63 protein-coding genes and 1 tRNA gene (1 of these 64 running past the window's edge) are annotated in these 57,671 nt (G+C 35.8%); 18 read left to right on the top strand and 46 right to left on the bottom strand.

What is annotated here, in order from left to right; all coding sequences use genetic code 11:
* The 7 genes in view from BM227_RS05025 to BM227_RS04990 are tightly spaced (at most 16 nt apart) and all read right to left on the bottom strand, a layout consistent with a single transcriptional unit that may run on beyond the window.
* Positions 1–1,168, bottom strand: partial view of a glutamate synthase subunit beta gene (locus BM227_RS05025; protein WP_092911794.1) — the 5' portion only. 257 nt of this gene lie to the left of the window's left edge; only the first 1,168 of its 1,425 coding nucleotides appear in the window; the start codon lies at positions 1,166–1,168; its stop codon lies beyond the left edge, outside the window.
* Entirely contained in the window at positions 1,165–1,506 is a 342-nt protein-coding gene (locus BM227_RS05020; RefSeq protein ID WP_092911792.1) for a hydrogenase maturation nickel metallochaperone HypA/HybF, read from the bottom strand. Before BM227_RS05020 ends, BM227_RS05025 begins: the two co-directional genes overlap by 4 nt.
* Positions 1,499–2,023, bottom strand: coding sequence for a 4Fe-4S dicluster domain-containing protein (locus tag BM227_RS05015; RefSeq protein WP_092911791.1), 525 nt, complete (start codon positions 2,021–2,023; stop codon positions 1,499–1,501). The genes BM227_RS05020 and BM227_RS05015 overlap by 8 nt, the downstream gene beginning before the upstream one ends.
* Before the next feature lie 16 nt (positions 2,024–2,039).
* Entirely contained in the window at positions 2,040–3,122 is a 1,083-nt protein-coding gene (locus BM227_RS05010) for a hydrogenase large subunit (RefSeq protein ID WP_092911789.1), read from the bottom strand.
* The gene (locus BM227_RS05005; RefSeq protein WP_092911788.1) at positions 3,119–3,619 is read right to left on the bottom strand and encodes an NADH-quinone oxidoreductase subunit C; all 501 of its coding nucleotides are present in this window, start codon (positions 3,617–3,619) and stop codon (positions 3,119–3,121) included. The genes BM227_RS05010 and BM227_RS05005 overlap by 4 nt, the downstream gene beginning before the upstream one ends.
* The gene (locus tag BM227_RS12905; protein WP_218147912.1) at positions 3,616–4,497 is read right to left on the bottom strand and encodes an NADH-quinone oxidoreductase subunit B family protein; all 882 of its coding nucleotides are present in this window, start codon (positions 4,495–4,497) and stop codon (positions 3,616–3,618) included. Before BM227_RS12905 ends, BM227_RS05005 begins: the two co-directional genes overlap by 4 nt.
* Before the next feature lie 11 nt (positions 4,498–4,508).
* A complete protein-coding gene (locus BM227_RS04990; RefSeq protein WP_092911786.1) occupies positions 4,509–4,808 on the bottom strand; it encodes a hypothetical protein in 300 nt (99 codons plus the stop codon).
* A gap of 212 nt (positions 4,809–5,020) precedes the next feature.
* On the opposite strand from BM227_RS04990, the gene BM227_RS04985 reads away from it, so the two are divergent.
* On the top strand, positions 5,021–5,602 hold the full coding sequence (locus tag BM227_RS04985) for a TetR/AcrR family transcriptional regulator (RefSeq protein ID WP_177201995.1): 582 nt from the start codon (positions 5,021–5,023) through the stop codon (positions 5,600–5,602).
* 76 nt (positions 5,603–5,678) lie between these two features.
* Positions 5,679–5,990, top strand: coding sequence for a hypothetical protein (locus BM227_RS04980; RefSeq protein WP_143089691.1), 312 nt, complete (start codon positions 5,679–5,681; stop codon positions 5,988–5,990).
* 39 nt (positions 5,991–6,029) lie between these two features.
* On the opposite strand, the gene BM227_RS04975 is transcribed toward BM227_RS04980, so the two are convergent.
* The 8 genes from BM227_RS04975 to tpx form a co-directional block, all read right to left on the bottom strand.
* Positions 6,030–6,779, bottom strand: a complete 750-nt coding sequence (locus BM227_RS04975; RefSeq protein ID WP_092911809.1) for a carbonic anhydrase — start codon at positions 6,777–6,779, stop codon at positions 6,030–6,032.
* A 68-nt stretch (positions 6,780–6,847) separates the two neighbouring features.
* A complete protein-coding gene (nrfD, locus tag BM227_RS04970) occupies positions 6,848–8,077 on the bottom strand; it encodes an NrfD/PsrC family molybdoenzyme membrane anchor subunit (protein WP_092911780.1) in 1,230 nt (409 codons plus the stop codon).
* Between the two features lie 9 nt (positions 8,078–8,086).
* Entirely contained in the window at positions 8,087–8,650 is a 564-nt protein-coding gene (locus BM227_RS04965; RefSeq protein WP_092911778.1) for a 4Fe-4S dicluster domain-containing protein, read from the bottom strand.
* 3 nt (positions 8,651–8,653) lie between these two features.
* The gene (locus tag BM227_RS04960; protein WP_092911776.1) at positions 8,654–11,065 is read right to left on the bottom strand and encodes a molybdopterin-containing oxidoreductase family protein; all 2,412 of its coding nucleotides are present in this window, start codon (positions 11,063–11,065) and stop codon (positions 8,654–8,656) included.
* Positions 11,066–11,278: 213 nt separating this feature from the next.
* Entirely contained in the window at positions 11,279–12,547 is a 1,269-nt protein-coding gene (gene nrfD, locus BM227_RS04955; protein WP_092911774.1) for an NrfD/PsrC family molybdoenzyme membrane anchor subunit, read from the bottom strand.
* Positions 12,532–13,206, bottom strand: a complete 675-nt coding sequence (locus BM227_RS04950; RefSeq protein WP_177201994.1) for a 4Fe-4S dicluster domain-containing protein — start codon at positions 13,204–13,206, stop codon at positions 12,532–12,534. Before BM227_RS04950 ends, nrfD (BM227_RS04955) begins: the two co-directional genes overlap by 16 nt.
* 2 nt (positions 13,207–13,208) lie before the next feature.
* Positions 13,209–15,647, bottom strand: a complete 2,439-nt coding sequence (locus BM227_RS04945) for a molybdopterin-containing oxidoreductase family protein (RefSeq protein ID WP_092911772.1) — start codon at positions 15,645–15,647, stop codon at positions 13,209–13,211.
* 315 nt (positions 15,648–15,962) lie between these two features.
* Entirely contained in the window at positions 15,963–16,481 is a 519-nt protein-coding gene (gene tpx, locus BM227_RS04940) for a thiol peroxidase (RefSeq protein WP_092911770.1), read from the bottom strand.
* A 235-nt stretch (positions 16,482–16,716) separates the two neighbouring features.
* Between tpx and BM227_RS04935 the strand changes: the two genes are divergently transcribed.
* Both BM227_RS04935 and BM227_RS04930 read left to right on the top strand, forming a co-directional pair.
* Positions 16,717–17,631, top strand: coding sequence for a M23 family metallopeptidase (locus BM227_RS04935; protein ID WP_092911768.1), 915 nt, complete (start codon positions 16,717–16,719; stop codon positions 17,629–17,631).
* Positions 17,553–17,969, top strand: coding sequence for a bactofilin family protein (locus tag BM227_RS04930; protein WP_092911766.1), 417 nt, complete (start codon positions 17,553–17,555; stop codon positions 17,967–17,969). Before BM227_RS04935 ends, BM227_RS04930 begins: the two co-directional genes overlap by 79 nt.
* Here BM227_RS04930 and tsaD read toward each other — a convergent pair.
* The 6 genes from tsaD to BM227_RS04900 are packed head-to-tail and all read right to left on the bottom strand — an operon-like array spanning position 17,962 to position 23,072.
* Positions 17,962–18,951: a tRNA (adenosine(37)-N6)-threonylcarbamoyltransferase complex transferase subunit TsaD gene (gene tsaD / locus BM227_RS04925; RefSeq protein ID WP_092911763.1), complete on the bottom strand. Its 990-nt coding sequence runs from the start codon at positions 18,949–18,951 to the stop codon at positions 17,962–17,964. The genes BM227_RS04930 and tsaD overlap by 8 nt on opposite strands.
* Positions 18,948–19,517 carry an RBBP9/YdeN family alpha/beta hydrolase gene (locus BM227_RS04920; protein WP_092911761.1) on the bottom strand — a complete coding sequence of 190 codons (570 nt, stop codon included), beginning with the start codon at positions 19,515–19,517 and terminating at the stop codon, positions 18,948–18,950. The genes tsaD and BM227_RS04920 overlap by 4 nt, the downstream gene beginning before the upstream one ends.
* On the bottom strand, positions 19,514–20,590 hold the full coding sequence (gene dxr / locus BM227_RS04915) for a 1-deoxy-D-xylulose-5-phosphate reductoisomerase (RefSeq protein WP_092911759.1): 1,077 nt from the start codon (positions 20,588–20,590) through the stop codon (positions 19,514–19,516). The genes BM227_RS04920 and dxr overlap by 4 nt, the downstream gene beginning before the upstream one ends.
* Positions 20,591–21,355 (bottom strand): phosphatidate cytidylyltransferase, encoded by a 765-nt coding sequence (locus tag BM227_RS04910; protein WP_092911757.1) that lies wholly within the window; start codon positions 21,353–21,355, stop codon positions 20,591–20,593.
* Between the two features lie 46 nt (positions 21,356–21,401).
* Positions 21,402–21,743, bottom strand: a complete 342-nt coding sequence (locus tag BM227_RS04905; protein WP_092911755.1) for a hypothetical protein — start codon at positions 21,741–21,743, stop codon at positions 21,402–21,404.
* A 3-nt stretch (positions 21,744–21,746) separates the two neighbouring features.
* Positions 21,747–23,072, bottom strand: coding sequence for an NFACT RNA binding domain-containing protein (locus BM227_RS04900; protein WP_092911753.1), 1,326 nt, complete (start codon positions 23,070–23,072; stop codon positions 21,747–21,749).
* Between the two features lie 205 nt (positions 23,073–23,277).
* Between BM227_RS04900 and BM227_RS04895 the strand changes: the two genes are divergently transcribed.
* From BM227_RS04895 to mobA, 4 genes are all read left to right on the top strand, one after another.
* The gene (locus BM227_RS04895; RefSeq protein WP_092911751.1) at positions 23,278–23,544 is read left to right on the top strand and encodes a DUF4160 domain-containing protein; all 267 of its coding nucleotides are present in this window, start codon (positions 23,278–23,280) and stop codon (positions 23,542–23,544) included.
* Positions 23,545–23,554: 10 nt separating this feature from the next.
* Entirely contained in the window at positions 23,555–23,809 is a 255-nt protein-coding gene (locus BM227_RS04890; protein WP_092911749.1) for a DUF2442 domain-containing protein, read from the top strand.
* Positions 23,810–23,877: 68 nt separating this feature from the next.
* A complete protein-coding gene (gene leuC, locus BM227_RS04885) occupies positions 23,878–25,143 on the top strand; it encodes a 3-isopropylmalate dehydratase large subunit (RefSeq protein WP_092911748.1) in 1,266 nt (421 codons plus the stop codon).
* On the top strand, positions 25,144–25,722 hold the full coding sequence (mobA, locus tag BM227_RS04880) for a molybdenum cofactor guanylyltransferase MobA (RefSeq protein ID WP_092911746.1): 579 nt from the start codon (positions 25,144–25,146) through the stop codon (positions 25,720–25,722).
* Between the two features lie 10 nt (positions 25,723–25,732).
* Here mobA and BM227_RS04875 read toward each other — a convergent pair whose 3' ends face one another.
* Positions 25,733–26,635, bottom strand: coding sequence for a LysR substrate-binding domain-containing protein (locus tag BM227_RS04875; protein ID WP_092911744.1), 903 nt, complete (start codon positions 26,633–26,635; stop codon positions 25,733–25,735).
* 112 nt (positions 26,636–26,747) lie between these two features.
* Between BM227_RS04875 and BM227_RS04870 the strand changes: the two genes are divergently transcribed.
* Positions 26,748–27,785 carry a YeiH family protein gene (locus BM227_RS04870; RefSeq protein WP_092911742.1) on the top strand — a complete coding sequence of 346 codons (1,038 nt, stop codon included), beginning with the start codon at positions 26,748–26,750 and terminating at the stop codon, positions 27,783–27,785.
* 26 nt (positions 27,786–27,811) lie between these two features.
* Here BM227_RS04870 and BM227_RS04865 read toward each other — a convergent pair whose 3' ends face one another.
* Genes BM227_RS04865 through tig form a run of 5 tightly spaced genes read right to left on the bottom strand, consistent with a single transcriptional unit; the run spans position 27,812 to position 32,808 of the window.
* Positions 27,812–29,320 carry a YifB family Mg chelatase-like AAA ATPase gene (locus BM227_RS04865; RefSeq protein WP_092911740.1) on the bottom strand — a complete coding sequence of 503 codons (1,509 nt, stop codon included), beginning with the start codon at positions 29,318–29,320 and terminating at the stop codon, positions 27,812–27,814.
* A gap of 21 nt (positions 29,321–29,341) precedes the next feature.
* A complete protein-coding gene (gene def, locus BM227_RS04860) occupies positions 29,342–29,869 on the bottom strand; it encodes a peptide deformylase (protein WP_092911738.1) in 528 nt (175 codons plus the stop codon).
* Positions 29,869–30,879 (bottom strand): GGDEF domain-containing protein, encoded by a 1,011-nt coding sequence (locus tag BM227_RS04855; RefSeq protein ID WP_092911737.1) that lies wholly within the window; start codon positions 30,877–30,879, stop codon positions 29,869–29,871. The genes def and BM227_RS04855 overlap by 1 nt, the downstream gene beginning before the upstream one ends.
* A 10-nt stretch (positions 30,880–30,889) precedes the next feature.
* Positions 30,890–31,477, bottom strand: a complete 588-nt coding sequence (clpP, locus tag BM227_RS04850; protein WP_092911735.1) for an ATP-dependent Clp endopeptidase proteolytic subunit ClpP — start codon at positions 31,475–31,477, stop codon at positions 30,890–30,892.
* Complete coding sequence (tig, locus tag BM227_RS04845) at positions 31,474–32,808, bottom strand: trigger factor (RefSeq protein ID WP_092911733.1); 1,335 nt, start codon at positions 32,806–32,808, stop codon at positions 31,474–31,476. Before tig ends, clpP begins: the two co-directional genes overlap by 4 nt.
* A 141-nt stretch (positions 32,809–32,949) precedes the next feature.
* Here tig and folE point away from each other — a divergent pair, with 141 nt between their 5' ends.
* Together folE and fliI are read left to right on the top strand one after the other, a co-directional pair.
* On the top strand, positions 32,950–33,534 hold the full coding sequence (gene folE / locus BM227_RS04840; RefSeq protein WP_092911732.1) for a GTP cyclohydrolase I FolE: 585 nt from the start codon (positions 32,950–32,952) through the stop codon (positions 33,532–33,534).
* Complete coding sequence (fliI, locus tag BM227_RS04835; protein ID WP_092911730.1) at positions 33,534–34,832, top strand: flagellar protein export ATPase FliI; 1,299 nt, start codon at positions 33,534–33,536, stop codon at positions 34,830–34,832. Before folE ends, fliI begins: the two co-directional genes overlap by 1 nt.
* Before the next feature lie 12 nt (positions 34,833–34,844).
* On the opposite strand, the gene BM227_RS04830 is transcribed toward fliI, so the two are convergent.
* The 3 genes from BM227_RS04830 to BM227_RS04820 are packed head-to-tail and all read right to left on the bottom strand — an operon-like array spanning position 34,845 to position 35,710.
* A complete protein-coding gene (locus BM227_RS04830; protein WP_092911728.1) occupies positions 34,845–35,051 on the bottom strand; it encodes a hypothetical protein in 207 nt (68 codons plus the stop codon).
* 4 nt (positions 35,052–35,055) lie between these two features.
* Positions 35,056–35,328 carry a flagellar basal body rod C-terminal domain-containing protein gene (locus tag BM227_RS04825; RefSeq protein ID WP_092911726.1) on the bottom strand — a complete coding sequence of 91 codons (273 nt, stop codon included), beginning with the start codon at positions 35,326–35,328 and terminating at the stop codon, positions 35,056–35,058.
* Between the two features lie 7 nt (positions 35,329–35,335).
* Positions 35,336–35,710 (bottom strand): HIT family protein, encoded by a 375-nt coding sequence (locus tag BM227_RS04820; RefSeq protein WP_092911724.1) that lies wholly within the window; start codon positions 35,708–35,710, stop codon positions 35,336–35,338.
* Between the two features lie 37 nt (positions 35,711–35,747).
* Here BM227_RS04820 and BM227_RS04815 point away from each other — a divergent pair, with 37 nt between their 5' ends.
* Positions 35,748–36,971 (top strand): PAS domain-containing sensor histidine kinase, encoded by a 1,224-nt coding sequence (locus BM227_RS04815; protein ID WP_092911722.1) that lies wholly within the window; start codon positions 35,748–35,750, stop codon positions 36,969–36,971.
* Positions 36,971–37,660, top strand: a complete 690-nt coding sequence (locus BM227_RS04810; protein WP_177201993.1) for a response regulator transcription factor — start codon at positions 36,971–36,973, stop codon at positions 37,658–37,660. Before BM227_RS04815 ends, BM227_RS04810 begins: the two co-directional genes overlap by 1 nt.
* Before the next feature lie 10 nt (positions 37,661–37,670).
* Here BM227_RS04810 and BM227_RS04805 read toward each other — a convergent pair whose 3' ends face one another.
* The 5 genes from BM227_RS04805 to BM227_RS04790 all read right to left on the bottom strand — a co-directional run bounded on the left by BM227_RS04805 (position 37,671) and on the right by BM227_RS04790 (position 41,761).
* Complete coding sequence (locus BM227_RS04805) at positions 37,671–38,345, bottom strand: anaerobic ribonucleoside-triphosphate reductase activating protein (protein ID WP_092911721.1); 675 nt, start codon at positions 38,343–38,345, stop codon at positions 37,671–37,673.
* Positions 38,335–38,490 carry an anaerobic ribonucleoside-triphosphate reductase gene (gene nrdD / locus BM227_RS13155; protein WP_143089690.1) on the bottom strand — a complete coding sequence of 52 codons (156 nt, stop codon included), beginning with the start codon at positions 38,488–38,490 and terminating at the stop codon, positions 38,335–38,337. Before nrdD ends, BM227_RS04805 begins: the two co-directional genes overlap by 11 nt.
* Complete coding sequence (locus BM227_RS04800) at positions 38,480–40,594, bottom strand: ribonucleoside triphosphate reductase (RefSeq protein ID WP_092911804.1); 2,115 nt, start codon at positions 40,592–40,594, stop codon at positions 38,480–38,482. Before BM227_RS04800 ends, nrdD begins: the two co-directional genes overlap by 11 nt.
* A 256-nt stretch (positions 40,595–40,850) precedes the next feature.
* The gene (locus tag BM227_RS04795) at positions 40,851–41,300 is read right to left on the bottom strand and encodes a hypothetical protein (protein WP_092911719.1); all 450 of its coding nucleotides are present in this window, start codon (positions 41,298–41,300) and stop codon (positions 40,851–40,853) included.
* On the bottom strand, positions 41,297–41,761 hold the full coding sequence (locus BM227_RS04790) for a heme-binding domain-containing protein (protein WP_092911717.1): 465 nt from the start codon (positions 41,759–41,761) through the stop codon (positions 41,297–41,299). The genes BM227_RS04795 and BM227_RS04790 overlap by 4 nt, the downstream gene beginning before the upstream one ends.
* A 63-nt stretch (positions 41,762–41,824) precedes the next feature.
* On the opposite strand from BM227_RS04790, the gene BM227_RS04785 reads away from it, so the two are divergent.
* Positions 41,825–43,027, top strand: coding sequence for a cation:proton antiporter (locus BM227_RS04785; RefSeq protein WP_092911715.1), 1,203 nt, complete (start codon positions 41,825–41,827; stop codon positions 43,025–43,027).
* A 45-nt stretch (positions 43,028–43,072) separates the two neighbouring features.
* Here the strand turns inward: BM227_RS04785 and BM227_RS04780 are convergent, their stop codons facing one another.
* Together BM227_RS04780 and BM227_RS04775 are read right to left on the bottom strand one after the other, a co-directional pair.
* Positions 43,073–44,575, bottom strand: coding sequence for a SulP family inorganic anion transporter (locus BM227_RS04780; protein WP_092911713.1), 1,503 nt, complete (start codon positions 44,573–44,575; stop codon positions 43,073–43,075).
* A 227-nt stretch (positions 44,576–44,802) separates the two neighbouring features.
* A complete protein-coding gene (locus BM227_RS04775) occupies positions 44,803–47,433 on the bottom strand; it encodes an MJ1477/TM1410 family putative glycoside hydrolase (RefSeq protein WP_092911712.1) in 2,631 nt (876 codons plus the stop codon).
* A gap of 351 nt (positions 47,434–47,784) precedes the next feature.
* Between BM227_RS04775 and BM227_RS04770 the strand changes: the two genes are divergently transcribed.
* The 3 genes from BM227_RS04770 to BM227_RS04760 all read left to right on the top strand — a co-directional run bounded on the left by BM227_RS04770 (position 47,785) and on the right by BM227_RS04760 (position 50,325).
* Entirely contained in the window at positions 47,785–48,975 is a 1,191-nt protein-coding gene (locus BM227_RS04770) for a NifS family cysteine desulfurase (protein ID WP_092911710.1), read from the top strand.
* A 56-nt stretch (positions 48,976–49,031) separates the two neighbouring features.
* Positions 49,032–50,015, top strand: coding sequence for an iron-sulfur cluster assembly scaffold protein (locus BM227_RS04765; protein ID WP_092911708.1), 984 nt, complete (start codon positions 49,032–49,034; stop codon positions 50,013–50,015).
* Between the two features lie 106 nt (positions 50,016–50,121).
* Complete coding sequence (locus BM227_RS04760) at positions 50,122–50,325, top strand: hypothetical protein (protein WP_092911706.1); 204 nt, start codon at positions 50,122–50,124, stop codon at positions 50,323–50,325.
* A gap of 10 nt (positions 50,326–50,335) precedes the next feature.
* Here the strand turns inward: BM227_RS04760 and hemJ are convergent, their stop codons facing one another.
* From hemJ to BM227_RS04715, 9 genes are all read right to left on the bottom strand, one after another.
* A complete protein-coding gene (gene hemJ / locus BM227_RS04755; RefSeq protein ID WP_092911704.1) occupies positions 50,336–50,770 on the bottom strand; it encodes a protoporphyrinogen oxidase HemJ in 435 nt (144 codons plus the stop codon).
* Between the two features lie 3 nt (positions 50,771–50,773).
* A complete protein-coding gene (gene hypA / locus BM227_RS04750) occupies positions 50,774–51,115 on the bottom strand; it encodes a hydrogenase/urease nickel incorporation protein HypA (protein ID WP_092911703.1) in 342 nt (113 codons plus the stop codon).
* Positions 51,115–52,116 (bottom strand): hydrogenase expression/formation protein HypE, encoded by a 1,002-nt coding sequence (hypE, locus tag BM227_RS04745; protein ID WP_218147914.1) that lies wholly within the window; start codon positions 52,114–52,116, stop codon positions 51,115–51,117. The genes hypA and hypE overlap by 1 nt, the downstream gene beginning before the upstream one ends.
* A 15-nt stretch (positions 52,117–52,131) precedes the next feature.
* On the bottom strand, positions 52,132–53,256 hold the full coding sequence (hypD, locus tag BM227_RS04740; RefSeq protein ID WP_425431712.1) for a hydrogenase formation protein HypD: 1,125 nt from the start codon (positions 53,254–53,256) through the stop codon (positions 52,132–52,134).
* Positions 53,253–53,543 (bottom strand): HypC/HybG/HupF family hydrogenase formation chaperone, encoded by a 291-nt coding sequence (locus BM227_RS04735; protein ID WP_092911696.1) that lies wholly within the window; start codon positions 53,541–53,543, stop codon positions 53,253–53,255. Before BM227_RS04735 ends, hypD begins: the two co-directional genes overlap by 4 nt.
* The gene (gene hypB, locus BM227_RS04730) at positions 53,543–54,310 is read right to left on the bottom strand and encodes a hydrogenase nickel incorporation protein HypB (protein ID WP_092911694.1); all 768 of its coding nucleotides are present in this window, start codon (positions 54,308–54,310) and stop codon (positions 53,543–53,545) included. The genes BM227_RS04735 and hypB overlap by 1 nt, the downstream gene beginning before the upstream one ends.
* 325 nt (positions 54,311–54,635) lie before the next feature.
* Positions 54,636–55,169 carry a translation initiation factor IF-3 gene (gene infC / locus BM227_RS04725; RefSeq protein WP_092911692.1) on the bottom strand — a complete coding sequence of 178 codons (534 nt, stop codon included), beginning with the start codon at positions 55,167–55,169 and terminating at the stop codon, positions 54,636–54,638.
* The gene (gene thrS / locus BM227_RS04720; RefSeq protein ID WP_092911690.1) at positions 55,166–56,989 is read right to left on the bottom strand and encodes a threonine--tRNA ligase; all 1,824 of its coding nucleotides are present in this window, start codon (positions 56,987–56,989) and stop codon (positions 55,166–55,168) included. Before thrS ends, infC begins: the two co-directional genes overlap by 4 nt.
* A gap of 131 nt (positions 56,990–57,120) precedes the next feature.
* Positions 57,121–57,196: transfer RNA gene (locus tag BM227_RS04715), tRNA-Val, on the bottom strand.
* A 226-nt stretch (positions 57,197–57,422) separates the two neighbouring features.
* On the opposite strand from BM227_RS04715, the gene BM227_RS04710 reads away from it, so the two are divergent.
* On the top strand, positions 57,423–57,671 hold a 249-nt coding region (locus BM227_RS04710; protein ID WP_143089689.1), incomplete at its 3' end, for a transposase family protein.

Here is a 57,671-nt window from a genome sequence, read left to right as displayed (position 1 = left end):
TTCCTTCGACAACATTAAGTCTACGTCTACCACTTTCATCAGGTTCACCAAGCTCTGTTCTTTGGCAGATTATGCCCTTAACGTGGTGTCCTTCATCAACTACAACCTCTTTTGGAGCAGTATAGAACTCAAACTGAACACCCTCTTCTTTAGCGTTAATAACCTCTTTTTTACTTCCAGGCATATTCGCTTCATCACGTCGATAGAGACATTTTACAGATTTTGCTTTTGTACGTATGGCAGTTCGTACAGCATCCATTGCTGAGTCACCACCTCCAATAACAACAACATCTTTACCTTCAAGAATAAACTCATAGAAATCTTCAAATACTCTTTTTTGAGCATGCTTAAGAATATCCATAACGTGATATACACCATGTGCATCCTCATTCTTCATACGAGCACTTCGTCCGCTTGGTGCACCAAGAGCAACGAAAATAGCATCATACTCATTGAGCATCTCTTTCATCTGAGCAGAGCTTTTAATCTCTGTGTTTAGATATAGATTTAGTCCAGCTTCCTGCATCCACTCGAATCGACGTAAAATTACATCTTTACAAATTTTAAAGTTAGGAATACCATATGTTAAAAGTCCACCAGGACGGTCAGACTTTTCAAACATATCTACCTCAACACCGCCTCTTAAAAGAAATGTAGCACAGCTAAATCCGGCAGGACCACTACCTATAACAGCAACTTTATGTCCAGTTTTTGGTTTATCTTCACCATAGTATGGTCTAAGACCTCTTTTAAATGCCTCTTCATTCAAATAGACTTCAATAGCACCAATTGTCACACTTCCATGTTCTGTTCTGGAAATTGTACAGCCACCTTGGCAAAGAATATCATGAGGGCAGACAAGTCCCAAGATTTCAGGAAATGGAGAGACTTCATTACTTGCTTTAAATGCCCCTTCAATATCACCCTCTTTTACTTTTTCAACCCAAATAGGAATTTTATTTTCAAGAGGACATCCTGTACGACAAAAACTAAACTCACTCTTTAAATCACGTAATATATCTATTGGGCATTTGATACAGCGTGCAGACTGTAAACTTGCTTCTGATTCACTGAACATCTCATATGTAGGGTGAAAGTCTACAATTCTCTCGTTAGGATCTCTCTTTTTCGGAGTCTCTCTTTTTACCTTCAGATAATGCTTCTTCATCCATCTTCCTTTAACACGATATAGTCTATATGCATCTCCTGTCCGGTGAGTACCTTTGTATCACCGCTTTCACATAGGGGACAGTAAAAGTTGAAATTGTCAACTTTTGAAACCTCTTTGCACTTTTGACATTCAATCGTAATATCGATAAGCTCCATCTCCATAACAGCATCATGACAGACGGTATCTTCTTTAAACACTTCAAAACTCTCTTTTAAAAAGTGTGGTTCGATACCGCTCATTTTGCCTATTTTGACGGCAACTTTTTCAACTGCTTTTCCCTTTGAGTGTTTCTCACACAGATCGAGCATCGACTGAACGATTGAATACTCATGCATTTGCGTGCCGCCCCTCCAACTCTCTTCCATACTCAATAGCTTTGTAAAGATCGTAATCGATCAGTGAAATTGCATCTGTAGGACATACATTGACACAAGCTTGCTTGCCATCTTCTCCGCCACATAAATCACATGTCAATGCAACCATTTTGCTTACAGGAGCATCATCTTTCTCATTTGGTGCCATTACAACTGCTCCATACGGGCAAACCATTTCACAACTTTGGCATCCTATGCAGTCATCTTCATAATACTTCACATAGTTGTCTTCATACTTGATAATGTCAATTGGGCAGGCATTTACACAAGGTGCATCCATACACTGCATACACTGCATTGGAGCAGTCAATTCTCCACTTTTTATTACTCTGTTGCGTGAAATAAGCTTTACACCACTCTGTCCTAACTCATACGCTTTTTCAAGTGTAATACCCATATGGCTTGCTGCACAAGCCAATTCACAGTTAAGACAGCCGATGCATTTTTGTGCGTCTGCATATATAAATTTATGACTCATCGTTTAAACTCCTAACTTACCGCTCTGTACATGAGATACAAGGATCTATACTATTTAAAATCAGTGTTACATCGCTTACTTTATCACCAAGAATCATAACTTTAAGCGCTTCCCAGTTTGTATAGGTAGGCACTTTCCATCGCATTCTTACAGGTTTTTGTGTTCCATCTGTTTTTAGGTAGTAGATAAGCTCACCACGAGGTGCTTCTACTCTTACTGTTGCTTCACCTGCTGGAATATGAGGTCGTTTTTCAAGAACTACTGGTCCTTCAGGAAGATCATTTACTACATCTTTAATCAGGCGTACTGCTTCGGCAATATCACCCAAACGACACATTGCTCTTGCATGTACATCACCAGCATCTCTAAGTGTAACTTTTGGTTTCAACTCTCCATATAGTGCATATGGTGCTTTGACACGTACATCGTTATTAATGCCACTACCTCTTGCTACCGGACCTGTTACACCCAACCTTTGTGCATCTACCTTTGGAAGAACACCGATTCCTACAGTTCTATTGACAACTGTTTCATCATTTTCATACTGCTCTGTCAGTGACTCAAGTTTAGGCTCAAATGTTTCAAGTGTTTTAAGAATCAGATCAATCTTCTCATCATCTAAATCATACTTTACACCGGTAAGAGTATTTGCACTCATATCCATTCGGTTACCCCAAATGATCTCTTTAAGATCTTGCATCAATTCACGAGCTTCCATTGTCTCTTTCATTAAATCATGGTGATGAACCAGATGAGACATCATTGCAAGGTTAAAAAGATTTGATGCAGATCTTTTCACCTCATCAGCTACTACTCTCAATGCTTCTGCTCGTTGTGGAACTTTTACCCCTGCAATCTTCTCTACTGCCAACGCATAAGCGAAAGGGTGGTTGTTAGAACAAAGAGAACAGACCCTCTCTGTTAAAATAAGATTTTGCATAAAGTTTTTCTGTGTAACCAATGCCTCCATTCCTCGATGAATGAAACCATTGACCAAATCAATACTTGTTACAACTTTATTGTCGTTAGCTTGAAGCTTAAAATAAACCGACTCTTCCAACTCAGGATGGAATGGACCAATTGTTACCTTTTCGCTCATGCTTTATTCTCCTTCTCAACTCTCTCCCATAAAATATCGCTCTCACTTACACCGAGCATCATCTTTGAAAGAGGAATATATCGATTTAACACACCCTTCATAATGCTTTCATCAAGAAATAGTCTCTCATTATGTGGATGACCAATTGGTTCAATGCCATACATTTCACGAAACTCACGCTCAGCCCAGTCAGCACTTGGAAGCAAAGGAGTAATAGAGTCTATAATGCTATCAGTTGTATGTGCTTCCATATTTATAATAATTCCATCAACATCTAAATGATAGATAATAACGTGACCATCATCAGTTTTGTATGCTGTGGCTGTAACACAACGACCACCTAAATTAGCAACTACCCGAGCAACATTTATGACATCTCTTTTATCATCAAGTTTAAGCCATAATAGTTTGTTTCCATAACTGTCACTATCTTCTTTAAGCTCATATGCATATTGCAAACTTGCCTGAAGTGGTTGTATAATCTCTTCTATTTTCATTTATAAAACCTTTCAAACGCTGTTTTCTTTCTACATTCCGGACAACTTGTTGCCAAGATTTCTGGTATCTCTTTATCTGGATATGATTTAGCTATTAATGCATTAGTTGCTGGTATAAAGTTTTTACCGCAATCTTCACACTCATGAAATGGTATAAGTGCTATATTTGTGTCAGTATATTTCTCTTCTTGTAGTTGAACGGTATGAAAATCATTGGTTGGGAAAATAGCTCCGGTAGGACAGAAGTATGAACAGTTACCACAAAAACAGCAGGTATTGTGCCAAATTGTGTGTCTGTACCCTTCCAATGTTTTGGTAATTTTAATAGCCCCTGAAGGACATACAGTTTCACAGGTACGGCAAGCTGTACACTTCTGCTCATCTAATGCCATTCGTCCTCTATAACTTTTAGGTGCTTCAAAATCATTAAAAATTGTCTCTAGTTTGGTAGGAGTTTTTTCTCCTCTTACTTTAGCCTGCAATATCTCAACACCTTGAGCAAGTGCTTCTGCAATAGCTTGTGGACGAGGAGGACAACCAGCCACATTAACATCAACATCTATATATTTGTCTAATGGTCCATAAATAGCATATGAGTCTCTAAAAATACCTGTAGTTACCGAACAAGTACCAACACCTACTACGACATACGGAGATTTCACTTTAGAGACTGCCTCTTCAAAGTAAGCTTTACTGCGAGCAGTCATTGGTCCAGTTACAAGTAAAACATTTGCATCTTCTATACTCTCTACCAACTCTATGCCAAGCTCTTCAACATGAAACTTTGGTACAAATGCAGTTGCTACAAACTCAACATCACATCCGTTACAGCTTCCTGTATTTATTCTAAATAGTTTGGGTTTGATTGCCTGATCCATCCCTGTATCCTTTATTCATCACAATATTGAATATTAAGTTCTGCCATCAATTCATTGAAAAATAGTAACCCATAACGATGCATATCGTCATGATAAAATTCAACACAAATCAATCCACACTCTTCACTATGTTCTTCGGTATATAGTTCTACCTCTTCTGGCGGATAGTTATGTGCTTTCATAAGTTTTTCTACAACATCAAATATTTTCTCTTTCATACTCTTGCAGCAATACTCTATCTCCATTACATTGTTGCCGCAATCCATATTACAGTAGGCTCTAATGCATGTTCTTTTCTCCTGTACTACCATAATTTCGCCTTTAACTTAAGTTTATGAAGCAGCTAAGCTTTTAAAGAAAAAATTATAACGGTGATATCTGGACGATGTCTTTAAAAAAAATGAGGGAGCATTCATAAAACTGATAATGAATATTCATTCGGTAAATAAAAGAAAAATCAACCTTTAAACTGATACAATCTTATTGACGAATAAAAAATATCTATTTTCATCTGGAGACATATTTGAATAAAAGGCAAAAACGCGCAAAAATCATTGCTTCATCTCTGCAGCTTTTCTCAAAACATGGTTTTTATAAAACAACAATGCGTGATATAGCCAGCAATCTAGGTATTAGTGAAGGCTCTCTCTATACTCACTTTCCATCTAAAATGAGTCTTGCAACAGCTGCCATATCACATGTTACTGGAAAATTGGCTATTGATCTAAGATATATCAATAGTAAACCTATATCTGCGACAAAAAAGATATATGAATTTGTAAAAAGTTATTTCTCATTTATTCAAAAAAATCCTGAAATGGTTGAATACTTTTTTCAAGTATACCTATCTAATAGAGAGATCTTCTGCAATGAAGAAGATTGCGGTTTTTCGCTTGCAAAAGAGTTTATTGAAGAGTTAGAGATATTAATAGATGATGGTGTAAAAAATAATGAATTCACACAAGAAAATTTTTTTATTGCATTCTCTTCTATTATGGGAATTCTTGGAAGTATAACTTTCCTTCACAGTGAACATGTATTGGAAAAAGAGTTAGAAAGTTACTGTGAAGAGATTGCAAAAGCTATCTGCCGTACTTTAAACTGAAAAAACTTCTTCTGCAATGGAACAAAATTTGCTTTAAGCTGTTATGGTTTTAAACATAATTGCAGGAGTAAAAGCTATGCAAGTAAATTCATATGCAACAATGTATCAATACCAGACAAAAAATATGAATAGTTCTGAAGCAGATACAAGAAAACAGGGTGGACTGAGTGATATTATGCAAAACTTATCTCAAGAACAGCGTATTGGGCTCAGAGAACAGATGAATCTTCTTGATCAGAGTGACAAAAAAAACGTAATAGAAGAGATGAGTCAAATAGATAGTACTACTATGAGCCAAGATGAATACTATAAAATGCTCATTGATATAGTTAACAGACAAGTCCCACCAACTGCTACTATACAATCACTCTTTTATATGTATGCTTAATGCACTCCGTTTAAAAAAACTGGAGTGCTTTTTACAGAACTATTTCAAAATAACTCTGGCATTTATCGGTTGAACAGGACGATTGTTGCTGTAAGGAACTAACTCTTTAAATCGTTTGATCTGTTTTTTAGAAACAGTCAAAGGTTTTTTCATAACAATCCATCGTACACCTTCTGTACAAGGTGGAGTAGTTAAAGAACCATTATATCTATAATATTCTTTATTTGCAGGATACAATTTCATAATCTCTTTAGGCTTAAATACTAAAGAGCTATCTAAATTTTCAACAGCTGGTGCTTTGCTAAAAATTTTCTCTAATAATGGATTGCTTTTCCCATACTCAAAAAACACTGCAATTACAGCAATCTGACCATCATCTGAAACATGTACAAAATGAGCTTCTAAAGGAAATGATCGACCATTCACCATAGTTTCACTTGGTGAATGAAAGTGAAACTGCTTTAATTTGAATTTATTACCGTCAACAACAATGAAGTTTCCTGGATCAACTGCTACTTTTATGCCATGAGCTTTTGAAACATGAGTCGTTTTGGCATAATAACTAAAAATCAACTGCTCAAGATCAACATCATATGCATCTTGTGTACGAATATCTACAGGAGATTGATTTTTTCCTATTTTACACATCTCATACTTAGGAGAAAGTTCTCCCCAGTATTCTGGTGCACTCTTACCACTATACCCCCAATGTACATCTTCATGTACTCCAGCATTTGCAATAGTTGCCGATAATACCATACCTGCTACTAATGATAATAATTTTTTCATCACATTATTCTCCTACCTACAAGCTTGATCATCGGCGACTATTTTATCTTTTATCTGCTTAATTGCCATTAATTTTTGCTATCTATACCACGATAATTTTCAAAATATTCATCATGCTCTTTAGGGTCTAAAAAGAAAAAATTCTCTCCAATATAGTAAAGAGTTAACATAATGCCCAATGCTCCCAATGCTATTGCCCACTCTGTAAAAGTTGGTGAATACTCTACCCAAGATGGTGGAAGTTGATACTCTCGAATCTTAAGTGTCTGCATAGGATAAAGAAGAGTATCGTGTACCAAGTCGTAACGCATAAAAAAGATTCCTACCATTCCACCAATTGAAGCATAAATAATTTTCTTAATAGCTTTTGCTTTACTGAAAAGAATAATGAAAAATGGTATTAACATTCCAAGAAGTAGCTCCCCAATCAAGAAACCTGGAGATGTCAAAATGTGTATAGCTGTATCTGCTCTTTCAGGTACACCACCGTAAATTGCAGTCATAAATCTCCAAAACTCAAAAAACATTAAAATAGCTATAAGCAATCCAAGAAGACGTGCTAAATGTACCAAAAACTTCTCCATCTGCTCATCAAACTGCATTTTATACTTATATCCATACATTAAAAAAAGCAAATAACAGCCTGTAATCATTGCAGACAAAATGAAGTATACTGGGTAAAATACACCATTTGCTAACGGTCGTCCAACAAGAAAACCAAAAACTGCACCAAGGTTTGAGTGTGCTGCAATTCCGATTAGAAGACCTCCTAGTCCAAACATTGTTGACCATTTGTGATCATCTCTTGAAAGAAAAATAAACTCCATGACAATAAGACCTAGATAGATGGAGTAGAGTACACCCATACCCCAGATTGCAGATGTCAAGCCCGGAGAGATAGTGTTATAGATCATCATACGAACAGGATGCCCAATCTCAAGACCTATGACAGCAAATCCTGAAAGAATGGTAATGATCGCTCCAAAGATTGCTCTCTTTCCAATAAATTCAAAACTTTTAAACTTAAAAACATGTCCTAACGCTGAAATAATACATAGTCCAGTTGAAGATACAACAAAAAAGATGTACATAGCGATCAACAGACCCCAAGGATGCTCTCTAGTAACTCCATAAGCATGATGTCCATGAATAAAGTAGCTTATAACACCAATGCCAAACAAAGACAAAAGCAGAATTGTCAAACCAGCCATAAAAATGTTGAATGGTGTCTTTTCAAAACTAAACAGAGCTTTTAGCGTTATCTCTTTATGCGGTAATATTTTACTTATACTTAACATTTTAACTCCTTATACCAAATAAAACAGTTTTGGTTTTGTACCAATATGATCTTTTAAGACAAAATGCTCACGAGTTCTTAAAAGTTCACTAATCTCACTGTTTGGATCATCCAAATCACCAAAAACACGCACTTTAGTAGGACAGGTAGCTTGACAAGCTGTTGTAACTTCTCCTCTTGACAATCGTGTATCTGAACAGAAGTTACACTTATCTACTGTCATTGTTCTATCATCTACATATCTTGCATCATAAGGACAAGCAACCATACAGTAACTACATAAAATGCATTTGTCACTGTCAACTCTGACAACTCCATTTTCATCATAATATGTTGCTTGTGTTGGACAAACTTCCTGACAAGGAGCATTTTCACAATGTTGACACTGGCTAGGTACAAATGTACTGGAAGCTATGCTTAAATTTGGCCATTCACCCTCTATCTCTTTTACACCTACCCAGATGCGATGTTTGTCAGCACCAAGAAGTACACCATTCTCTTCCTTACAAGCAACTTCACAAGCTTTACAATTGATACAGTTTTTATAATCCAAGGCCATTCCGTATCGTGCCATCTTTTAAACCTTTCTTATCTCTACATTTGTTTCATGCATTGCAGCACCGCCATAAACAGGCTCTAAAATATCTTCTATAATTGCATTATCATTTCCACCGCTTCTGTAAGCCCAAGTAAGTGCTTCAGACTCTTCACCAAACCCATGTATAAAAAATACTTGATCAGGGGCAATCTTTTCTGTTGGATATGCTTTTATACGTATACTTCCTGCATTGCTGGTTACTTCAACTAAATCACCAAACTTAATGCCCTTCTGTTTTGCAACACGCTTGTTGATCCATATGTAGTTTTCATGTATAAGGTCATGTAACATTGCATTATTTGCCGTCCCACTTTGAGTAAATTGTGCATGACGACCAGTTAATAGTCTAAATTTGCCTTCAGGTACTTTATATTCATACTCATCATGCCAAGTAGGCATAGGATCTACACCTTTTCTTGAAAGAGTTTTAAGATTGCATTCAACCTTTCCTGAATTGGTTTTAGGCTTACCTCCTGTTACACTATAGTAACGTGCATTTTCAGGATAGTATTGATACTCATTAAGTGAAACTCTTTTAAAGTATTTTTCTCTTTCAGGATAGTAAACACCATACTTTTTTAATGCTTCAGCTGCACCAGGATAGCCTGAAACTGCATGCTCATTTAACTCTTCTTGACTATGTTTAAAAGGTATTGTCAAATCAAATTCAGCATATACCTCTTCTTCACCTCTATCGGCTATGTCATCTTGTACATCTTCATCATACTTTTTAGTAATCTCAAAAAGAGGTTTCGATATCTTTTCAGTTAATCCTCTTAAAATCTCTATAACCGGTTTTGTCTCAAACATTGGCTCAATTACTTTGTTTCGTACTGCTATTGAAGGCTCTACGCCTCCAAATGTTTTAACTGGATCTGTACGCTCTAAGTAGGTACATTCAGGAAGAAGTACATCTGCAAACATTGCTGTATCGCTTGGCATAGTGTCAATAACAACTGTCAAATCCAAATCTTTCATAAACTTTTCTGTCTTTGCTCGATTTGGCATATTCATAATAGGATTGTGCTTATAGACAAACATTCCTCTAACTGGGTATGGATTGCGTCCTTCCAATACACGATTTCTAAATGCAAGCCATGAACCTCCTCCTGATACTACTGCACAATCAGCATACCCATGGCCACCACCTTTTTTTCTATCAACATTTACACCTTGCGCCTGAGCATACATTGGAGCGATTACTTCATGCCCTTTAAGAGGTAGTTTTTTTCCAAAAACCAATCCTCCTTGATTATCTATTCCTCCACTTAATGCCTGAAATATAGCCATTGCCCGTCTGAGTTGAAAGTCATTTTTTGAAAATGTACTGCGACGACCTGGGTAATATACTGCTTTTGGAGCATGTTTCATAAAATCACGAGCGATTGTGTAAATATCATCTTTTTTTATACCTGTGATTGTTTCTGCCCATTCAGGAGTATAAGCATTATTAAGAATATGGTTTTTATACTCTTCAAAACCATTAAAATATTTTTTCACATACTCTTTGTCATAAAGCTCTTCTGTCAACACTACATAAGTAAGTGCTAATACAAAAGCTAAATCTGTACCCGGTTTTATAGCCAACCATTTATCTGCTTTTGCTGCTGTATTTGTAAAACGAGGATCTATACATATAAGTTTTGCTCCACGACCTTTTGTACGCTTGAAAAAATCCATTGTATCAGGTGTTACTATTGCCTCTGCACGATTCGCTCCTGCCATAATAATGTACTCTGCATTATCCAAATCTGCTTGAGGATAAGCTCCGAGCGTAACTCCATAGCCCGATACAACTGTTCTTAAACAAAGTGAAGCGTGATTTAACCAGTTGGCTGAACCAAAGCCTGTATAAAATGTTTTAAAAGTGTGTTCTGCCATCCCTTCACCGGCACAAAAGACAAAAGTGGAACGGTTATCTTTCTCCTCTTCTAATATCTGTTTCAATCCTTTAAACTTATCTGTACCATTTAAGATAGCATCATATGCTTCATCCCAAGTAACACGTTTAAACTTTCCCTCTCCCTTCTTGCCTACTCGTATCATAGGATACTTAAGACGATCTGGATCATAAAGAGCTTGAATTCCAGCATTACCTCTTGGACAAAGCATATTTTTTGATTTAGGAAAACTAGGATTTGGATCAAGCTTTGTAACTACACCATTTTCAACTCGTGCTATAGCAGCACATTTGTTTACACACATTTCACATAAAGTAGGAACTAATTTAGCATTACCTGAACCAGTCTTAGTAGTAATAGACTCTGGTATTTTATGAGAACTCTCCATCCCTGATGAAAAAAGATTTTCAGAACTGATCCCTACTCCTCCAACTACGCTTAAAGCTACACTACCTTGAAGAAACCTTCTTCTCGATATTTCAACCTGCATAAGCAACCACTCCTCTCAAAACAGATTGCGATCTAAACACATCATTATGACCGCTTATGAAAATGATAAGTTAATATTTATATTTTCCTACTTAAATGAGATAAATGGCTATTCAGTATATAGATTTTTTTTAGTTATAATAAAAATAGAAGCAGCTTATAATAAATATATTTGTAGAACATCAACAAATAATTTGATGTTCTACAACCTTTTTTAGTGAGAAGAGATGCGAGAAACAGAGAAGAGAGAATCGAATATTTTATATGCAGCTAATACAACGCCTATTGAGCCTATAACAACAAGTACTTCCCCAAAATGAGGAAAATAGAAAATAAAATCTTTCATCTGCTCATACTCACCATATTTTTCAAATCCTGTACCAAATCTATCGCTCATCGGATACGCATTACCGCCATAAACAAAAATATAACGACCTATATAGGTACCAATAATCATTGATACAGCTCCTAATGAAGTTAACACAATACTTTTATGCCCTTTAAACTCCATCATAAAAGGCAATGCTACTGCTAAAGAGAGATAGAGATAAAAGTAGTACTTAAAGTCACCAAAAAGTATGATACCTCCCCAATTTTTGTCGATAAACAAAAAAGCTGTTGCTTCATAAGCTGCTAACAATCCAATTACATAAAGTGATGTTTTTCTAAGTAGATTCAATAACTCACCAAACTCATCTTTTAGCTTGTCACGATAGACAAAGATTGAGTAGATGATCATAATTGCAACTGCAGCAACAAATGCTGAAACAATAAAGTATAGTGTCAATGCAGGGTATGTTGTCCAAAGGTGTCGTGCTGTATTCATATCAAAAAGTTTTGCTTGAATGTAGTACTCAACAATGTCTACAACAATACTCATTATGATAACCGGATAAGCTATCCTTTTTGCCCATTCATGATTTTTTGTAATTAAAAGATATATCTCAAAAAGAACAAATGGAATATAAAAAAGATAAAGAGGAAGCATTAGCCACATACCTGCAGTTACATTTGGAGATAAGAACATCCAATGCATATGTAAAATATTTAGGTCAACTGCAATAGTAAAGAGACCTCCAAATACCATTGCTAACCCAAACATCATAAAACCAGCCGCTGTCTTTTTAATAATCTCAACATTAAAAATCTCAGCCAATGCCACTAAAAAGATTATTCCACTACCACTGTAAATCATATACATATAATTGACAATATACAAAGACCAAGGAGCATCACGCTTTACTTCACCCCCATCACCAAATACTGCCTCTTTCATTGCTATTGCAACATCTCTGCTTCCAGGATTTAGTGCAGCATCATGTGCATTTGCTGTGAGCATAAAGTATCTCTCATCAAATACTTCATAAATACCATATATTCCCAATGCTAATAGAATATAGGCAATTAGCATTGTCCTATTGAAAAATAGATCTTTGAATGAGACTCTATTGATTTCAAGACCTGCTATTACATACTTTTCCATTGTGGACTCCTTTTTGCTTTAGCTTTTTCAATAATAGGCTTAAACTCATCCCACGTATATATCTTTGTATTGTGTCCAATTGATCTCATTGCAAAATTTTCGTCTTGTTCTGGTACAAGATAGAAAAGCTTAGGAACTGTCCCCTCATCCTCTTTAAGAACAAAAAACTTACGACTCTTTAGAAGTTGTACCAATTCACCATTTTCATCATCCAAATCTCCAAAAAGTCTTACTTTGGTAGGACAGGTAGCTTGACAAGCTGTTGTAGTTTCACCATTTAAAATGCGGGTATCGTAACAGAATGTACACTTGTCAACAGCAACCTTTTTGTCATCAACAAAACGAGCATCATATGGGCAAGCCTCCATACAACCTTTACAAAGAATACACTTCTCTTTGTCAACCATTACTAAACCGCCTACTGCAAAATGACTTGCATTTGTTGGGCAAACATCTACACAAGGGGCATCTAAACAGTGGTTACACTGTGAAGGGTAGAAGTTTACAAAAGGTCTGCCAAATATTGTCTCTTCTGTCTGTCCAACCCATATACGCTGTTTATCTGCACCAAGTTGAACACCATTTTCCTCTTTACATGCTGTCTCACATGCTTTACAGTTGATACAACTTTGATAATCCAATGCCATTGCAAAATTCATGATCACACCTTTCTTACATCGACAATTGTTTCATGCATCGCTGCACTGCCAAATACAGGTTCTATGACATCTTCTATAATCAAGTTATCACTAGCACCATTTCTGTAACCAAATGTCATACCTGTACTTTCACTTCCAAAACCATGAACATAAAAGAGAACACCAGGTATAATTTTGCTGGTTGGATACGCTTTTATACGAACCTTTCCTATTTTACTTTCTACCTCTACCAAGTCACCATATTTTATACCCCGTTTTTCTGCCTCTTCTTTGTTTATCCAAAGATAGTTTTCACGCATTAGATCAAGAAGCATAATATTATTTGCAGTGGAGTTTTGTGTAAACTGAGCGTGTCTTCCTGTAATAAATTTAAATTTACCTTCTGGCGTCTCTTGATACATCTCATCATGCCAAGTTGGCATAGGATCAATACCTTTTTTTGCCAATGATTTAAAGTTACACTGCACTTTCCCTGATGGTGTCTTAAATTTGCGTCTAAGTGCTGCTATCTCTTTTTCATCTACGCAGGTATCGTGGTAAACACTGTTGTCAAATTTCTCTAATGCATTGACAGAGTAGTATCTTGCCTCTTCAGGGTAGTACTCATACTCATTTTCAGATATCTTTTTAAAGTATTTATCCATATTTGGATAGAAGACACCCTTCTCTTTTAAAGTCTCGTAAGCCTCTTTTCCATACTCACTTACTACAAGATGTTCATTGATCTCTTCTTGACTTTGAAGGTAAGCATCTGCCAAGTTCCAGCCATCTTCATTGTAAACCTCTTCTTCTGGACGATCTTCTAACTCACTTTGAAGATCTTCATCATACTTCTTGCTTATCTCAAAAAGAGGTTTCGAAACCTTCTGAGCCAACCCTCTGATAATCTCAATAACAGGCTTAGTGTCATACATTGGATCAATTGCTTTTTGACGCAATACAATAGATGGCTCTATACCTCCAAACGATTTAACAGGATCTTCACGCTCAAGATATGTACACTCAGGCAAAACTACATCAGCCATCATTACTGTGTCGCTTGGCATTGTATCTATAGCAACTACCAAATCCATCTTTTCAAACATTTGTCTTGTTTTTTTTGTATTTGGTACGCTTAACATTGGGTTCTGTTTATAGATAAACATTCCTCTAACTGGATATGGCGTACGATCCTCTACAATCATATTTCTAAAACCTATCCAGGTTCCACTACCACCTACAATAGCCGCCTCTTTACGATCTATTCTAGACTCAGCATTTGCATACATTGGTGCATTTATTTCATGACTTCCCAAAGGTAGTTTCTTTCCAAAAACAATTCCACCTTTTACATCTATACCACCACCCAAAGCTGTAAATATTGCCTGAGCTCGTCTAAGTTGAAAATCTTGTTTACTCCACGCTGTACGACGACCTTGATAGTAGATAGCTCTTGGTGCATGAGCCATAAATTCACGTGCTATAGTTCTAATAGTTTCAGCATCCACCCCTGTAATTTTCTCTGCCCATTCAGGAGTGTACTTTTTCTCATTAACAATATAGTTTCGATACTCTTCAAAACCATCAACATTCTCTTCAACAAACTTTTTATTATAAAGAGTCTCTGTCATTACAACATATGTAAGAGCTAAAACAAATGCTAAGTCTGTTCCTACTTTTATAGGAACCCATCTATCAGCTTGAGCTGCTGTATTTGTATATCTTGGGTCAATAACTACAAGTTTAGCTCCACGTCCTCTTGTACGTTTGAAAATATCCATAGTATCAGGTGTAATTATTGCTTCTGCACGATTGGCACCTGCCATAATTACATAATTTGCATTCTCCAAATCATCAAGACCATATCCGCCTATAGTTAGAGCATAGCCTGAAACTGTTGTCTGCAGACAGATAGATGCATGATTTACAAAGTTTGAAGAACCAAATTTATCTGCCATGAAACTTTTAAATGTATGCTCTGCCATACCTTCACCAGCACAGTAAGAGATAGTTGATCTGTTATCTTTCTCCTCTTCAAGGATCTGTTTTAAACCTTTGAATTTATCTGTACCATTAAGAATAGCTTCATACGCTTCATCCCAAGTTACACGTTTAAACTTGCCTTCACCCTTTTTACCTACTCTAATCATTGGGTACTTTAATCTATCTGGATCATAGAGTGCATGAATACCGGCATTTCCCCTGGCACATAACATATTTTTCGATTTTGGAAAGTGAGGGTTTGGATCTAGCTTTTTCACAATACCATTCTCTACTACTGCATATGCCGCACACTTGTTGACACACATTTCACAAAGTGTAGGAACAACTTTTCTCTTGCTACTGTCAGCTCTAGCATCACTGGTTTTAAGCAAACCTGAGCCAGATACCCCAGAAGCACCAAGAACAGTCAAAGCAACTGTTCCCTGAAGGAATCTTCTTCTTGAGATTTCCACTTCCATGAAGTCTCCTTTAATGAATGAATGGTTATTTATTAACACATACAGAAGTGTAACTACTTGCTGATAAATTTAATTTTAATTTAATGAATGGCTATTCATCAAAATTTTTATTATCAACAATCTTACTCAAATTATTTTTTATAATAAAAAATAATCTTTATGCAGTATACCACAGTTAAAATAAAGAGAATAAATGTGTATTATTTTGAAGTTTTTAGAAAGAGTCAGTTTTGTAGTTTATATTAAATTAAAAAAAGGGATGGCTTAAAGCCAACCCTTTTATTTCCCCTAATGTAGCAGCTTTATATTTTAAAATTATTTGCTAGCAGCAGCTTTTGCAGCTTCAAGAGCCTCTTCATACTCTGGTTCTTCAGTAATTTCAGGAACAAGTTGCTTGTAAACAACAGTACCATCTCTGTCAATAACAAAGATTGCACGAGCAGTTACACCTGCAAGTGGACCTTCAGCAATAAGAACACCATATGCGTTTGCAAAATCTTTGTTACGGAAGTCAGATGCAACTGTAAGGTTTTCAATTCCCTCAGCAGAACAGAAACGTCCAGCAGCAAATGGAAGGTCCATAGAGATAACAGTTGTATCAACACCTTCAATTTGAGCAGCTTTTTCATTGAACTTACGAGTTTCTGCTGCACAAACTGGTGTATCAAGTGAAGGAACTACTACAAGAAGTTGTACTTTATCTTGTGCTCCACCAACTTTTTTATCTGCAAGACCGTCAGAATTTACTACAGTTACTTCTGGAGCTTTATCTCCAACATTAACTTCATTACCAGCCAATTTTACTTCATTACCTTTAAGCTTAGTTGTTGCCATAGGATTTCCTTTTTATTGTTTTTGTTTTATTGACATATTCAATATGAACGTGCACAATCAATGTGCTTGACGTTATTGTACTTAATTAGGATAAATTTTGTCTTAATTAAAATATTTTAATTTTTTTCCTGAATAATTTAACAAGATTTAAAATGATTACTAAAAACCATAAATACTATATGCTACAATAAGAAATATAGTTTTTTTATTTATAACTGCTTTTTAGAAAGAATATATGAGAAATAAAATCTTAATTACAGTTACCGATATATACGGTTCTAAACACTTTACTATTAGTAAAATTATAAAAAAATTACTTCTGTATTCTATTATATTTGTAACTTTATTGCTTATTTTTTCCGGTACTGCCATTTACTACTTATCTAAAAAAGTTGATATATTGCAAAAAGAGACTCTTTTATTGGAAAATAAAAAAGATTCTCTTCAAAGCAAAAATAGAGAACTTTATGAAAAAATCCAAGCTAAATCTCAAGAACTATCTTCTGTTAATGAAAAAATCCAAAGCATAGAAGAGCTTTTAGGTATAAAACCTGCAAAAGAGGTCAACCTAATCACTCGTGTTGAAGCAATACACCCTGATGCCGCACTTAAAAGTTTAATGTTGCAACTCATTCCAAATGGTTCACCTGTACCATATAATGGTATTACTGGTAAATATGGAAATAGAATTCATCCTATATTAAAGAAAAAAGAGTTTCACCAAGGCATTGATCTTAGGGCACCTCTTAAAACTCCTGTACGTGCACCGGCTGATGGAATTGTTGAATTTGCAGGTCCACATAAAAGAAGTGGCTTTGGAGTGCTTTTGATTCTTGATCATGCTTATGGGTTTAAAACTTTATATGGCCATCTATATAAATGTAAAGTAAAAACAGGTGATTTTGTTAAAAAAGGTGATATTATTGCATATACTGGCAACAGTGGTTTAAGCAATGGTCCTCATCTTCATTATGAGATTAGATATCTTCAAATATCATTAAACCCTCTAAAGTTCATAAAATGGGATTTAAAAAATTTTGACACTATTTTTAGAAAGGAGAAAGCAGTAAAATGGGACTCTTTAGTAAATCAGATTCGACGCCATCATCTTCAAACAGCACAACCATCATCGCTCACGGCACAAAAATAGAAGGAAAAATTTTAGTACAAGGCAAACTTCATATTGATGGATATGTAGAGGGTAAAATAGAAATTGACAATAGCTTAAGCATTGGCAAAAAAGGTGGAGCAAAAGGTGAAGTTTTTGCTAAAAAGGTTATGGTAAGTGGTTTTTTTGAAGGTAGTATTGAGAGTGATGTAGTTGAAATTGTAAGCGGAGGAAAAATTGTAGGAAAAATTGTATGTGAGGACCTTATAATAGAGCAAAAAGGGATCTTTATAGGTGAAAGTTTAAGAAAAAACGGATCATCAATAGATACAAAAAAAGTTAATAGCCCTGAACAAAAGCCAGAGCAAAATGCTAAATGACATCTGTTCTTGGCTGAACTTCAATATCTAGAGCAGATATAAACTTTTTTAACTCATATGCATCAACTGCGCATCGTCCAACCATTGCAGCATTGTCGGAGCAGTAGGCAAGATCTGCTAAATGTATATTACAGTCAAATTCTTCACACAAATTGGTAAATGCTTTACGTACTGCCAGATTTGCACTTGCACCGCCAACAATAGCAAAATTTCTGGGCTTAAGCTCTTTAAATATCTTTTTGCTCTTTTGCATTAGATGGGCAATTGCCGCTTTTTGAAAACTTGCTGCTATATCGGCTTTTGTTTCTTCATCAAGAGGCTGATTTGCTTCAACAACGAGCCTTACAGCATTTTTGATTCCAGAGTAGCTAAAAGCGAGTTTTGGTGAGTTTTGAAGAGGAATAGGCATAGAAAATTTTTTCGAATCACCTTGTAGAGCCAATTTTTCAACAATAGGACCTCCAGGATATCCAAGCCCCATCATCTTAGCTACCTTGTCAAAACTCTCTCCAAAACTGTCATCCATAGTAGTAGCTAAAACTTTTATCTCATCATACCCTTTGACATCTAGTACCATTGTATGACCGCCGGAGATCAGCAGTACAAGTATTGGAAAAATTGCCTCTTTTTCAATAAAAAGTGAGTATATATGAGCTTTAAGATGATTAATAGGAATAAGCGGCAAATCTTTAGCAATACTTAGCGCCTGAGCCATTGCCACACCTTCAAGAAGAGTGACTGAAAGACCTGGTTCATTTGTTACAGCAACTGCTTTTAAATCATTCAAAAAAGGTTCAGCCTCTTCCAAAAGTTTTGGCAAATCAACTGCATGCAACCTGCTTGCCAGTTCTGGTACTACACCGCCATACTTTGCATGTTCAAGCTCTTGAGAAATTTTACGATGAAAAATAAGCTTTTTGGTAGCAATCTCTGTTATTGCAATAGAGCTATCATCACAGCTGCTCTCTATACTTAAAATCATGATTTAGGTCTCTCTTCTGTTGGACAAATTTCACCACTTTTTAGATACTCTAATATCCAAGGCCACTCACCATATCCGCTATCGGAATTTATGTGTCCTGCATTTTCTATTACTTTCATTGGAATTCCCAGTATCTCTTGCATCTCCCACGCTTCATCTTGTGTCATATATGGATCATTGGTAGAGACAACTAGTATTGAACTCTTTGCAAAAAGATTTTTTGGAGCAGTGACAGGAAAAAAACTCTTTATTGTCTCTATATCACAGTTAAGACGTGGAGGAGCAACAAGTATCAACTTTTCAACTGGCTCTATCTCTCCTTCATTGCAAAGATGAAACCAAAGAGTATTGGCAAGAGAGTGGCAAATTACAGTATCTGGTCTAAAATCTTTTAGATGCGATTTAACCTCTTTTTTCCATCTGTTTATATGTGGATAGTGTGGATGTTGAATAAGAGGGAAACTGACAGTTCCATAATCTTTAGCAAGTTCACTTGCCAACCAAGCCTGCCAGTGAGGGTAGTCACTGCCTCCCCAGCCGTGCAGTAGTAAGGTCCTATTTTTCACACTGAAACCTTTTTACACCAGCTTCTTACTTCACGATCAATCTCAAAAACCTCATCAAGACTCTTAGGATCGACATTACTAAAATGCTCATAAGCACTCATTGTCAGTTTAGCAATTTGACCAAATCTGATTTTTCCATCACTAAATAGAGAGACAGCCACCTCATTGGCAGCATTTACAACAACACCTCGTTTTGGATGTTTAAGCAGATCATCTTTTATCTCCCAAACAGGGTAACGCTTTGAATCTATTTCACGAAATTCCAGTGATCCAACTTCCAGTAGATTGACAGGCTCTAGTATAGGTGTATCAACCTTTTGCATCAAGGCATAAGATATCGGAAGTTTCATATCTGGATGAGCCATTTGGGCTGTTGTAGCACCATCAACAAACTCTACAAGAGCATGAATAACAGATTTTGTCTCAATAACAGCATCAATATTTTCACAGTCATAAAACCACTTTGCTTCAAGAAGTTCAAAAAGCTTGTTTGTCATTGTGGCACTGTCAATAGTAATCTTGGCTCCCATACTCCAGTTAGGGTGTTTTAGTGCATCTTCTAAAGTGGCATTCTCTATTTTTTCTAAAGGAGTATCTCTAAATGCTCCACCACTTGCAGTAATTACCATCTTCTTAGGTTTTCTGCCACTTAGCAAATACCAAAGACCAAAGTGTTCACTATCTATAGGACGCAAATGTTTTGGATCTATAAACGCACCACCAGCAACAAGCGACTCTTTGTTTGCCAAAGCAACAGTTTTTCCCTCTCTAATAGCTTCAATAGTTGGACGTAACCCTAAAAAACCAACCAGTGCATTTACAACAATAGAGGAGCTACTATTTCTGATTACTTCCAAAATGCCATCTTCACCCCAAAAAACACGAGGATGGTCAATTAATTTTGCTAAAGACTCACTGGCTACACAGACAAAACAGGGTTTAAACTCTAAAATTTGCTTTTTTAGCAACTCAATATTATTTCCTGCCACTAATGCTTCTACACGTATGTTAAAGCGTCTAGCAACTTCAAGAGTATTAACACCTATAGAGCCAGTTGATCCTAAAACAACCACTTACAGCAACCCCCTAAGCAAAAGAACCATAACTATACCACTAAAGAGATACCCATCTACACGATCAAGCATACCACCGTGACCTGGCAAAATATTTCCGCTATCTTTTACACCTGCTTCACGCTTAAGATAGCTTTCAAACAGATCACCAAATATAGATGCAACAGAAACACCAAAAGAGATAAGCAGTGCCTGAGGCCAATCTACTAGCATACTCCCTGTAAAGAAGCCTGCAAATGTTGCAATAACTACTCCACCGGCAACACCTTCAATAGTTTTATTTGGAGAAGTTACACAAAATTGTCTTTTTCCTGCCATTTTACCAACAAAAAAGGCACCTATATCTGTCAGTGCTACTACAACAACAAGCCAGATTAGAGAATCTATTCCAAAGTCGTTGTAAAGAGTTAGAAGAAAAAGAAATGATGCCGTAGGGTAAAGAAATGGAAGAAAAAGCTTTTTATCAAACTCTCTGGTATAGGCAAGTAAAGATGCAAAGACTACTGCTATTAAGAAAAAGAGATCATCAGGATTTGGATAAATAAGTGCCAAAAGCCACAATCCGGCTGCATATGCATACATTTGATTATTCTCTATTTTAAATAGGCGCATAGCCTCATAAAATGAGAACATATAGACAATTCCAAAAAAGAGCCAAATAACAAAAAAGTTATTGATCAGACCGATGGCTGCTACAACTGCTATTAATATAATGCCTGTTAAAAAACGCTGCTTATTATCTGTAAAAATAGAAAAAAGACTCATACAAACCCTTCAGTCTGAATTTTCTTTTAGTATAACGGATTTTAGGTTAAACAAGAATATCTAAATGAGGATTACCATCTTCATCTATTGTCACATCACTACTCTTTTCAGCATCACTCTCTTTACTTTTTGGCTTATGATTAGCAGCTTGTTCACGCTCCTCTTCTTGCTCTTTTGCCTTTTCACGCTCATGTTCACGATCAGGATCTACCTTGTAAGACTCCTCTACAGGTCGAACCTCTTCAACTATTTTCTCTTTTTCATTGACTAATGCCTGTGCGGCAATATTTTGCAAATCATACCTGTTAAATTGGGCTGTCTGTACACCGGCAGCAACATGCATATTTTGATTTATAAAGACGATGTTTGTCAGCGGTGAAACAGCCATGTTTTATTCCTTTCTTACCTTTATGGTGTCGTAATTTGTGTATGTAACATGTGCACCCCGTTCAATTTTAACATTACGCCTATAAGTAATATCGACCAGATAATCTCCAGGTTGAGTTACACTTGTTTCAACACAAATTCGTGCCGCTTTTTCTATAACTTCTCTTGCAATCTGTTTTCTATCACTGCTTTGTATAATACAGTGTGATGAGGGTCTATCTTTTAAATGTAACCATAAATCATTTGCACGAGACTGTTTTAAAACCCAAATATTCTCACGTTCGTTACGTCCCACTAAAACTCTATATTTATCTATCCAAAAAACTTCACACTGCATCTTTTCACGTCTCTTTTTATGTTGTTGCTTTGGAGGAAAAAGAAGAGCAATTTGTACTTCACTCTCTGCCGATTTTAGATTGGAGAGCAGGCATTCATAAAACTCAATTCTCGATTTTAAATTCTCTTCCTCTATATGTAGATTATTAAGTTTATTTGATGCACGACGTGAGAGATTGTAAAAGTGTTCCCCTATCCGTTTTGGGTTTGGCAATGAAGGTAAATCTACCTTAATTTGGTTTCCTTCAAAGTCAACAGTTGTCAAAGATGTATCATATGGCTTTATTTTATGCAGATTAGCCAAAACAATTGCACCATATGTTGAATAGGTTTCAACCTCTTTTTCAAGTGTACTCTTACAAGGAAGTCTCTTTAACTCTGCTTTTAAACGTTCAATCTTCTTTTGAAGCTGTTTGCCATAGCGTGTTTTAAGCTGATGCAGACGATTTTGAACTCGTTTAATTGCTCTTTGCTTTAAATACTCCTCTATATCTTCAATAGTTCCACTCTGACGCTTACCACTGTATGGTTTTAACGGCTTTAAAACTACTCCAGGTTGAACAGTTCTGAAACTTGCATCACTGTCAATATGACGAAGAGCTTCTAAAACAATACCATTCTCATCTAAAATTATCACATTTGTGTAACGACCTGTAAACTCAAACTGCAATGATGTTTTTGTAAACCTGTAAGCTCCTTGTAAAGCTGTGTCAAACCTTAAAATTTTATCATCATCAACAAGCGTGACATTTAAAATTTTTGCACCGTTAAATCTTTTTTTTAACAAACTGTCAAATGGTGCATTATACTCTCTAACTGGTAACATATTGTCAGCCCAAAATAGTTCTGATCGCCCTCGTGACATATCAAATCCAATGAAAATCTTTCTATCAAACTCAATACGGATCACATTATCATCAATACGCCCAATGCTTCTTATTTGGTTAAATTTTTTAAAATATTGTGTCAGCTCTTTTAATTCATAATATTTCATTAATCTTTCACATCTCTCTTTAGTATATGATTTATATGCAGTTATTGTAGCATATAGACTGATTTGTAAATTTTTTATATTCCATTTTGACTCGCAGGTTTTTAGGCTAAAAATCAGTTAAAGTTTCTCAAAGAATCAAAATGACAAAGTTAATTAACCAAATGGGTTATAGTATAATAAGTGAAGTATTTTTTAAGGATTTTAGATGCCAACTATCTCAATGTTTTATGGAATAATTATCAGAATGTATTGTGCTCCAAAAGAGCATAATCCACCTCATATTCATGTATATTACCAAGATAATAAAGCTATTATCGATATTAACAAGGTGGAGTTAGTTGAAGGTAATCTACCAAAAAATAAACTTAGACTTGTTTTAGCTTGGGTTGAGCTTAGAAAAGAAGAGTTATTAGCTGATTGGGAATTAGCACAAAATGGTGAATTACCATTTAAAATTGACCCTCTAAAATAGGAGTTTTAATATGTATTTAGCAATAAAAGATGTAAAACCTTTGGAAGACTATACACTGTTATTAAAGTTTGAAAATAATGAAGAAAGAATATTTGATGTAAAACCATATTTGGAAATTGGTAAATTTAAAGAACTAAAAGATAAAAATTTATTTGAAAGTGTTAGAGTAAGCTTTGATAGTATTGAATGGGCAAATCAGTTAGATTTAGACCCTGAACTACTATACGAAAAGTCATACAACAAATCAGTGAAGAGAAATATTTAACCTTTGTAAATTTCAACAGCACTTTTTTGATATAATCGCACTAATTAAGGACACTGGTAAGGATTTTTATGGGACAGACTATTACAGAAAAAATTTTTAGTGAACATGTTGGACGTGAAGTCAAAGCGGGTGAAATAGTACGCTGTAACATCGATATGGTAATCGGTAATGATATTACAACACCTATCTCTATTCGTGCATTTGAAGAGAGTGGTGCTACTAAACTGGCAAACCCTGACGGTTTTTCTATTGTTATGGACCACTTTATTCCGGCTAAAGATATAGCAAGTGCAAACCAAGCAAAAATCAGCCGTGAATTTGCTTACAAACATAACCTCAAACACTTCTTTGATGAGAAAGATATGGGGATTGAACACGCACTGCTTCCTGAAAAAGGGCTTGTTGTACCAGGAGATGTCATAATCGGTGCAGACAGCCATACTTGTACACACGGTGCATTGGGAGCTTTCTCAACAGGTATGGGATCAACTGACTTGGCTTTTGCAATGATCACCGGCGGCAACTGGTTTAAAGTACCTGAAACGATCAAAGTGGTATTTACCGGAAAACCTGGTGAACATATTTACGGTAAAGACTTAATTTTAGAACTCATTCGCATGATTGGTGTTGACGGTGCTCTATATAAAGCTCTTGAGTTTACCGGAGATACTATTGAATACTTAAGTATGGATGATCGCTTCAGCCTTTGTAATATGGCAATCGAAGCTGGTGCAAAGAGTGGTATCATCGCTTGTGATGACATTACAAAAGAGTTCCTTGCAGACAAACCTTTGGCACGTGAACCTAAGTTCCACTACTCTGATGAAGATGCCAACTACTGCCAAGTAATTGAAATTGATGTCAGCAAGCTTGAACCGGTAATTGCTTACCCACATCTTCCAAGCAATGGTAAGCCTATAAGCCAGGCAGTTGCAGATGATTTGAGAATTGATCAAGTCTTCATTGGAAGCTGTACAAATGGACGATTAAGCGATATAAAGATTGCAGCTGAGATTGTAAAAGGTAAAAAAGTAGCACGCCATACAAGAATGATTGTCACACCTGCAACTCAAAAAATACTCAAAGCAGCAGAGAAAGCAGGATATATTGATGCCTTGATCGATGCTGGTGCTGTTGTATCGAATCCTACTTGTGGCGCTTGCCTTGGTGGTTATATGGGAATTCTTGGCGACAATGAGCGCTGTATCTCTACTACCAACCGAAACTTTGTTGGTCGCATGGGTGCAAGAAGCAGTGAAATATACCTTGCAAACTCAGCCGTTGCAGCTGCTAGTGCAATTGCTGGAAAAATTGTAGATCCACGTGATATATAAATGAAATTTTCCATCCCCTGCATAATCTTTGCAGGTGGCAAAAGCTCAAGAATGGGAGAAGATAAAGCTCTTCTTCCATTCGGTGAGTTTTCTACTCTTACAGAGTATCAATACCATCGACTACTTCCACTTTTTGAAAAGATTTATATCAGCACAAAAAGTGACAAATTTCCTTTTAAAGCTCCAACTATTTTTGATGATGAAACATTGGGGGTTTATGCTCCAACAGCAGGATTGCTGACAATTTTCAACCAACTAAAAAGTAATGCTTTCTTTGCAATAAGTGTTGACACACCTTTTGTAGATGAAAAAGTGATAAAAAAGTTAATAGAGGTGCATGAAAAAGAGAATAAAGATGCTGTAATTGCAAAAAGCCCAAATGGCATTCATCCTATGTGTGGTATTTATACTAAAAACCTACTACCAAAACTAAAAGAGATGGTTAAAAACAACCAACATAGATTAGGATATCTTCTTAAAACATCAAACACAGATTTTGTTTATTTTGAAAATGATGATCCTTTCTTTAACTTGAACCATCCAGAAGAGTATAAATTAGCTATAGAAAAAACAAAATAACCCGAGCATATTAATGCTCGAGTATTTTACCTAACTGCATTCTAGTAAAGTAGATAAATTTACTTAGAAGTGACGTTTTATATTTATCTTTATGATATATCAGAAGAAATTGACGTTCAAACTTGAGGTTTTTAGTCTTTATCTCATAAAGGTCTCCTCTCTCAAGCTCTTTCATTACACTAATACGAGGAAGACAAGTAAGACATTTACCACTTTGAATCAACATATTTTTAATAGATTCAGGGTGACCAAGCTCCAAAAATAGGTTTAACTGAGATGCCAAATCTCCAAGATGTGTTAAAAACACCTCTCTTGTACCAGAGCCCTCTTCTCTTAAAATCCACTGCTTTCCAAGAAGGCTGTCTATATAGTACTCATCTTGAGCCATAGCTAAATTTCTGTCACCTGTAACTATAATGAGTTCATCAAGTCCAACAACTTCTTGTTTTATAGATGTTGAGTCAACATTTCCCTCAACAAATCCCAAATCAACTTGACCATTTTCAATCATCTCTACAATTTTGCGGGTATTTCCTACTTTTAAATTGACTTTCACTTGAGGAAAGCTGTTCATATATTGACAAATTATAGGAGGAATTAGATAGTCAGCTATCGTTGTACTGACACCTATTAGAAGCTCTCCATTATTTTCATCATTTTTAAACTCCTCTTCAATATCATTAAGCTTACTCACTAGAGGAGATATTGCTTCAGCAAAAGCCCTACCTTTTTCATTAAGAACCAACTTTTTATTTATTCTGTCAAAAAGTTTATATCCTATAATGCTTTCTAACTCTTTAATTGACATAGATACAGCAGACTGACTTAAGCCCATTCTTTCAGCAACTTTTGTCAAATGCCCTATTTGAGCAACTTCAAGGAAGATCTCCATTTGTCTTAGTGTTATTTTCATCGCTTTTTTCACCTTCAACAAAAATTCTTATTATTATATCATATTTATTTTATTTTGCTTATTGATTTTTTTTTATTATAATTTTTTTAATATTTTCATTAAAAGGATATCTATGGCTTTTTCTAAAGAAAATATCCGTTATACGCTAAATGGCATTCTGTTTGTTGCCCTATTTTCTATTGCTGCTATTCAAATTTCTCAAATTGATTTTATAAAAAATTTGGCAATCAGTCCATTAATCATAGGTATTATTATAGGAATGATATATGCCAATACTTTAAGAAACCATCTTCCAAAAGAGTGGGTACCTGGTATTGTCTTTTCTGCTAAACAGTTACTTAGGCTTGCAATCGTTTTTTATGGATTTAGAATTACATTTCAGCAGATAATGGATGTAGGTGCAGCAGGTTTTGCAGTTTCGGTTATTATGCTTACAACTACTATTTTACTAGGTTCATGGGCAGGTATGAAAATATTTAAATTAGACCGAGATACATCGATTTTAACTGCTGCAGGAAGCTCTATATGTGGGGCAGCAGCTGTTTTGGCAACTGAACCAGTTCTAAAAGCTGAACCATATAAAAGTGCTATTGCTGTAGGTACAGTAGTACTATTCGGTACTATAGCAATGTTTGTTTACCCTTTTGTATATAAAACTGGTATTTTGGGGATGGACCCAGCAACATATGGAATATATGTAGGAGGTACCGTTCACGAAGTTGCTCAAGTTGTAGCTGCAGGAGGTGCAATAGGAGGAGCAGCAGCAGATGATGCTGTTATTGTAAAAATGACAAGAGTAATGATGATAGCTCCCGTATTGATAATTTTAGGAATTTTAATTTCATCTGTAGCAAGAAAGTCTGGAAAAGAAGCTGGAGGTGTAAAACTTGTCATTCCATGGTTTGCTGTATGGTTTGTTGTAATGAGTGGAGTTAATTCACTAGAAATCATACCTGCAACAATTGTAAATGATATTAATCAAATTGATACCTTTATGCTTACAATGGCAATGACTGCACTTGGAATGGAAACTAATGCTGAAAAATTTAAACAAGCTGGTATTAAACCTATTCTTCTTGCTCTGCTTATGTTTGCATGGCTTATTGTTGCAGGTTATTTTGTTACTAAATGGGCTGTAGCAATTTTTTAATGAAATTTTTTAGAAGGAGTATTTTTTTAACTCCTTCTTCTAAAGCTAAGAGCTTCCAATATATGTCTTTTCTCTATCTCTTTAGACTCTTCTAAATCTGCAATTGTTCTTGAAACTTTTTTTACATTTGCTACACTTCGATGACTTAAACCAAAACTATTTACAGCTTTATATAAAACCTGTTCTGCTTCATTATCAAGTATGCAATATTTTTCTATCTCTTTCTCATCCAATTTACCATTAAGATGCTTCTGACCTCTTTTCATTTGCTGAATAAAGGCTTTTATTACCTCTTTATGCATAGAAGAAGAACTTATTGAGGGTTTATCTTCAGAAGAACTTTCTTGCATCTGTACATATATATCAATCCTATCAAGCAAAGGATCTGACAAACGCTGTTTATAACGTTTAATCTCTAAATCACTGCATCGGCAAGTATGAATAGAACTTAAAAGATTTCCACAAGGACAAGGGTTTTGTGCTGCAATAAACATAAACTTTGTATCATAAGCTATTTTACTGTTAACACGAGAAATAAGCACTTTATAGTCTTGTAAAGGCTCTCTTAGTGCCTCTAGTACAGTTTTAGAAAAGTGTGGAAACTCATCGAAAAATAGAATGCCGCTATTGGCAAGAGCAACTTCTCCTATTTTTGCGTGATGGGAACCTCCCCCAAAAATACTTGGCTTACTTGCAGAATGATGAGGTGACCTTTGTGGTCTCTTTGGTTCAAATATAGGTTCTTCATTTCCTAACAATGCATACTGATTTGCTTGTAGGATCTCTTCAAGTGACATTGGAGGCAAGATATGTTGTAAACGTTTGGCAATCATACTCTTACCACACCCTGGACTCCCTTCCATTAACATATTATGCATACCGGAAGCTGCAATCAAAGATGCCCGTTTAGCGATCTCTTGACCTTTTACATCTAAAAAATCTTCAGGATAGTCTTTTATAAAAAAGTAGTTTACTTCACCTACTTCAATGGTTTCACCATCAATTGGTGTTGCTTCTATCTCTCTTGGAGGCTGCTCTTTTTTACAAACTGCAATTGCTTCAAAAAGGTTTTCAACACCTATATAGGTGATTCCAGGTATCATTGAGAGTTTTTCCAATGATTCTGTTGGAACAATAGCTTTGGTGATTAGTTTTTGATTTCTTAGTGAAAGAAGTATAGGAAAGATAGAACGTGTATCTTTAAGCCTACCATCCAGTCCAAGCTCTCCAAAAACATAAAAATCTTCTAAATCTATATTCTCATTTTGAAGGGCTATAACCAATGCTATAGCAAGATCCATATGACTGCCAGTTTTAAGTAAATCTGATGGAGACATACTGACAGTTATACGAAGAGGAGGAAAAGAGAATCCATTGGTTAGCAAAGCAGCTTTAACACGCTCTTTTGCTTCCTGAATAGATGAACTTGCCAATCCAACTATTCCGAATGCTGGCAAACCTTTTGTAAATGCAGCTTCAACTTCTACTTTTTTTGCATTAATCCCATCAAGAGTAGCAGAGAGTAGCTGTTTCAAACTATATCTTTATTTTGCATACTATTTACTGCTTTTTTGTAACTCTTTTTGCTTCTTCTTCCACTCTTTTTCAAACTTTTTTCTCTTTAAAAAAGATAGTTTTTCTATAAAAAGATGTCCATCCAAATGATCCATCTCATGCTGAAATGCAATAGCAAGCAATCCATCAGCTTCTATCTCTTGTCGTTCTCCATGTCTATTATAAAACTCTACCCGTATCCATTCAGCTCGCTCTACATCATCATAATAGTCTGGTACACTCAAACACCCTTCAGTGTATGTTGTAGAACCTCTCTTTTCCAAAATAACAGGGTTTATAACTTCCAAAAGGTTTTCAGGATACTGATTTCCCTCTTCATCAGGCAAGTTAATCAATAAAACTCTTAATGGAACCCCTATTTGAATAGCAGCTAAACCTATTCCATTACCAGCTAGCATTGTCTCATTCATATCATCAAGTAATAGGTGTAATTCATTATTAAAATCAACAACCTCTTTACTTCTTTGCTTTAACCGCTTATCTGGATAGACAACGATTTTACGAACCATTAAGCCTCCTCGTCTTGAGGACAAATACCATATGGCATATTGTTTTTCTCACCAAGTGCAATGGCATCAAGAGCACACACTAAAGTTACTTCTAAAGTTCTTTCCAAATCTATACGTGCAATTCCTATATTGACATCTAAATTGATTTCGTTATCTCCAACAAAAAAGTTTGTATTGTTAACAAGATCCTTTAGTCTCTCTGCTGCTCTTTTTGCATTTTGAACAGAAGTATGACGCATCAAAATAGTGAAAACTTCATCATCATAAACTGCAACCAAGTCACTCCGTCGTGAAGTTTTTAAAAGGAGTCTAGCTACAGTACGCAAAATCATTTGCCTGACTTTTTGGCTCTCAATTTTTTTAAGAAGCTTTTCACTAACTCGTACCATCATAATACTACTTTCATGATGGAACTCTTTTATTAGCTTAGCTTCTTGTTCAACCTTACGGATAAAATATTTCTTTTTATATACACCAAATCTACTATCATATATTGCAAGTTCTTGAACTTCATAAACAAGTTCACTTGTTGCCTCATAAGTTGCTTTAATTGTTTTAGACTCTTTTTTGATTATCTCATTCATAGATTGCATATCTTTTTCAAGAGTATCAAGAAGAGTCATTATGCCAGCTTTATCGGCAACTGCCTTTAATTCATAACGTCGTTTATCTATGAGTGCTACTAGATGACGAAGATTTTTATAAATTAAATTTATGAGTTGCATGAACTTTTTAATATTAACAAATGCATCTTTAAGATGCTGTTCCATCATTGTTTGCTGTTCATGCTCTCCTGTATCTTCTAACTCTAGTATTTTTAAAATCCGTTTTCTGAATTCAGGCGATTTACTTTCAAGCATTTTGTCAAAATATGCATCAAAGTTTGAAGGTGTCGGAGGCACATTTTGACGTACCATCTCATTCATAACTTCTTGAGCATACAGCTCTAACTCGCTTGTTGGCTCTTCTAATCCTTGTGCTTTTGGTTGACGGATTTTATTTACACTCATAGCTTACTCTTTACTTAAAACTTCGTGTCAGTACTTCATCTATCAGACCGTACTCCTTAGCCTCTTCGGCACTCATAAAAAAATCTCGCTCCGTATCTTTTTCTATTGTACGGACTGTTTTTCCTGTTCTATCAGCCATTATTTTATTAAGATATTTTTTCAGACGTAAAATCTCTTTTGCCTGAATCTCAATATCTGTAGCTTGTCCCTGAGCTCCACCAAGTGGTTGATGTATCATAATACGTGAACTTGGAAGAGCATACCGTTTTCCAGCAGTACCACAGGTAAGAAGAAATGCACCCATAGATGCTGCTTGTCCTATGCATATTGTGACAATATCAGGTTTAATATAGTTCATTGTATCGTAAATACTAAAACCACTTGTAATAACACCACCTGGAGAGTTTATGTAAAGATAGATATCTTTATCTGGATCTTCAGCTTCCAAAAATAGAAGCTGTGCCACGATCGACGATGCTACAGCATCGTTGATCTCTCCACTAAGCATAATGATGCGATCTTTAAGAAGTCTAGAGTAGATATCGTAAGATCGCTCACCCCGTCCGCTCTTTTCGATTACAAATGGTACGTAACTCATGCTTCTTCTTTTTCTGTATTCTCTTCTTTATCTTTACTTTTTTCATTTTTATCATTAAGAAGTTTTGTCAACAGTCTATCTTCTATCATTGCCATTTTGATTGCAGGTAGAAGATTCTGTTTTTTATAATATTCAAGTGTTTGTTGTGGATCTTGCCCCATGCTCATTGCTTCATAAAAAATTGTCTGCATCATCTCTTGATCATTAACCTCAACACCCTCTTTTTTAGCTAATGCATCAACTATGAAAGTAGCTTTTACACTCTTTGCAGCATCTGCACGAAGCTCTTCACGAAGCTCATTTACTTTCTCTTCATTTTCACGAAGTTCAGCAATCTCTTCTTCATTCATTTGCTGTACTTTATTTCGAAGAGCTAATTCTACTTCTTGTGAAACAACACTCTCTGGCAAATCAAACTCAAATTTTTCAACCAATGCTTCTACAAGCTTAGGTTTAAGCTCATCATTATAGAGCTTAGTCATTTTTTCACTTCTAATTTGCTCTTTTACCTCTTTTTCAAGTTTTTCAAGAGTGCCATTTTCATCTCCAAGAAGTTTCTTGGCAAGCTCATCATCTATTTCAACATCTTTTTTTGCTTTAATGTCATGTAGTTTAATCTTGAATTCCACCTCTTTACCAGCAAGATCTTTGTTGCGGTAATCTTCTGGGAAAGTAACTTTAATACTCTTTTCTTCTCCCTTTTTCATTCCAACCATTTGCTCTTCAAAGCCTGGAATGAATTGTCCGCTACCTATACGCAATTCAAAGTTTTCTGCTTTACCACCTTCAAATGGCTCACCATCAAGGAATCCTTCAAAATCGAAAACAGCTAAGTCACCATTTTCTAATCCACGATCTTCTTCAATAGACTCAAATGGTGCTTGTGCTTCAGCCAACTCTTGAATGCGCTCTTCTACCTCTTTTTTTGTAACACGAGGTGTTTTAACTTCAGGAACTATATCGCTAATATCTTCAATCTCTATTTCTGGCTTAAGGCTAAGCTTCAACTCTACTTCAATTGCTTCTTCACCACGGTCAAACTTTGTTACAGCTGGCTCTCCAATGATTTTTTCAGCATCAAGCTCCAACTCTTTAGATGCTGTATTGAGTACTTCACGAAGAGCTTCAGCTTCAGCATCCTGAACTAGACGATCGCCAAGGCGTTTTTTTACAACAGATACTGGTGCTTTTCCAGGACGGAATCCGTCAATTTTCATCTGTTTTGCAGCTTGCTTGGCAATTTTGTCTACCCTACCATCAATGTCATTTTTAGCAATAGTTGCTTCGATAACCACATTCGCATTATCGATCTTCTTAGCAGTCACTTCCATAAACATTCAACCTTTTTAAAAAATTAGTGGCATTATTTTACCCAAAAGTTACTTTATAAGTCTACTACCATAAATATAGGGACTTTTTTACCCAAAAAAAGTTATACTATTAAAAGTCTAAATTTGAAAAGAGAGCAATACATGTCCATTGAAAAAGCTAAAAAATTTGAAGAAGCTATAACAACGATTCTTGAACTTATAGGTGAAGATCCAAACAGAGAAGGACTGAAAAAAACACCTCATCGAGTATATAAAGCTTTTGAGCACCTTTGCGAAGGGTATAAAATGGATCCTAAAAAGGTACTCAATGATGCCCTTTTTGAAAGCAGCAACGATGAGATGGTTCTTGTTCGTGATATTGAGTTTTACTCTATGTGCGAACACCATATGCTGCCAATTATAGGACGAGTACATGTTGCTTATATTCCAGATGGCAAAGTAGTTGGTCTAAGTAAAATTCCCCGAATGGTAAATATATATGCAAGACGCTTGCAGATTCAAGAGCAGATGACAGAACAGATTGCTGATGCTATTTTGGAAACTATTCAGCCAAAGGGGGTTGGTGTTATTGTTGAAGCACGTCATATGTGTATGGAGATGCGTGGAGTTGAAAAGATAAACTCTACAACGGTTAGTTCAGCACTTAGGGGACTCTTCAAGAGTGATGCAAAGACTCGAGAAGAGTTTATGAGTATGGTAAATGCACCTCTTCGTCCACGTTACTAATGCCACTCAAATCTATTAGAAAACGAATTAAAAATACCAGTCTCTCCCCTACATACGGGGTTGTTAAGAGTATTAATGCAAATGCCATTATTGCTACTGGACTAAAAGTTAGTATTGGTCAAAGTGTAACTATTGTTACCGGTGATGAGAGACGGCTTGGTATGGTAACTTCACTGGGAGCAGACAGTTTTACCATAACACCGTTTGGTTTTGTAGAGGGTATGCAGGTTGGCGATAAAGTACTTTTAAATCGAAGAAGTCTTGATATTCCTGTTGGTGACAATCTGCTTGGTCGTGTAGTTGATCCATTTATGAACCCGATTGATGGTAAGGGAGCAATCTATTTAGATGAGTATGAACCTATTATGAAAGCTCCTATGGATGTTATGAAACGAGGGCTTATTGATGAGCATTTCAGTGTTGGAGTAAAGAGTATTGATGGATTACTAACTTGTGGTAAAGGACAAAAACTTGGTATATTTGCTGGAAGCGGTGTTGGAAAATCTACGTTAATGGGAATGCTTGTAAGGGGTAGTGAAGCAACAATAAAAGTAGTTGCACTAATAGGTGAACGAGGACGTGAAGTACCTGAATTTATAGCAAAAAACTTAGGCAATGACTTAACAAATACTGTAATAGTAGTAGCAACCAGTGATGATAGCGCTCTAATGAGAAAATATGGTGCCTTCAGTGCTATGAGTGTAGCAGAATACTTTAAGCGAAAAGGGCATGATGTACTTTTTATGATGGATTCTGTAACACGTTTTGCTATGGCACAACGTGAAATTGGACTTGCCCTTGGAGAACCACCAACATCAAAAGGTTACCCTCCATCTTCACTTACACTTCTTCCACAATTGATGGAGAGAGCAGGAAAAGAGGAGGGTCAAGGATCTATTACAGCATTTTTTACTGTTCTTGTAGAAGGAGATGATTTAAGCGATCCTATTGCTGATCAAAGCCGAAGTATTTTAGATGGTCATATTGTACTTAGTAGAGAGTTTACAGATAAAGGTATCTACCCGCCTGTAAATATTCTATCATCAGCTTCTCGTGTTATGGGAGATGTTGCAACTCCTGATCACTTAGCTGCTGCTCAAAAATTTAGACAGCTTTTGGCACTTTTAAAAGAGAATGAGATGCTTGTTCGTATTGGAGCATACCAAAAAGGCACAGACCCAGAACTTGATGCAGCATTAGAGAGAAAAGAGGCTATGGAAAACTTTTTAAGGCAAAGTGCAACCCAAAGTATCACTTTTGAAGAGACTGTCTCTCTTCTAAAAAAGGTTGTCAGCTAATTTTTTTAATTTTTAAGCTTTAATATCTATATTTTGCCCCATACCAGTCAGTTGAGCCACCTGCTTAGACTGCTCTTGAGTATTTTGAGTAGGTGCATTTACACTCGAAGAAGATAAAATAGACATAATGTCTCTCTCTTGAACATCCAATGCTTTTTTTATAACTCCAACATTGTCACTTAGCATAACACTGCTGTTACTCACGTTTAAATTTGTCATAATATTACCCTTTCATATCGAGCAGTGTGCCCAACATCTCATCATATGTCTTAATGACACTTGCCTGTGCTTCAAATCCATCAGCAACAACAATCTGATCTGTCATCTCTTTTGCAAGATCAGTAGGCTTGCCTGTTGATTCACTTACAGGAACAGGACCCTCTTCTATAACTGTACGGTTTGCATCAAACGATTCAGTATTAATATTTGCAACATTATTTGCACTTTGATTCATCCACGATTGATACGCTAACATTGAGTTTACATTTACTTGCATACGGCTATTATACCAAATTCTCTATTTTTTCAATTAAATATTTTTCAAAATCAACTTTATCTTCATCTTTAAATATATAGGTCCCTTTACGCTCTATTTTTCCCCACATAGGCTCAGGGAAAAAACTATCTGTTGAAAATCTTGCCATTATATGTATATGTACCTGAGGAACATAGTTGCCAAATGATGCAAGATTTATCTTATCTGGTTTAAACTTTTCACGTAAAGCTGTCTCTACTGTTTCACTAAGCTTCCAAAGTTTCAAACGCAATGTTTTTGGCATATCAGTAATCTCTTTGTACTTCTCTTTAACAAAAATTTTGATCCATGGTACTTCACTCTCTTCCCACTCTATCATAAAATCTTTATCTTCATAAATCACAAGCTTTTCCTACTGTTTAAATTGTTATAATATTAGCATGTTTAAACAGTACAAAGAAGCTATTGAAAGCTCTAACATCGTTTCAAAAACCGACATAAACGGAATTATTACTTTTGTGAATGATGAGTTTTGCAAGATTTCCGGCTACAGTCGTGAAGAGTTAATAGGTCAAAACCACAATATTGTACGCCATCCTGATGTGCCAAAAACAAAATTCAAAAAACTTTGGGATACGATTCTGGCAAAAAAAACATATAAATCTACTGTTAAAAATAGAGCTAAAAATGGCAGTACTTTTTATGTAAATACTACTATTGTTCCCATTTTAAATAAAGATGGAGAGATAGAAGAGTTTATAGCTATTAGGTATGATGTTACTCATGAAGTAGAACTTAAAAAAGCTTTGGAAAAAAAAGAGCGTGAACTAGAGATACTGAATAAAACCCTTGAAGAGCGTGTAAAGATGCAAACACAAAAACTTTACAATCTCAATAAGCATCTTGAAGAGCGTATTCAAGAAGAGGTGAAAAAAAATGAAGAGAAACAAAAGATGCTCTTTTTGCAATCACGTATGGCAAGCCTTGGTCAAATGATGGCAAACATTGCGCATCAGTGGCGACAGCCACTTACTGAACTTGCTTTAACACTCTTTACAATGAAGAGAGCTGCCCACAAGAGTGATCTTAAAGAATTTGATGCCATCTACAACGATGCAAAAGCAATGATTCAAAATATGTCACAAACAATTGAAAACTTCATAAACTTTTTTAAGCCTGATAAACCCAAAATTCCTTTTCCAGTCATTCAAAGTATAGATGAAGCATTGCAAATTTTAAAAAAATCTTTCCAAAAAGATTATATTGATATAAATAAATATATTAATGGAAATCCTTATGTATTAGGGATTAGCAATGAACTTTCACAGGTTATAATAAATATTTTACAAAATGCAAAAGATGCATTTTTGCAACATGACTGTAAAGAAAAAAAGATAAAAATAAAAGTAGAAGAAGATAGCAATAATGTTTATATTATTATTGAAGATAGTGCCGGAGGTATTGACAATAGCGTTATAGAACGAATTTTTGAACCATATTTCACAACAAAACATGCATCAAAAGGGACTGGACTGGGGCTTTTTATGTCAAAATTAATTATTGAAAAGAGCTTTGAAGGAACAATTGAAGTATCTAATACAGAAGAAGGGGCTTGCTTTACAATTATTCTTCCACTATATACCGGTTCTACAAAGGAAACATAATGAGACAGTGCTACTCAACATTATCGAAACTAAAAGTGCTTCTTGTAGAAGATGAAAATAGACTTGCAGAACTCCTTAAGTCAGCAATTGGAGACTATTTTTCAAAGTTTGAAATTGCATATGACGGTATTTCAGGATTGAAGTATTTCAGAAAACTAAAACCAGATATTGTCATTACAGATATTACTATGCCTAAAATGACAGGTCTTGAACTGGCAGAAAAAATTAAAAAAGAGCAGCCTGAAACTCCTATCATCATTTTAAGTGCCTACAGTGATAAAGAGAAGCTTTTGGGAGCAATTGATGTTGGTGTAGTAAAATATTTTATTAAACCATTTGATCCTGAAGATCTTCTTGACTATCTCTGTATATTAGCAGATACAATAAAACAAAAAAACCATATTAAATTAAAGGCACCCTTTACATACGATTTACAGAGCAAACAACTTTTTAAAAAAGGGATTTTAGTACATTTAAGCAATAGAGAAAGAGAGTTTATATTTCAACTTTTAAATAGTCCAAACTATACTCTTTCAAATGATAGTATTAAAAAAACTCTTTGGCCAGAAGAAGATGCAAGTGATGAACGCTTACGAACTTTTATAAGAAGAATCAGACAAAAAAGCGATAAAGAGTTAATCAAAAATGTATCTGGACAAGGTTATGTTTTAAATATGGAAGATGAATAAAAAAATATTATTAACGCCATTTAGTTGGTAAAATATTAGAAAGTTTTGTTCTATCAAAATCAACTGCTGACTCTCCAATATCACCTATATTATTCTCAGTTTTTATAAAACTTTGAAGATAGTAAGTACCTTTATATCCATAAGATTTTAAATCTTCCATCATTTTGTTTATATCTTCTGGTTGCAGTAAATCTGGATGTACTGTTGTTCTAACCTCAAAATTAAAATTTTTTCTTATTAAGAAACTTAATGTTTCAGAAAATTTATTAAATCTACTTGAACCAGTTATATAACCAAACTTTCCATTTCTTGCTTTAAAATCAAGAGCTATATAATCTACAAGCTCCATCTCAACAAGCTCTTTAACACGATCGGGATTAAGTCCATTTGTATCAAGCTTGATTGAAAACCCCATACTTTTAATCTCTTTGCATAATGGAGCAAGATTATGCAAAGTCGGCTCTCCACCGCTTAACACAACGCCATCAAGCAAATTAACCCTTTTTTTCAAAAAAGCAAAAAGATCATTACTTGTATACTCACCAGCTTGTGAAAAAACTATATCACTGTTATAGCAGTAGATACAGCGCATATTGCATCCACAAAACCATACAATTGCTGCAAGTTTATCTGGATAGTCAATATGCGTAAATGGTGTAATATCGTAAATGATTTTATCGTTCAATGAATTTTTTCCTTTGGCGATGTTCACCTTTTTTACCAATATTAAAGCTCTCTACCGGCCTATGATAACCCATAACTCGTGTATAAACAATACACTTAGTACGTTTAGACTCCAACTCTTTTAATATATCTTCTCTATGATGCATCTTTTACCTCCTCATATTGAGCTAATAACTCTTCATCACATTTTGGACAATACTCATGTTCTCCTGGTATATATCCATGCTTTGGACAGACAGAAAAGAGAGGTGTCACAGTAATGTAAGGCAATCTAAAGTTGGTAATAACCTTTTTAACTAGATTGCGACATGCTTCTGCAGAGCTTATTCGCTCTCTCATATAGAGATGCAATACTGTTCCACCTGTATATTTACACTGCAATTCATCTTGCAATTCAAGAGCTTCAAAAGGATCTTCAGTCCAATCAACAGGAATTTGAGAAGAGTTAGTGTAGTAGATATATTCTCCTTCACCTGCTTGAATGATATCTGGATACCGTTTTTTATCTTCTTTGGCAAAGCGGTAGGTTGTTCCTTCTGCAGGAGTTGCTTCCAAGTTATATAAATTACCTGTCTTTTCCTGATAAAACTTTAGTTTTTCACGCATAAAATCTAAAACCTCAATAGCAAACTCTTGACCACTTTGTGTTGCTATATTGTCTTTATCGTTAGTAAAATTACGAATCATTTCATTCATACCATTAACACCAATAGTAGAAAAGTGGTTGTTAAACCCTGGCAAATATCGCTTTGTATAAGGAAACAATCCACGGTCATAAAGCTCTTTAATAAATACTCTCTTTTTCTCCAGCGTTGATGATGCCATATCCATAAGCTCTTCCAAACGAGCAAGAAGAGCCTTTTTATCTCCCTTATAGAGATAACCAAGACGTGCCATATTTATTGTAACAACACCTATACTGCCTGTCATCTCGGCACTTCCAAAAAGACCACCACCTCTTTTTAAAAGTTCACGCAGATCTAACTGAAGCCTGCAACACATACTTCTAACATGCCCTGGCTTGTATGCCTCTTCGTTGGGAATGAGATTGCCGTTTTCATCTTTAATATACTGACTTCCAATGAAGTTTTGAAAGTATGATGAGCCTATTTTTGCAGTATTTTCAAAAAGTATATCGGTATTCTCTCCATACCAGTCAAAATCTTCTGTAATATTGACAGTAGGAATAGGAAAGGTAAAAGGCTGACCTGTACTGTCACCCTCTGTCATTACCTCATAATAGGCACGATTGATGAGATTCATCTCTCTTTGAAAATGTTTATAGCACAACTCTTCAAGCGACTTAATAGAAGGATCACGCTCTTTTGCTATGCAAATTAGCTCTTCATCATCTACACCTTTAAAAAGATGCTGCTGATTTCGTGTTGGGATCTGATCTTGCAAATCTTTAGGAACTGTCCAGTCGATCGTTATATTTGTAAATGGAGATTGCCCCCATCTAGCAGGAACATTTAGGTTATAAATAAAACTGCGAATCGCTTTTTTTATCTCAGTATATTCAAGTTTATCTTTAAAAACATATGGAGCAAGGTATGTGTCAAACGAACTGAAAGCCTGTGCACCTGCCCACTCACTTTGCAAAATTCCCAAAAAATTTGCCATTTGTCCCAAAGCTTCTCTAAAATGGTTTGGAGGACGACTCTCAACACGCCCTCTTACACCATTAAACCCTTCATCAAGCAATACCCTTAAACTCCATCCGGCACAATAACCGCTTAGGCAATCTAAGTCGTGAATATGGTAGTCTCCATTTCTATGAGCATAACCTTCAGCTTTAGAGTAAACCTTGTCTAACCAATAGTTGGCAATTACTTTTCCTGCTGTATTGTTTATAAGTCCTGCATGAGAGTAGCCTGTATTTGAGTTTGCATTTATTCGCCAGTCACTTTTGCCTATATACTCTTCTATTGTTTCAGTCGAGCTTATAAAAGTTGTATCTTCTGTAAGCCCATAAACATGCTCTCTTTGCATTTTATGAGTATGACGATAGATCATAAAAGCACGCATAACTTCAAAATAACGAGCTTTAAAAAGCTCCTGTTCGATCATATCTTGAATATCTTCTACCGCAGCAATCCGTTTACTTTTCAAGCGCTCTAAAACATTAAAGAAAATGGTATTGTCATATTGTGTATTTTGGCTTTTAAAGGCTGCTTTTATAGCATCTTCTATTTTATAAGGGGCAAAAGGTTCTTTAGAGCCGTCACGTTTTAGTATCTCTTTTAGTATCATTTTATATATCTTTACGTTAATATCAATCACAAATTGAAGAGTGGAAGCCGAAGCCTAGGGAGGAAAGAGGAGAGGCTTCGGTCCCCACTCTTCTATGCAAGCTGTCAGGAGTAGGCACCAAACTGTTTTGGTACTGAAATAATATGCAAAAACGACTTGTCAAGCTATAAAAAAATTGCTCACAATTATGTCACTATAAGTCAACTATTATAGCTATGAGTGACATTACCGTGACAATCAAACGCTATATTATTTAAAGAAGATCTCGAATACCTACAGCATACCATACAATAATAAGATTAAATATAAAAATCATCATAGAGCTTCCACGAGAAATAAAGTTTTGCAGTGGTGTTCGCTCTACTGTATGGGTTTTAAATGCTATCACCATGTGAATAATTGTAAGTATGGTTAAAACAGCAACAAGTATGAGTTTTGTATTCATTAAATTTGCAAGTTCAGAATCAGACGCATGGACCATAACATCATATATTCCAAAATGAAAAAACATTGTTAAACCTGTTGCCCAAAGTAGAATCAACCAAAATGTTTCAAAATATCCATATATTGGACCTAAGTGAGCATAAACACTTTTTTGCGCCTCTTTATCTCTTAGCAATATACCCAATGCAAAAAGCAATAAAGAACCACCTACCCATGCTGTAGCAGAAAGTATATGTACATATAAGACAGCTTTAATCAATAAAGCCGCCTTTTTGGATTATTCATAACATCTTCAGGAGTTAAACCTGTCCAACTGCGAATAATCTCACGATCTTTTGCAGAGAGCTTTGCTTCCGGATGAGCCTTTACATACATACCAAGCGGCATTGCAAGCCCAACTGCTGTAAAAATCATCTCTTTTAATTTCTTTTTCTTCTCTTCATCATAACTCTCCCACTCACTGAAGTTGAGCCATTGACGACCAACATGAACATCTCGAGCAATAAACCATTTAATGGGAGCAATATTACTGTACCATGGCCATTTTGTTTCATTTGAGTGACAATCATAACAAGAGCGTTTAAAAACCTCTTTAACATCAGCCGGTGCTTTTATCTCCAATGCTGGGTCTGTTTTTGGATTGCTGCGCTCAACAGGAATAAGCTGCATTACAATAAAACCAATAACAAATATAACCCCAAGCGTTTTACCTACCGACATAAAGATCCCTCCCCAAATATAATTTGTATTATTATTTCATAAAATCTTGATATAATCAACACTATGCAACCTCATGATTTCTTTTTAATTCTTTTACTGATTCTGCTGAGTGCTCGTATCTTTGCAGAACTATTTCAAAAACTTGCAATTCCTCCCGTTCTTGGTGAGCTACTTGCAGGTATTATTTTAGGACCATCTTTATTGGGATGGGTTGAACCAAGTAGTACTATAAAACTACTTGCAGAAATTGGAATTATACTATTACTCTTTGAAGTTGGTATTGATACTGATATCAATAAACTTAAACAGAGTGGTTGGAATGCAGCTATTATAGCAATAGGAGGCTTTCTAATCCCTTTTATACTTGGGGCCTGGGTTAGCTACACTATTTTTAATCTCTCTCTTGTTGTTTCCCTCTTTGTAGGTGGTACAATTACAGCCACTAGTATTGGAATTACAATAAGAGTATTAAATGACTTAAAAAAACGTCAAAGCAAAGAGGGAGAAATTGTACTGGGTGCCGCTGTATTAGATGATATTTTTGGTGTTGTTTTGCTGGCTATTCTTTACGAGTTTTCCAAAAGCAATACAGTTGATCTAATGAATGCAGGTAAAGTTTTTATATTCATTATCTCATTTTTTATTGTTGCACCTATTGCTGCAAAGACTATGGCTCTGCTCATTCAAAAATATGACAGCCATCAAAATCGTCCAGGTCTTATTCCTACAGCTATTTTTTCGCTTGTTCTGTTTTTTGCATGGTTGGCTCATCAAGTTGGAGCACCTGAAATAATTGGCGGATTTGCTGCAGGTCTTGCACTGTCACGAAGATTTTTCCTGCCTTTTGGTATCGCAATGCATGAAAACCAAGCTTTTGCAGCCAAAATAGAAAATCAAATTCGTCCTATTGTTTACCTTTTTACACCTATCTTTTTTGTTACTGTTGGTCTCTCAATGGATCTTACTCAAATTGCCTGGAGCGAACCAAAAGTATGGGTATTTGGTGGAATCATCTTGCTAGTTTCAGTAATTGGGAAGATGTTCATTCCTTTTTTCCTTCATACATTACCTATGAAAAAACGCCTTATTATTGGACTTTCAATGATCCCACGCGGAGAAGTAGGACTAATCTTTGCAGAAATTGGTCGCATAGGAAATATTTTTGATAATGAAATATATGCGGCACTGATTCTTGTTATTATATTGACAACACTGGTACCACCTTTTTTTATTAAAATGGTATATGGAAAGGAAACTGGAGATTAAAATAGAGGTTAAAATACTCAAGTGGTAACTGAGAGAATATATCTCTCAGTACACCTTTTGATACTCTTCATGGTTGACTGCAACTTTATAGGTTGGATCATCCTCTTCATATGTACAGTATTTTCCTGCTGCTTTAAGAAGTTTTTTACAATCATCACTTAAATGACGTATTGTCAATTTTTTGTTTGCATCCTCATAACGCTTTGTAATCTTGTCAATAGCCTCAACACCACTTGAGTCCATAACTCTGGTACGTTTAAAGTCCATTACAACCTCATCAGGGTCATTTGCTACATCAAACTGATCTAAAAATCCCTGTACAGAACCAAAGAAGAGTGGACCATCAAACTCATAGATTTTTCGCTTACCCTCAGTATATGTTCTAGTATAAACTCTTGCATGCTGCCAAGCAAAAACAAGAGCTGAAATGATTACACCAATGATTACTGCCATAGCCAAATCTGTAAAAATTGTAACTATCGTAACAGTAATAAGAATAAAAGCATCTGTTTTAGGCATTCTACGTAATCTATCCATACTTGCCCACTCAAATGTCTCTACACTAACCATAAACATAATACCAACCAATACTGCAATAGGAATCTGTCCAATATACTCACTTAAAGAGACAACAAAAAGAATAAGCAAAATTGCTGCCGTAGCACCAGAGAGTCGTCCACGCCCGCCAGATGTGTAGTTGATGATACTCTGCCCTATCATCGCACAACCTGCCATACCGCCAAAAACTCCACAAGTCGCATTACCTGCACCAAGTGCAACTGCCTCTTTGTTTGCATTACCCTTCTCTCCACTCATCTCATCAAGAACAGATAGTGTCAAAAGAGACTCTATTAATCCTACCGCTGCCATTATAAATGCATAAGGCAATACAATTTTAAGAGTCTCAAGGCTTAAAGGTACATCAGGCCAGTGAAAGCTTGGAAGATCTCCGGCAATATTTCCAAGATCTGCAACACGCTTTGTATCTAGATCAAATATAATAGTAATAATACTAAGCACAATAATTGCCACCAAACCTGCAGGTACTGCTTTTGTAATTTTAGGCAAAATTACCATTGTAGCCATAGTTGCAAATACCAAGAAGTACATAACAGGTCCTTCACCTTCAAACATTGGCAACTGCGCTAAAGCAATAATAATGGCAAGACCATTTACAAATCCCAAAATTGCAGGTTGTGGAACAAGACGAATAAACTTTGCAAGCTTCATCAATCCAAAAGCAACCTGCAGTAAGCCTGTCAATACTGTTGCAAAAAAGAGATACTCAACACCATGTGTAGCTACAAGAGAGACCATAACAACAGCAACACTTCCTGTTGCACCGCTTATCATACCCGGCTTTCCGCCAAAAAGTGCCGTAATAAGCCCCAACAAAAAAGCTGTATATAGCCCAACAAGAGGAGAAACTCCTGCTATTAATGAGAAGGCTATTGCTTCCGGAACAAGTGCAATTGCAACGACAGCACCAGAAAGAACATCATTCTTAACACTATGCCCACTATAGGCTTTTAGAAGTTGTGCAAACATATGTTAAACCCTTTTAAAATTATGAGTGATTTAAAACCGTAATGATTTACAGAAGCTAAAAAAAAGAGTGCGATTATATGTAAAAAGCTCTTAAAAACTATTAAGTATTTTAATCTATTCTCTTACTATTCTAAAGTCAACTTTAGTTGATATTTTTTTAAAATAACATATAAACTGCGTGATATCAGTTGAGCAAATTCAATAATCTTGTACTAAAATTTATAAGCTTACTTTCTTATCCAAACTCCTTCATCAAGATATATATTTTCTATATAGTCAAAACTGTCATATAAAATATTAGAACTGTTTCGCTGTTTCCAAGACCCACGATCATATTTCCATATAAAACTTAAATCTGACCTTTCAATATCTTCTGTTTCAATATGAGAACATAAGCTCCATCCTGTTGATTCAAGACAGTCATCTATATTAGATCTGTTGGTATCATAAGGAATCAACATAGCTTTATCAGTTAATACCCAGTATCCTCTATGAGGTTCAATTGTATCAAGTTGGTGAATACCATAACTTTCCAATTCGCTTGCACTAAATCCATTAATATTTGCAAACCACTCTGAATTTTTATATCCCCAAACTGCACTAAATTGAGATAAATCAGCTATTTCAGGAAGTCCTACAAGATTCCAGCCACCATCTAAAAACAGATATGGCTGATCACTGTAAAGGATATCGAGTATAGATATGCCATTTAATCCTTTTAGCGTTATATGAGCACTTCTTGGAGTACCTGCCACACCATTTGTTGCATCAGTAGCGATAATTCCTATATGATACTCATTTTCACTAAAAAACTGGTACCCTCCAAGATCATGGTCAGGATCATCAAAGAGTGCCATTGGAGAGAATCCAAAAAGTCCATGCTCATAGAGAGATTTTGCATTTCGTTTAAGACGATGGTAAAGTGCTACACTTTCATCAAGCCACAAATCCTCTATCAGTTCACCATCATCATAGAGGTTATTTCCATTTAAATCTCTCCATCCTGTTTCAGGAAGAGTTATATAACCAAGCAATACTGGCAAATAGTAACGCTCATTTAAAAATGAGCTGAAATTTTCTATGCGTTTTGGTAAATCTTTTAATCCAAGCTGATCTTTTGTATAACTTATCAGCTCATCTGAAGGAAACTTTGATGAATCTTTTGTAAACTGTCCTACCATCTCCTGAATTGTAATAAAATCTAGTTCATCTTTAAGTTCATCTATAACAGGCAAAAAACGGCTCCACTCATTTTTGTCTCCCAATGAGTCTCGTTTATAGCCTCCATAACTTGTTAAACTGCTTCTAATACCTGTATCCATTGGGCAAATAGATAGAAGTACATCACTCTTTTGGGCTCTAATTCTCTTCATAGCCTCTTTTAATATAGATGCAAACAAAATAGAGTTTTCAGCAGAATCAGTTATGGAAGCTTTATTGAACTCAGGCTCCATTACAACTGCTACTGTTCCGTTAAGATCAGCTATAAATCTACCTAAGCGTGAAGCATCTTCAAGATATTCATCTTTCCCTGCTAAAATAAGATCTATGGCATTATCTCCGCCAATGGTATCTCCAAAGTACCAGTAGTTAAATATTATTGTTTTGTTATGATCAAGAAGTGTTTGCAATTTTGCTTTATTAAACCAGCTCTCCTGCCACCCTTTTACTATCCATAATGTTAAAGAGTCGGCATTTATAAGTCTGCTTTGAATCTTTTCAAACAAGGTAAGATTATAGTCTTTAATATTATTATAGTAACTTATATTTAGATCAGCTGGTGTCATCAAGTCTACTACATTTAGCCAAACTTTTGAACCATCAACTGCTTCAAAATCTATGCCCTGTCCTGAGCCTATACCTATATTAAATTTTCTAAAAAGAGGCTGGGTAATGGTATCTAAATGAGCAGCTAAACCTTTAGCTATAGGATTGATTCTTTCCAAAGTTTGGTTTATATCAGCAGCATAAGGAGTGAATCCATTATCTTTACATAGCTTGATAAAATCTAAAATCCTCTTTCTGTTTTCTCCTTTAAATCCGCTTCCATCATCTACATAGTCAGTTACTATGACATTTTTTCCATTATCAAGAAACTTTTTAACTAATTTAACTCTTTCTGTATTTTCTATAGCTTTATTGTCTCTTACATAAAAAAGGCTTTCTATACCTAAACCATCAATAGCATCAAAATAGCTTCCATTTGCATCATAGTTTATAATAGCAGCACCATTTTGAGGATAAATGAGAAAACCAGGCTTTTTAGATTTTGCATAGTCACTTATCTTTTTTACAAGTTCAATCATTAAATAGGCTGAACGGTTTTCATCATCTATAGGATCATTTGGAAGGAGAGTCTCTATGCCACCATAATTGGTATAGTTATCTCTATCTGCCCAATATTCATAGGCATCTATTATGTCAAGATATACTCCGTCAAATCCATTATCGATTATTCGATCAAGATATGGCTTAAGAAAATCTTCAAACCATTCATCATACCAATATCTTATTTTGTAATCTCCAGGCCAGTTGGGATTGAGATGTCCAAGCCATTCAGGTGCTGTAGGTGAAGGATTCCCATCAGCATCAAGCCAAGATTGATCAAAGTAGTATTCATAATCACCCGCTTCTCCTATACTCATATATGAGAGTACAGTTTTATTGGTATCGTGAAGTTTTTGAAGTTCATCTATCGTATAAGCTTCATCAAGTGAACCATCTTTTGAGTAACTTGTAACTACAAGGTTAAAATTGCTATTTGCAGTCTCATTAATATCTAAATTTTGCAATTGATACAGAAAAGATTGACTAAAAAGAATTAGAGGAAAAAATAAAATAGCTAAAATTCTAATCATGTCTAATCCTTGAAAAATTGAAGTCTCTATATATATTTTACTATGTTCTGCTTTTATTTATTAAAAAATAAAAAACTTGCAGCAATTAACCACTTTCTTTCCTAATTTTAAGGTTTTTAAGAAAAATAATTTGCTTATATTTCAAAAGATACTGTATAATAGTACCTTCTGCAAATACTTCTTTCCATACTTACTTTCTTTAATTCAGCAAATATTTAACAAAATTGATTTATGATGACGACAAGTTAATTAAGACAAAAATTGTCCTAATTAAAAATTACGAGTTTTTGGTATGCATACTTGCATCAAAGAATTCATTGTATAGAAATTAAAAGGGAGAGTTTTTTAATTATGAAAGTCTATCTTGACAATAATGCAACAACAATTGTTGACCCTGAAGTAAAGGCGGCAATGGATCCTTACTTTACACAAATTTATGGAAATCCAAATTCACTTCATGATTTTGGAACCGAATGCCATCCGGCTTTGCGTAAAGCTATGGATCAAATGTATGAAGCAATTGGTGCACGTGATGAAGATGACATCGTTGTCACCTCTTGTGCTACTGAGTCAAACAACTGGGTGCTTAAAGGTGTCTATTTTGACCTTATCAAAAATGGCGATAAAGACCATATTATTACAACTGAAGTTGAGCACCCTTCAGTAACTGCAACTTGCAGATGGCTGGAAGAGCAAGGTGTTAGAGTTACATATTTACCTGTAAATCAAGATGGTGTAGTTGAAGCACATACTGTTCGTGACTTCATTACCGATAAAACTGCCCTAGTATCTATTATGTGGGCAAACAATGAGACAGGAGCAATTTTCCCTGTGGAAGAGATCTCTGAAATATGTAAAGAGAAAGGGGTTCTTTTCCATACTGACGGCGTTCAGGCAATTGGTAAAATTCCTGTTGATGTTATTAGAGCCGGTGTTGATTTTATGAGCTTTTCGGCACACAAATTTCACGGACCAAAAGGTGTAGGTGGTCTATATATCAGAAATGGTCATCCACTTACATCACTTTTACATGGTGGTGAACACATGGGTGGTCGCCGTTCTGGTACTTTAAATGTACCTGGTATAGTAGGTATGGGTAAAGCTATGGAGCTTGCTACATATTACCTGAAGTTTGAAGAAGAGCATGTTCGAAAATTACGTGATAAACTAGAAGATGCTATTTTGGAAATTCCAGATACTTACAGTGTAGGACCACGTGAAAACAGAACACCAAACACCATACTTGTATCTGTAAGAGGTGTTGAAGGTGAAGCGATGCTTTGGGATCTTAACCGTGCAGGTATTGCGGCAAGTACAGGAAGTGCTTGTGCGAGTGAAGATCTTGAGGCAAATCCAATTATGGTTGCAGTTGGAGCAGACAGTGAGTTAGCCCATACTGCAGTACGTTTGAGTCTTAGTAGGTTCACAACAGAAGAAGAGATCGATTACACAATAGAACAATTTAAAAAGGCTGTTGAACGCTTACGATCTATTTCAAGTTCGTATGCATATATGCCTGATAATATGAAAGACAAACAGTAATAACTTGCATATTAATGCAAAATAAAATGCTAATGAGAAGTTTATAAGGAGCTAAAATGGCAAAGCAAGATTTAATTGGCGGTAGCATTTGGGAAGAGTACAGTCAAAAAGTACAAGAGTTGATGAATAACCCTAGAAACCAGGGTGAATTGACAGAAGAAGATGCAAAACGTTTAGGTGGAGAACTCATCGTTGCAGATTTTGGAGCAGAGAGTTGTGGTGATGCAGTACGTCTTTACTGGATTGTAGATCCAAAAACAGACAAAATCATTGATGCAAAATTTAAGAGTTTTGGATGCGGTACAGCAATTGCAAGTTCAGATACAATGGTAGAACTTTGTAAAGGTAAAACTGTTGATGAAGCAGTAAAAATCACTAATATTGATGTTGAAAAAGCGATGCGTGACACGCCAGATACGCCAGCTGTTCCACCGCAAAAGATGCACTGCTCTGTTATGGCATATGATGTCATCAAAAAAGCTGCTTCACTCTACAAGGGTGTTGACATGGAGAGCTTTGAAGAGGAGATCATTGTTTGTGAATGTGCGCGTGTTAGCTTACAGACAATAAAAGAGGTTATTAAATTAAATGACCTAAAAACTGTAGAAGAGATTACAGACTATACAAAAGCAGGAGCATTCTGTAAAAGCTGTATTAAACCAGGTGGTCACGAAGAGCGTGAATACTACCTTGTTGACATTCTTGCAGATGTTCGCAGAGAGATGGAAGAAGAGAAACTTAAAGAGGCTGCTGAAAAACAGGCAAGTGGTGAAGAGATTCCATTTAACGATATGACTCTTGTCCAAAAAATAAAAGCAATTGATAGCGTAATAGATGAAAATGTTCGTCAATTCCTTATTATGGATGGCGGAAATATGGAAGTTCTTGATGTTAAACAAAATGGTCAATATACAGATGTTTACATCAGATACTTGGGTGCTTGTTCAGGATGTGCAAGCTCAACAACTGGTACACTCTATGCTATTGAATCAACTCTTAAAGAGAAACTTGATCCAAATATCCGTGTTCTTCCAATTTAACCAACCTCTTTCAAAAGCGGAATAATTCCGCTTTTGAAGTCTATTTGATTTTCCACTATAATACTTTCAAAAGATTTTCCATTTAATTGAGTTCTAAAGGTTACATATGAAAAAAAATATCGGTATTTTTATGCTTTTTGCCAGTATGGGACTCTTTTATTGGGGTTACCACGAATCACAGCTTATTAGCGAGCCTGTGGCAGGATTACTACAAAAAGATAATGGCACTCGCTATATTCTTTACATAAACATAGTTGCTATTGTTGTATTGCTGGTAGGAGGGTATCTCTCTATGGAAGATAGAAAATAAAAACCGGTTATTAAACCGGCTTAACTACCACCATAATGACAATAATTATCATAAGGATAGTAGGAACTTCATTATAAGCTCTAAAAAATTTTCCGCTTTTAGTACACTTACCTTCAGCTAAACGCTTTTTAAACCAGCCAAGAGAAAAGTGATAAGCCACTAAAAGCAATACTGCCGTCAGTTTTATATGAAGCCACATACCAGTTTTAAAAAGCTCTGGTGCCAATGCAATCATAGCAGTACCACTTATAATTGTAGCCCACATAGCTGGTACACCTATATATGCATAAAGCTTATGTTCTTGAATTTTTACCACTTCAACAAAACCTTGGTTATCTGAATGTTCTTGATGATACACATATAACCTAGGCTGGTAAAAAAGCATTGCCATCCAACTCATAAAGCTCATTACATGAAAAGCCAATATCCAAGTATAATATTCCATACACTACTCCATTTCAAGCTGCATCAATAGCAACTCTTCACCATCAACAATCTTAACACTGCTGCCACCACAAGAAGGACAGGCATACTCATGCTTTTCAATTGTAAAATCATCTTTACAATCATTACAGTGAATAACTACCTTTTGATGAATGATCTCCAATATTGCATCATAGCAAACCGTATCTTCTTTAAATGTATCAAATGCAGTTTGCAGCAGATGAGGCTCTACACCACTTAAAACACCTATCTTTATAACAACTTTTGTAACTTTTTGAGCATCATTAGCTTCAGCATGATGTTCACACTGTTGCAGTAAAGCTTGTACTATAGAGTATTCATGCATTAACAGATCCTCGGCAATAGTTCACCTTTAGGCAGTTCAAGAAAACGGTTACTTCCCCAAGAACTCTGTAAAATCACTTTACCTTGTTTTTTGTCTGTAACACTGCCTATAACTGATGCATCGGTACAAAAAGAGTACTTGCTTAAAGCCTCCAGTGCAACTTCTTTATCTGCAGAATCAACTGCCAAAATAAATGTACCCTCATTTGCCAAATCATAAGGTTCAAAACCAAGCATTTCACATATGCCTCTAACTTCATCACAAACCGGCAACTGCTCTTCCTCTACCTCTATACATATGTTGCTTGCTTCTGCCCACTCATTAAGCACAGCAGCCAAACCACCTCTAGTTGCGTCGCGCATAGCTTTAATTTTAACTTTTGCATCTATTAGAGCTTCTACCGCAGGCCAAAGTGTTTCACAATCACTCTTTAAGTCACTTTCAAGATCAATTCCCTCTCGTGCCATCATAATAGCAGCACCATGGCGTCCAATATCACGAGATACAATAATAGCATCTCCAACCTCTAAATTATGAGCACTAATGCCATTAACAAGTACTTCACCTATGCCTGAAGTATTAATAAATATCTTATCTACAGAACCTTTAGGAACAACCTTGGTATCACCGCAAACAACCTTTGCACCACTCTTTTGCAACTCTTTTGCCATACTTTGAACAATTTGCTCCAGCTCTTCAAAAGGCAGTCCCTCTTCTATCATAAAAGCACTACTGAGCCAAAGAGGTTTTGCTCCCATCATAGCTAGGTCATTAACAGTACCAGCTACTGCAAGCTTTCCAATATCTCCACCATTAAAAAAGATGGGACTGACAGTAAAAGAGTCTGTTGTAAAAGCGACATTTCCTTCAGGCTTAAGTACAGCCGCATCTTCAGCACTAGACAAAATATCGTTATCAAAACTTTTATAAAAAAGATCATGAATGAGGCGGTTCATCTCCTCCCCGCCGCCACCATGACTTAGCTGAACCTGTTTCATAATTACCTCTTTTTACTATTAATTTTCTACTCCGCCAAATCTGTAGTAAGCGTTACATGCTCCCTCACTACTTACCATACAGCTACCAAGAGGAGTATTAGGTGTACAAGCCGTGCCAAAAACTTTACACTCATACGGCTTTGCTAATCCTTTTAATATTGTTCCGCAAATACAGAGTTTATGATCATCTATTGGTTCATTGCTCAAATACTCTGCAAAAACCTTTTCAGCATCAATATCAGCATACTCATCACGCAATTTCAAACCACTTTTTGGAATGTCACCTATTCCTCTCCATCTAAAATGATCACGAACTTCCATAACTTCATCAATCATTTTTTGCGCTACAAGGTTTCCTTCACGACTTACAGAGCGTTTATACTCAACTTCAACCTCTGCACGTCCTTCTATCTTTTGCTTAACAATCATCGATATACCGTGCATAACATCAACAGGCTCAAAACCACTTACAACGACAGGTGTATCATAAAGTTTTGGGAAAGGTTCATAAATTTTTGAACCAGTAATTACACTAACATGTGATGGTCCAATAAATGCCCCTATATTCGCTTCACCATCTTCCATTAGTGCATGCATTGGAGGAGGAACAAGAACATGGTTAACATGGACAAATAGATTTTTAATTCCCTCTTTTTTTGCTTTTAAGATGACTGCAGCAGTCATTGGTGTAGTAGTTTCAAAACCTATAGCAAAAAAGATAACTTTTTTATCAGGATTCTCTTTGGCAATAGGGATTATATCCATTGGAGAGTATAAAGAGCGTATGTCACGCCCTTTTGCCCTCTCATTAGCTAGTGAGCTCTTACTGCCGGGAACACGGATCATATCTCCCAATGTACATAAAATAGCACCTTCTATATTTGCCAACTCAATAGCATTGTCAATGCGCTCTTTAGGCATAATACAAACAGGGCATCCTGGACCATGCACAAAATCGATGTTTTCTGGAAGCAGTTGCTTAAGACCATACTTCATAATTGTATGAGTATGACCGCCACACACTTCCATAATATTTAGCGGCTCTTTCAGCTTCTTTGCATCTTCTGCAATTATCTTTGCAAGCGCTTTAATTGCTTCTGGATCTCTAAAACCATCATAGAGATCTTTTAGTTGCAAACTCAAGATTCGCTCCTGCCCGGGCAGTTATCGGACTCTTCAATCATTTGAAGCCTATCTTCCTCTTCCATAGACTCAATAATCTCTTGATAGAGTTTCAAACTCTCCTGAGCATACTCTTCATCAATTATATTCATCGCATACCCAATGTGAATAAGTACATAATCACCAACTTTTACTTCATCAGCAATAAACTCTATACTTGTTTTTCTTTTAACTCCCATTGTATCAACAATGGCAGTACGCTCCTCTTCATTAATTTCAATAACTTTAGAAGGTATAGATAAACACATCAGCGCATCTCCATTTTGAATTTAATCCAATCAGCAACACGCTTGACTGAATCTTTATCTTTGGTACTGACTTCCAATACATCAACACCTGGCTTAATCTTTCGTGCAGCCTGTTTAGCACGCTCAACACTAAAATCAAAGTGTGGTAACAAATCAATTTTTGTAATCAAAACTAAATCAGCCTGACGGAACATTACAGGATACTTCTCTATTTTGTCTTCACCTTCAGGTACAGATACCAGTACAACATTCAGATGTGTACCTACATCATAGCTTGCCGGACATACAAGGTTACCGACATTTTCTACAAAACATACATCAAGTTCATCCAAAGGCATTTCATGCAAACCTTTGTGAACCATAAATGCATCTAAGTGACAAGCACTGCCTGTTTGAATTTGATGGGCTGGAATCCCTTTAGCTTTAATGCGATCAGCATCACGATTGGTTTCCAAATCTCCTTCAATAACACCAAACTTAAATGGTGCTACATCTGCCAAATGCTCTAACAGTGTTGTTTTACCGCTACCTGGTGAACTCATCAGGTTAATAGCAAGTATGCCATGTTTGTCAAAGTGAGAGCGGTTATGTGCCGCTTCATGATCATTTTTATCTAAAATTTTACTTATCACCTCTATAGTTTTAGCATCATTTAGCTGAGGGTTATGGTGCAACGTCTCGTGAGCTGCCTGATGAGCTGACGAATGATCATGATGATCATGGTGATGGTGATGATCTGTAATTGAGCAGCCGCAATCTTTACACATTTGTTATCCCTTTTTTTAAAAAATTATTGTTCGATAGTAGAGTTATTATACGGTTGTTGAATGAAATAGACTTTAAATAATAAATTACTTATATAATTTAGGGACTGGATATATTTTCTATTTACCTGTAATTAACCGTTACTCAAATATTAAGAAATAATTATATAATGTAAAAAAACTTATTTTCAGCTTAATTTGTTTTAATACTGTTTTTTTGGAGTAAAAAGTTAGTAGGAAATCAGTTAAAATTAGAAAGAAATTTCAGTAATGGGTATGAAAGTTTTAGACAAATATGTCTAAAACATAATACCCATAATCTAAAAGCTTATTTTTTGCCTGGTTTCTCTTTTTTAGGAACTACATACATATTGATGTATCTTCCTTCATGAAACGGGCCTTTTTCCAAGTCAGCTATATCTTCAACCATTGGCCATACCGACTTGAGCACTTCAACACCTGCTTCGGGATTGGCCATCTCTCGTCCTCGCAGAAAAACTCTGAATTTGACATGTTTGCCTTGCTCTAAAAACTCTCTGGCATGCTTAACTTTATAGTTAATGTCATTTTGGGCAATTTTCACTGAAAGCTTGATCTCTTTTACTTCGATCTGCTTTTGCTTCTTCTTTGCCTCTTTCTTTTTCTTTTCCTGCTGGTACTTAAACTTGCCGTAATCCATAATTTTAGCAACTGGCGGGTTGGCTTGCGGTGCAATCAGAACGAGGTCAAGCCCCATATCAGCTGCTTTGTTCAGCGCCTCGTCACGGCTGACAACACCGTATTGTGTACCGTCATCGCCTACAAGGCGAACCTCACGGGCCCTGATATCTTCGTTCATAATTACATCGTTTTTCTTACTCAAATCTTAACCTCACTTGTCTGCTCCTTGATGAGTTTTATAAATTCTTCAGCGCTTAAATCATACTGTTCACGCTTTCTTCGGTCACGAACCGCTACCTTACGATTTTTGACCTCTTCATCACCGATGATGGCAATCATCGGAACCTTCTGCTTTTCTACCGTACGCACACGCTTGGCAAGTGACTCATTTTTATCATATACTTCACAATCAACATCAAACTCTAAGAGTTCAGATGCTAACTCTTTAGCGTATGCAACATGATCCTCTGCGATCGGTACAAAGATCACTTGTGTCGGCGCAATGAACATTGGAAACTCGCCGGCAAAGTGCTCTGTTAAGATCGCAATAAACCGTTCAAAACTTCCAAGAATTGCACGGTGGATCATAACAGGACGAGATCGCTCATTATTTTCATCTACATATTCTAAATCAAATCGCTCAGGAAGGTTAAAGTCAACCTGAATTGTTCCACACTGCCATTTTCGTTTCAATGCATCAGTGATTTTAATATCTATCTTAGGACCATAGAAAGCACCACCACCTTCATCTATGCCATACTCAAAACCATTCTCATCCAACGCTTCTTTGAGTGCACTTGTTGCAGTTTCCCAAATTTCATCGCTACCGATTGCTTTTTCAGGCTTGGTTGAGATCTCCATCTCATACTCAAAACCAAAAATCTTCATAACACGATCGACAAATTCAAGAACATCAATTACAACCGGTTTTATCTGCTCAGGAGTACAGAAGATATGTGCATCATCTTGAGTAAATTCACGAACACGCAAAAGACCGTGCAATACACCACTCTTTTCGTGGCGGTGAACTACACCATACTCAAAATATTTAAGAGGCAATTCTCTGTAACTATGCATATTTTGCTTATAAACAAGAATATGACCTATACAGTTCATAGGCTTAATGCCATACTCTTGTTCATCTATTTCAGTAAGATACATATTCTCACCATAGCATGCATAGTGACCACTTGTTCGCCACATATCTGCTTTTAAAATCTCTGGACCTCTAACAGGCTCATAACCACGACGGCGATGTGCTTTCCATAAGATCTGCTCAATTTTACCTCTTAAGCGAGCACCTTTTGGCATCCAAAATGGTAAACCTGCACCTGCATCATCATTGAACATAAAGAGACCAAGTTCAGTGCCAATCTTACGATGATCACGCTTCTTTGCCTCTTCGATCATCTGCATATACTCTTTCAAGCTCTCTTTGTCAGCAAATGAGATACCATAAATTCGAGTAAGCATCTCTCTGCTCTCATCACCACCAAGATAAGCACCTGCAACTCTGGTCAACTTGAAATTTCTCAAAAACTTAGTATTAGGCACATGCGGTCCACGGCAAAGATCTTCAAAATCACCTTGGCGATAGATGCATAGACGATCATCTTCTATTCGTTTCATAACTTCTTGTTTAAGATCGTCACCAGCAAACTTCTCTTCTGCTTCTGTTTTTGCTATGCAGTAACGCTCAATGGCTATCTTTTTCTTTGCCAGTTGTTGCATAGTTTTTTCAATCTTTTTCAGATCTGCATCGCTTATCTTTGCATCAACACGGAAATCATAGTAAAAACCTTCATCAACAACAGGACCAACAAAAAATTTAGCTTCAGGATAGAGTTGCTTAATAGCTTGTGCCATTAAGTGAGCGGTTGAGTGGCGAATAACTTCAAGAGCTTCAGGAGAGTTATCAAAATATATTGGTTCAAAATCACTGCAATCCATTTCTGCAGCAGTTTGAGTGTCTATTATCTGCCCATTCTTATCTTTATAGGCAATAATCTCTTTTTCTTCCAAGCAATTCCTTCTTTTTTATTATTTAAAGTCAATAGTTAAAAACTAATATTTTTATGCAATAAAATTCTTGCATAAGTGCGCTTTCAAAAATTTTAACATTTAGTTGTTAAGTTTTAACTTATTTAAGAAGATGGTGGCCACGACAGGACTTGAACCTGTGACCACTACCATGTCAAGGTAGTGCTCTACCAACTGAGCTACGCGACCATCCAATGAGGTTAGTTTAGCAGAAAATTTGTTCTTTTTCCATAAATCCCAAAAGAAGGACTGAAGATTTGTGACGGAATTATACAAAATATTCTTTTACTTTTTCTTAAATTTTAATACAAAGTCTTGAGTAGCAGCCAAATCCGATGAAATTTTAAATATTTATAAAAAAAAGATTTTGGAAAGATTTTTGCTTGAGTTGACTCAAAAAAATGAGGGGTCAACAATGAAACAATATACAAAAGCAAAAGCATTGCTTGAATCGTTAAAGACAATACCAGATTATAGAGTAGATATAGGAAAGATACAGTATCCATTAGCAGAAGTGCTATTTATGGTAATATTTGCATTACTAAAGGGTAATACAAAATTCAAAGAGATATTTGGGTGGATGGTTTATAATAAAGAAAACCCGATACTTAAAGATATTTTTGAAAAAGATGAAATTGAAATACCGTCCAAATCTACATTGCAT

It is taken from the genome of Hydrogenimonas thermophila (assembly GCF_900115615.1).
Taxonomy (GTDB): Bacteria; Campylobacterota; Campylobacteria; order Campylobacterales; family Hydrogenimonadaceae; genus Hydrogenimonas; species Hydrogenimonas thermophila.
The sequence above is the reverse complement of the archived record's forward strand: the minus strand, read 5'-3'. Positions and strand labels throughout refer to the sequence as shown.

Excerpts from the sequence above, each read along its gene's own strand:
- nrdD (WP_143089690.1), bottom strand. The coding sequence starts at position 38,490 with ATGCATCATAGAGAAGATATATTAAAAGAGTTGGAGTCTAAACGTACT.
- BM227_RS04975 (WP_092911809.1), bottom strand. The coding sequence starts at position 6,779 with ATGAAAAAATTATTATCATTAGTAGCAGGTATGGTATTATCGGCAACT.
- BM227_RS04855 (WP_092911737.1), bottom strand. The coding sequence starts at position 30,879 with ATGAGTGTAAATAAAATCCGTCAACCAAAAGCACAAGGATTAGAAGAG.
- BM227_RS04895 (WP_092911751.1), top strand. The coding sequence starts at position 23,278 with ATGCCAACTATCTCAATGTTTTATGGAATAATTATCAGAATGTATTGT.
- BM227_RS05015 (WP_092911791.1), bottom strand. The coding sequence starts at position 2,023 with ATGAGTCATAAATTTATATATGCAGACGCACAAAAATGCATCGGCTGT.
- BM227_RS04765 (WP_092911708.1), top strand. The coding sequence starts at position 49,032 with ATGGCAAAGCAAGATTTAATTGGCGGTAGCATTTGGGAAGAGTACAGT.
- nrfD (WP_092911780.1), bottom strand. The coding sequence starts at position 8,077 with ATGTTAAGTATAAGTAAAATATTACCGCATAAAGAGATAACGCTAAAA.
- BM227_RS04785 (WP_092911715.1), top strand. The coding sequence starts at position 41,825 with ATGCAACCTCATGATTTCTTTTTAATTCTTTTACTGATTCTGCTGAGT.
- BM227_RS04760 (WP_092911706.1), top strand. The coding sequence starts at position 50,122 with ATGAAAAAAAATATCGGTATTTTTATGCTTTTTGCCAGTATGGGACTC.
- BM227_RS04965 (WP_092911778.1), bottom strand. The coding sequence starts at position 8,650 with ATGGCACGATACGGAATGGCCTTGGATTATAAAAACTGTATCAATTGT.
- BM227_RS05005 (WP_092911788.1), bottom strand. The coding sequence starts at position 3,619 with ATGAAAATAGAAGAGATTATACAACCACTTCAGGCAAGTTTGCAATAT.
- BM227_RS04945 (WP_092911772.1), bottom strand. The coding sequence starts at position 15,647 with ATGGAAGTGGAAATCTCAAGAAGAAGATTCCTTCAGGGAACAGTTGCT.
- BM227_RS04770 (WP_092911710.1), top strand. The coding sequence starts at position 47,785 with ATGAAAGTCTATCTTGACAATAATGCAACAACAATTGTTGACCCTGAA.
- BM227_RS05010 (WP_092911789.1), bottom strand. The coding sequence starts at position 3,122 with ATGAGCGAAAAGGTAACAATTGGTCCATTCCATCCTGAGTTGGAAGAG.
- BM227_RS04905 (WP_092911755.1), bottom strand. The coding sequence starts at position 21,743 with ATGGCTGTTTCACCGCTGACAAACATCGTCTTTATAAATCAAAATATG.
- BM227_RS04930 (WP_092911766.1), top strand. The coding sequence starts at position 17,553 with ATGGGACTCTTTAGTAAATCAGATTCGACGCCATCATCTTCAAACAGC.
- BM227_RS04910 (WP_092911757.1), bottom strand. The coding sequence starts at position 21,355 with ATGAGTCTTTTTTCTATTTTTACAGATAATAAGCAGCGTTTTTTAACA.
- BM227_RS04810 (WP_177201993.1), top strand. The coding sequence starts at position 36,971 with ATGAGACAGTGCTACTCAACATTATCGAAACTAAAAGTGCTTCTTGTA.
- BM227_RS04775 (WP_092911712.1), bottom strand. The coding sequence starts at position 47,433 with ATGATTAGAATTTTAGCTATTTTATTTTTTCCTCTAATTCTTTTTAGT.
- BM227_RS12905 (WP_218147912.1), bottom strand. The coding sequence starts at position 4,497 with ATGGATCAGGCAATCAAACCCAAACTATTTAGAATAAATACAGGAAGC.
- fliI (WP_092911730.1), top strand. The coding sequence starts at position 33,534 with ATGCCACTCAAATCTATTAGAAAACGAATTAAAAATACCAGTCTCTCC.
- clpP (WP_092911735.1), bottom strand. The coding sequence starts at position 31,477 with ATGAGTTACGTACCATTTGTAATCGAAAAGAGCGGACGGGGTGAGCGA.
- BM227_RS04950 (WP_177201994.1), bottom strand. The coding sequence starts at position 13,206 with ATGAATTTTGCAATGGCATTGGATTATCAAAGTTGTATCAACTGTAAA.
- tpx (WP_092911770.1), bottom strand. The coding sequence starts at position 16,481 with ATGGCAACAACTAAGCTTAAAGGTAATGAAGTAAAATTGGCTGGTAAT.
- def (WP_092911738.1), bottom strand. The coding sequence starts at position 29,869 with ATGGTTCGTAAAATCGTTGTCTATCCAGATAAGCGGTTAAAGCAAAGA.
- BM227_RS04815 (WP_092911722.1), top strand. The coding sequence starts at position 35,748 with ATGTTTAAACAGTACAAAGAAGCTATTGAAAGCTCTAACATCGTTTCA.
- leuC (WP_092911748.1), top strand. The coding sequence starts at position 23,878 with ATGGGACAGACTATTACAGAAAAAATTTTTAGTGAACATGTTGGACGT.
- hemJ (WP_092911704.1), bottom strand. The coding sequence starts at position 50,770 with ATGGAATATTATACTTGGATATTGGCTTTTCATGTAATGAGCTTTATG.
- BM227_RS04960 (WP_092911776.1), bottom strand. The coding sequence starts at position 11,065 with ATGCAGGTTGAAATATCGAGAAGAAGGTTTCTTCAAGGTAGTGTAGCT.
- BM227_RS04935 (WP_092911768.1), top strand. The coding sequence starts at position 16,717 with ATGAGAAATAAAATCTTAATTACAGTTACCGATATATACGGTTCTAAA.
- nrfD (WP_092911774.1), bottom strand. The coding sequence starts at position 12,547 with ATGGAAAAGTATGTAATAGCAGGTCTTGAAATCAATAGAGTCTCATTC.
- BM227_RS05020 (WP_092911792.1), bottom strand. The coding sequence starts at position 1,506 with ATGCATGAGTATTCAATCGTTCAGTCGATGCTCGATCTGTGTGAGAAA.
- BM227_RS04825 (WP_092911726.1), bottom strand. The coding sequence starts at position 35,328 with ATGCAAGTAAATGTAAACTCAATGTTAGCGTATCAATCGTGGATGAAT.
- BM227_RS04830 (WP_092911728.1), bottom strand. The coding sequence starts at position 35,051 with ATGACAAATTTAAACGTGAGTAACAGCAGTGTTATGCTAAGTGACAAT.
- BM227_RS04875 (WP_092911744.1), bottom strand. The coding sequence starts at position 26,635 with ATGAAAATAACACTAAGACAAATGGAGATCTTCCTTGAAGTTGCTCAA.
- BM227_RS04900 (WP_092911753.1), bottom strand. The coding sequence starts at position 23,072 with ATGAAATATTATGAATTAAAAGAGCTGACACAATATTTTAAAAAATTT.
- folE (WP_092911732.1), top strand. The coding sequence starts at position 32,950 with ATGTCCATTGAAAAAGCTAAAAAATTTGAAGAAGCTATAACAACGATT.
- mobA (WP_092911746.1), top strand. The coding sequence starts at position 25,144 with ATGAAATTTTCCATCCCCTGCATAATCTTTGCAGGTGGCAAAAGCTCA.
- hypA (WP_092911703.1), bottom strand. The coding sequence starts at position 51,115 with ATGCATGAATACTCTATAGTACAAGCTTTACTGCAACAGTGTGAACAT.
- BM227_RS04870 (WP_092911742.1), top strand. The coding sequence starts at position 26,748 with ATGGCTTTTTCTAAAGAAAATATCCGTTATACGCTAAATGGCATTCTG.
- hypB (WP_092911694.1), bottom strand. The coding sequence starts at position 54,310 with ATGTGTAAAGATTGCGGCTGCTCAATTACAGATCATCACCATCACCAT.
- BM227_RS04990 (WP_092911786.1), bottom strand. The coding sequence starts at position 4,808 with ATGGTAGTACAGGAGAAAAGAACATGCATTAGAGCCTACTGTAATATG.
- tig (WP_092911733.1), bottom strand. The coding sequence starts at position 32,808 with ATGGAAGTGACTGCTAAGAAGATCGATAATGCGAATGTGGTTATCGAA.
- BM227_RS04780 (WP_092911713.1), bottom strand. The coding sequence starts at position 44,575 with ATGTTTGCACAACTTCTAAAAGCCTATAGTGGGCATAGTGTTAAGAAT.
- BM227_RS04790 (WP_092911717.1), bottom strand. The coding sequence starts at position 41,761 with ATGTCGGTAGGTAAAACGCTTGGGGTTATATTTGTTATTGGTTTTATT.
- BM227_RS04980 (WP_143089691.1), top strand. The coding sequence starts at position 5,679 with ATGCAAGTAAATTCATATGCAACAATGTATCAATACCAGACAAAAAAT.
- BM227_RS04735 (WP_092911696.1), bottom strand. The coding sequence starts at position 53,543 with ATGTGTTTATCTATACCTTCTAAAGTTATTGAAATTAATGAAGAGGAG.
- tsaD (WP_092911763.1), bottom strand. The coding sequence starts at position 18,951 with ATGATTTTAAGTATAGAGAGCAGCTGTGATGATAGCTCTATTGCAATA.
- BM227_RS04890 (WP_092911749.1), top strand. The coding sequence starts at position 23,555 with ATGTATTTAGCAATAAAAGATGTAAAACCTTTGGAAGACTATACACTG.